This is a genomic window from Pseudomonas sp. N40(2020) (assembly GCF_014472415.1).
GTDB lineage: Bacteria > Pseudomonadota > Gammaproteobacteria > Pseudomonadales > Pseudomonadaceae > Aquipseudomonas.
The window spans coordinates 57,672-113,761 of record NZ_JACSZV010000013.1 but is presented as its reverse complement, the minus strand read 5'-3'; the positions used below and the strand labels follow the sequence as shown (position 1 = coordinate 113,761).

General features: G+C 60.5%; 53 protein-coding genes and 1 pseudogene (2 of these 54 cut by a window edge). 17 read left to right on the top strand and 37 right to left on the bottom strand.

Features of this window, described 5'->3' with window-relative positions; genetic code table 11:
- From IAI51_RS11380 to IAI51_RS11350, 7 genes are all read right to left on the bottom strand, one after another.
- Positions 1-187, bottom strand: partial view of an AGE family epimerase/isomerase gene (locus IAI51_RS11380; RefSeq protein ID WP_187678573.1) — the start only. 947 nt of this gene lie to the left of the window's left edge; 187 of the gene's 1,134 nt are visible here — the first part of the coding sequence; it begins with the start codon at positions 185-187; its stop codon lies off the left edge, out of view.
- A 172-nt stretch (positions 188-359) separates the two neighbouring features.
- Positions 360-932 (bottom strand): HupE/UreJ family protein, encoded by a 573-nt coding sequence (locus tag IAI51_RS11375; protein ID WP_187678572.1) that lies wholly within the window; start codon positions 930-932, stop codon positions 360-362.
- Between the two features lie 27 nt (positions 933-959).
- Positions 960-1,574 carry an urease accessory protein UreG gene (ureG, locus tag IAI51_RS11370; protein ID WP_187678571.1) on the bottom strand — a complete coding sequence of 205 codons (615 nt, stop codon included), beginning with the start codon at positions 1,572-1,574 and terminating at the stop codon, positions 960-962.
- Between the two features lie 23 nt (positions 1,575-1,597).
- Positions 1,598-2,272, bottom strand: a complete 675-nt coding sequence (locus IAI51_RS11365; protein ID WP_187678570.1) for an urease accessory protein UreF — start codon at positions 2,270-2,272, stop codon at positions 1,598-1,600.
- On the bottom strand, positions 2,269-2,769 hold the full coding sequence (ureE, locus tag IAI51_RS11360) for an urease accessory protein UreE (protein ID WP_187678569.1): 501 nt from the start codon (positions 2,767-2,769) through the stop codon (positions 2,269-2,271). Before ureE ends, IAI51_RS11365 begins: the two co-directional genes overlap by 4 nt.
- A gap of 242 nt (positions 2,770-3,011) precedes the next feature.
- Positions 3,012-3,644, bottom strand: coding sequence for a TetR family transcriptional regulator (locus IAI51_RS11355; protein ID WP_187678568.1), 633 nt, complete (start codon positions 3,642-3,644; stop codon positions 3,012-3,014).
- A gap of 172 nt (positions 3,645-3,816) precedes the next feature.
- On the bottom strand, positions 3,817-4,281 hold the full coding sequence (locus IAI51_RS11350; protein WP_187678567.1) for a hypothetical protein: 465 nt from the start codon (positions 4,279-4,281) through the stop codon (positions 3,817-3,819).
- 384 nt (positions 4,282-4,665) lie between these two features.
- Here IAI51_RS11350 and IAI51_RS11345 point away from each other — a divergent pair, with 384 nt between their 5' ends.
- Positions 4,666-6,741, top strand: a complete 2,076-nt coding sequence (locus tag IAI51_RS11345) for an AsmA family protein (RefSeq protein ID WP_187678566.1) — start codon at positions 4,666-4,668, stop codon at positions 6,739-6,741.
- 142 nt (positions 6,742-6,883) lie between these two features.
- Here the strand turns inward: IAI51_RS11345 and IAI51_RS11340 are convergent, their stop codons facing one another.
- Both IAI51_RS11340 and IAI51_RS11335 read right to left on the bottom strand, forming a co-directional pair.
- Positions 6,884-7,414 carry a bacterioferritin gene (locus IAI51_RS11340; RefSeq protein WP_187678565.1) on the bottom strand — a complete coding sequence of 177 codons (531 nt, stop codon included), beginning with the start codon at positions 7,412-7,414 and terminating at the stop codon, positions 6,884-6,886.
- A gap of 90 nt (positions 7,415-7,504) precedes the next feature.
- Entirely contained in the window at positions 7,505-8,422 is a 918-nt protein-coding gene (locus IAI51_RS11335; protein WP_187678564.1) for a LysR substrate-binding domain-containing protein, read from the bottom strand.
- A gap of 121 nt (positions 8,423-8,543) precedes the next feature.
- On the opposite strand from IAI51_RS11335, the gene IAI51_RS11330 reads away from it, so the two are divergent.
- The 3 genes from IAI51_RS11330 (at position 8,544) to IAI51_RS11320 (ending at position 10,470) form a co-directional block, all read left to right on the top strand.
- On the top strand, positions 8,544-9,182 hold the full coding sequence (locus IAI51_RS11330; protein WP_187678563.1) for an FMN-dependent NADH-azoreductase: 639 nt from the start codon (positions 8,544-8,546) through the stop codon (positions 9,180-9,182).
- The gene (locus IAI51_RS11325) at positions 9,183-9,488 is read left to right on the top strand and encodes a DMT family transporter (protein WP_187678562.1); all 306 of its coding nucleotides are present in this window, start codon (positions 9,183-9,185) and stop codon (positions 9,486-9,488) included.
- 91 nt (positions 9,489-9,579) lie between these two features.
- Positions 9,580-10,470, top strand: coding sequence for an esterase/lipase family protein (locus IAI51_RS11320; RefSeq protein ID WP_187678561.1), 891 nt, complete (start codon positions 9,580-9,582; stop codon positions 10,468-10,470).
- Positions 10,471-10,590: 120 nt separating this feature from the next.
- On the opposite strand, the gene IAI51_RS11315 is transcribed toward IAI51_RS11320, so the two are convergent.
- Complete coding sequence (locus IAI51_RS11315) at positions 10,591-11,478, bottom strand: DMT family transporter (RefSeq protein WP_187678560.1); 888 nt, start codon at positions 11,476-11,478, stop codon at positions 10,591-10,593.
- A gap of 96 nt (positions 11,479-11,574) precedes the next feature.
- Between IAI51_RS11315 and IAI51_RS11310 the strand changes: the two genes are divergently transcribed.
- From IAI51_RS11310 to IAI51_RS11300, 3 genes are all read left to right on the top strand, one after another.
- On the top strand, positions 11,575-12,369 hold the full coding sequence (locus IAI51_RS11310; RefSeq protein ID WP_187678559.1) for an AraC family transcriptional regulator: 795 nt from the start codon (positions 11,575-11,577) through the stop codon (positions 12,367-12,369).
- A gap of 63 nt (positions 12,370-12,432) precedes the next feature.
- The gene (locus tag IAI51_RS11305; protein ID WP_187678558.1) at positions 12,433-12,738 is read left to right on the top strand and encodes a PsiF family protein; all 306 of its coding nucleotides are present in this window, start codon (positions 12,433-12,435) and stop codon (positions 12,736-12,738) included.
- 305 nt (positions 12,739-13,043) lie between these two features.
- The gene (locus tag IAI51_RS11300; RefSeq protein WP_123530840.1) at positions 13,044-14,057 is read left to right on the top strand and encodes an AI-2E family transporter; all 1,014 of its coding nucleotides are present in this window, start codon (positions 13,044-13,046) and stop codon (positions 14,055-14,057) included.
- 135 nt (positions 14,058-14,192) lie between these two features.
- On the opposite strand, the gene IAI51_RS11295 is transcribed toward IAI51_RS11300, so the two are convergent.
- Positions 14,193-15,467 carry an Hsp70 family protein gene (locus tag IAI51_RS11295; RefSeq protein WP_187678557.1) on the bottom strand — a complete coding sequence of 425 codons (1,275 nt, stop codon included), beginning with the start codon at positions 15,465-15,467 and terminating at the stop codon, positions 14,193-14,195.
- Positions 15,468-15,759: 292 nt separating this feature from the next.
- Between IAI51_RS11295 and IAI51_RS11290 the strand changes: the two genes are divergently transcribed.
- Both IAI51_RS11290 and IAI51_RS11285 read left to right on the top strand, forming a co-directional pair.
- Positions 15,760-16,710: a DnaJ C-terminal domain-containing protein gene (locus IAI51_RS11290; protein WP_187678556.1), complete on the top strand. Its 951-nt coding sequence runs from the start codon at positions 15,760-15,762 to the stop codon at positions 16,708-16,710.
- Positions 16,711-16,733: 23 nt separating this feature from the next.
- Complete coding sequence (locus tag IAI51_RS11285; RefSeq protein ID WP_187678555.1) at positions 16,734-17,039, top strand: chaperone modulator CbpM; 306 nt, start codon at positions 16,734-16,736, stop codon at positions 17,037-17,039.
- On the opposite strand, the gene IAI51_RS11280 is transcribed toward IAI51_RS11285, so the two are convergent.
- Complete coding sequence (locus IAI51_RS11280; RefSeq protein WP_187678554.1) at positions 17,009-18,178, bottom strand: sensor histidine kinase; 1,170 nt, start codon at positions 18,176-18,178, stop codon at positions 17,009-17,011. The two genes, IAI51_RS11285 and IAI51_RS11280, sit on opposite strands and share 31 nt — an antisense overlap.
- A gap of 326 nt (positions 18,179-18,504) precedes the next feature.
- Here IAI51_RS11280 and IAI51_RS11275 point away from each other — a divergent pair, with 326 nt between their 5' ends.
- A complete protein-coding gene (locus IAI51_RS11275) occupies positions 18,505-19,929 on the top strand; it encodes a hypothetical protein (protein ID WP_187678553.1) in 1,425 nt (474 codons plus the stop codon).
- 84 nt (positions 19,930-20,013) lie between these two features.
- On the opposite strand, the gene ureC is transcribed toward IAI51_RS11275, so the two are convergent.
- The 11 genes from ureC to urtA form a co-directional block, all read right to left on the bottom strand.
- Positions 20,014-21,714 carry an urease subunit alpha gene (gene ureC, locus IAI51_RS11270; RefSeq protein WP_187678552.1) on the bottom strand — a complete coding sequence of 567 codons (1,701 nt, stop codon included), beginning with the start codon at positions 21,712-21,714 and terminating at the stop codon, positions 20,014-20,016.
- A 156-nt stretch (positions 21,715-21,870) separates the two neighbouring features.
- On the bottom strand, positions 21,871-22,176 hold the full coding sequence (locus IAI51_RS11265; RefSeq protein ID WP_007915947.1) for an urease subunit beta: 306 nt from the start codon (positions 22,174-22,176) through the stop codon (positions 21,871-21,873).
- The gene (locus IAI51_RS11260; RefSeq protein ID WP_187678551.1) at positions 22,176-22,709 is read right to left on the bottom strand and encodes a GNAT family N-acetyltransferase; all 534 of its coding nucleotides are present in this window, start codon (positions 22,707-22,709) and stop codon (positions 22,176-22,178) included. Before IAI51_RS11260 ends, IAI51_RS11265 begins: the two co-directional genes overlap by 1 nt.
- A gap of 5 nt (positions 22,710-22,714) precedes the next feature.
- Positions 22,715-23,248 carry a GNAT family N-acetyltransferase gene (locus IAI51_RS11255; protein ID WP_187678550.1) on the bottom strand — a complete coding sequence of 178 codons (534 nt, stop codon included), beginning with the start codon at positions 23,246-23,248 and terminating at the stop codon, positions 22,715-22,717.
- A gap of 9 nt (positions 23,249-23,257) precedes the next feature.
- Positions 23,258-23,560 carry an urease subunit gamma gene (ureA, locus tag IAI51_RS11250; protein ID WP_008085431.1) on the bottom strand — a complete coding sequence of 101 codons (303 nt, stop codon included), beginning with the start codon at positions 23,558-23,560 and terminating at the stop codon, positions 23,258-23,260.
- 77 nt (positions 23,561-23,637) lie between these two features.
- Positions 23,638-24,477, bottom strand: a complete 840-nt coding sequence (locus tag IAI51_RS11245) for an urease accessory protein UreD (RefSeq protein ID WP_187678549.1) — start codon at positions 24,475-24,477, stop codon at positions 23,638-23,640.
- A 30-nt stretch (positions 24,478-24,507) separates the two neighbouring features.
- Complete coding sequence (gene urtE / locus IAI51_RS11240; RefSeq protein ID WP_008031204.1) at positions 24,508-25,206, bottom strand: urea ABC transporter ATP-binding subunit UrtE; 699 nt, start codon at positions 25,204-25,206, stop codon at positions 24,508-24,510.
- 117 nt (positions 25,207-25,323) lie between these two features.
- A complete protein-coding gene (urtD, locus tag IAI51_RS11235) occupies positions 25,324-26,193 on the bottom strand; it encodes an urea ABC transporter ATP-binding protein UrtD (protein ID WP_008078129.1) in 870 nt (289 codons plus the stop codon).
- Positions 26,190-27,269 (bottom strand): urea ABC transporter permease subunit UrtC, encoded by a 1,080-nt coding sequence (gene urtC / locus IAI51_RS11230; protein WP_187678548.1) that lies wholly within the window; start codon positions 27,267-27,269, stop codon positions 26,190-26,192. The genes urtD and urtC overlap by 4 nt, the downstream gene beginning before the upstream one ends.
- Positions 27,269-28,771 (bottom strand): urea ABC transporter permease subunit UrtB, encoded by a 1,503-nt coding sequence (gene urtB, locus IAI51_RS11225; RefSeq protein ID WP_187678547.1) that lies wholly within the window; start codon positions 28,769-28,771, stop codon positions 27,269-27,271. Before urtB ends, urtC begins: the two co-directional genes overlap by 1 nt.
- 220 nt (positions 28,772-28,991) lie before the next feature.
- Positions 28,992-30,257 carry an urea ABC transporter substrate-binding protein gene (urtA, locus tag IAI51_RS11220; RefSeq protein WP_110719602.1) on the bottom strand — a complete coding sequence of 422 codons (1,266 nt, stop codon included), beginning with the start codon at positions 30,255-30,257 and terminating at the stop codon, positions 28,992-28,994.
- Positions 30,258-30,575: 318 nt separating this feature from the next.
- Between urtA and IAI51_RS11215 the strand changes: the two genes are divergently transcribed.
- A complete protein-coding gene (locus IAI51_RS11215; RefSeq protein WP_187678546.1) occupies positions 30,576-35,270 on the top strand; it encodes a DUF4329 domain-containing protein in 4,695 nt (1,564 codons plus the stop codon).
- Positions 35,271-35,338: 68 nt separating this feature from the next.
- Here the strand turns inward: IAI51_RS11215 and IAI51_RS11210 are convergent, their stop codons facing one another.
- The 4 genes from IAI51_RS11210 to IAI51_RS11195 all read right to left on the bottom strand — a co-directional run bounded on the left by IAI51_RS11210 (position 35,339) and on the right by IAI51_RS11195 (position 40,423).
- The gene (locus IAI51_RS11210) at positions 35,339-36,349 is read right to left on the bottom strand and encodes a FecCD family ABC transporter permease (RefSeq protein ID WP_187678545.1); all 1,011 of its coding nucleotides are present in this window, start codon (positions 36,347-36,349) and stop codon (positions 35,339-35,341) included.
- Positions 36,346-37,293, bottom strand: a complete 948-nt coding sequence (locus IAI51_RS11205; protein ID WP_187678544.1) for an ABC transporter substrate-binding protein — start codon at positions 37,291-37,293, stop codon at positions 36,346-36,348. The genes IAI51_RS11210 and IAI51_RS11205 overlap by 4 nt, the downstream gene beginning before the upstream one ends.
- Positions 37,290-38,078 (bottom strand): ABC transporter ATP-binding protein, encoded by a 789-nt coding sequence (locus IAI51_RS11200; RefSeq protein WP_187678543.1) that lies wholly within the window; start codon positions 38,076-38,078, stop codon positions 37,290-37,292. Before IAI51_RS11200 ends, IAI51_RS11205 begins: the two co-directional genes overlap by 4 nt.
- Before the next feature lie 221 nt (positions 38,079-38,299).
- Entirely contained in the window at positions 38,300-40,423 is a 2,124-nt protein-coding gene (locus IAI51_RS11195) for a TonB-dependent receptor (protein WP_187678542.1), read from the bottom strand.
- A gap of 349 nt (positions 40,424-40,772) precedes the next feature.
- Here IAI51_RS11195 and IAI51_RS11190 point away from each other — a divergent pair, with 349 nt between their 5' ends.
- Complete coding sequence (locus IAI51_RS11190; protein ID WP_187678541.1) at positions 40,773-41,105, top strand: hypothetical protein; 333 nt, start codon at positions 40,773-40,775, stop codon at positions 41,103-41,105.
- 40 nt (positions 41,106-41,145) lie between these two features.
- Here the strand turns inward: IAI51_RS11190 and IAI51_RS11185 are convergent, their stop codons facing one another.
- The 10 genes and pseudogenes from IAI51_RS11185 to cbiE form a co-directional block, all read right to left on the bottom strand.
- Positions 41,146-42,519 (bottom strand): PepSY-associated TM helix domain-containing protein, encoded by a 1,374-nt coding sequence (locus tag IAI51_RS11185; protein ID WP_187678540.1) that lies wholly within the window; start codon positions 42,517-42,519, stop codon positions 41,146-41,148.
- A 124-nt stretch (positions 42,520-42,643) separates the two neighbouring features.
- Entirely contained in the window at positions 42,644-44,764 is a 2,121-nt protein-coding gene (locus tag IAI51_RS11180; protein WP_187678539.1) for a TonB-dependent copper receptor, read from the bottom strand.
- An 84-nt stretch (positions 44,765-44,848) separates the two neighbouring features.
- Positions 44,849-45,280 carry a DUF2946 domain-containing protein gene (locus IAI51_RS11175; protein ID WP_187678538.1) on the bottom strand — a complete coding sequence of 144 codons (432 nt, stop codon included), beginning with the start codon at positions 45,278-45,280 and terminating at the stop codon, positions 44,849-44,851.
- 21 nt (positions 45,281-45,301) lie between these two features.
- Entirely contained in the window at positions 45,302-45,781 is a 480-nt protein-coding gene (locus IAI51_RS11170; protein WP_187678537.1) for a copper chaperone PCu(A)C, read from the bottom strand.
- Positions 45,782-45,829: 48 nt separating this feature from the next.
- Complete coding sequence (locus tag IAI51_RS11165) at positions 45,830-46,228, bottom strand: DUF2946 domain-containing protein (protein WP_187678536.1); 399 nt, start codon at positions 46,226-46,228, stop codon at positions 45,830-45,832.
- Positions 46,229-46,325: 97 nt separating this feature from the next.
- Positions 46,326-46,616: an addiction module antidote protein gene (locus IAI51_RS11160; RefSeq protein ID WP_187678535.1), complete on the bottom strand. Its 291-nt coding sequence runs from the start codon at positions 46,614-46,616 to the stop codon at positions 46,326-46,328.
- Positions 46,617-46,619: 3 nt separating this feature from the next.
- Positions 46,620-46,772: pseudogene (locus IAI51_RS11155) on the bottom strand (type II toxin-antitoxin system RelE/ParE family toxin); the annotation flags it as partial.
- A gap of 146 nt (positions 46,773-46,918) precedes the next feature.
- Positions 46,919-47,647: a cobalt-precorrin-6A reductase gene (locus IAI51_RS11150; RefSeq protein ID WP_187678533.1), complete on the bottom strand. Its 729-nt coding sequence runs from the start codon at positions 47,645-47,647 to the stop codon at positions 46,919-46,921.
- Positions 47,644-48,741, bottom strand: a complete 1,098-nt coding sequence (locus IAI51_RS11145) for a cobalt-precorrin-5B (C(1))-methyltransferase (RefSeq protein ID WP_187678532.1) — start codon at positions 48,739-48,741, stop codon at positions 47,644-47,646. Before IAI51_RS11145 ends, IAI51_RS11150 begins: the two co-directional genes overlap by 4 nt.
- Positions 48,734-49,945: a precorrin-6y C5,15-methyltransferase (decarboxylating) subunit CbiE gene (gene cbiE, locus IAI51_RS11140; protein WP_187678531.1), complete on the bottom strand. Its 1,212-nt coding sequence runs from the start codon at positions 49,943-49,945 to the stop codon at positions 48,734-48,736. Before cbiE ends, IAI51_RS11145 begins: the two co-directional genes overlap by 8 nt.
- A gap of 132 nt (positions 49,946-50,077) precedes the next feature.
- Between cbiE and cobG the strand changes: the two genes are divergently transcribed.
- From cobG to IAI51_RS11115, 5 genes are all read left to right on the top strand, one after another.
- A complete protein-coding gene (cobG, locus tag IAI51_RS11135) occupies positions 50,078-51,376 on the top strand; it encodes a precorrin-3B synthase (RefSeq protein ID WP_316249764.1) in 1,299 nt (432 codons plus the stop codon).
- The gene (locus IAI51_RS11130; protein WP_007914573.1) at positions 51,369-51,995 is read left to right on the top strand and encodes a precorrin-8X methylmutase; all 627 of its coding nucleotides are present in this window, start codon (positions 51,369-51,371) and stop codon (positions 51,993-51,995) included. Before cobG ends, IAI51_RS11130 begins: the two co-directional genes overlap by 8 nt.
- Positions 51,992-52,726 (top strand): precorrin-2 C(20)-methyltransferase, encoded by a 735-nt coding sequence (locus IAI51_RS11125; protein WP_370872600.1) that lies wholly within the window; start codon positions 51,992-51,994, stop codon positions 52,724-52,726. Before IAI51_RS11130 ends, IAI51_RS11125 begins: the two co-directional genes overlap by 4 nt.
- A complete protein-coding gene (cobJ, locus tag IAI51_RS11120; protein ID WP_187678529.1) occupies positions 52,726-54,414 on the top strand; it encodes a precorrin-3B C(17)-methyltransferase in 1,689 nt (562 codons plus the stop codon). The genes IAI51_RS11125 and cobJ overlap by 1 nt, the downstream gene beginning before the upstream one ends.
- Before the next feature lie 438 nt (positions 54,415-54,852).
- Positions 54,853-56,090: the 5' end (the start) of a TcdA/TcdB pore-forming domain-containing protein gene (locus IAI51_RS11115; protein ID WP_316249763.1), read on the top strand. It continues 5,728 nt past the right edge of the window; only the first 1,238 of its 6,966 coding nucleotides appear in the window; the start codon lies at positions 54,853-54,855; its stop codon lies beyond the right edge, outside the window.

The following is a 56,090-nucleotide window of genomic DNA, read 5'->3' as shown; positions in this document are numbered from 1 at the left end:
TCGCCCGATAGCGTTGTGGTGGCAATGGTTGATGCGTGGCGTCCAGCGCCTCGTAAGGCAGCGCCATGTCGGCGTTCCAGCCCGGGCCTTGCCATAGCGGCACGATCACGTTCAAAAAGTGCTGTTGCACCTCACTGAACAGGGCGGTCAATTCAGGCAGGGATTTGGAGCGAGAAGCGTGGGGCATGGGCGGACGTCGTCACGGCTGGGGCGATTGCGCGACATGGTAGCAGAGAGACCGGTTAGAGAGAGGTTGTGTCTGTCAGTCCGCCTTCGCGAGCAGGCTCGCTCCCACAGGAGAATGCATTCCGATGTGGGAGCGAGCCTGCTCGCGAATGGGCCGTATCAGGCGACAGAAGTCAACCGGCCAGCAGCCATGCGCCAGTCACTGCCGAAGCCGCACCCGCCAGTCGCACCAGCGGCGCAGCAGCCTGAGGCAGGAAACGTACCACCGCATAACCTGCAGCATGCAGCGCAGCGGTCGCTGCTACAAATCCTGCGGCATACGCCCAGGGGCTGGACATGTCCGGCAACTCCAGGCCATGCGCGACACCATGGAACAATGCAAACAACGCCGTGGCCGCCACCGCCATCACCAGTGGCGGACGCACCGCCAACGCAACGGCCAGGCCGAGCGCCAGCACCGACGCGGCAATCCCGCTTTCCAGCGCCGGCAACTCCAGCCCTTCAAAACCCAGCATGCCGCCCATCAACATGGTGCCGACGAAGGTGCACGGCAGCGCCCAGCGCGCCGCACCTTGCTGCTGCGCTGCCCACAAACCGACGGCAATCATCGCCAGCAAATGATCAAGGCCACCGATCGGGTGGCTGATCCCGGCGATCAAACCGCTGTCGCCATGCCCGGGGTGAGCGAAGGCCAGTGCCGGGGTCAGCAACAGTGCGACTGCGCCAAGAATGCGTTTGAGTGTCATGGATAAGCTTCCTTGTTGATAAGTGAATCAGGCTGCGGTCAGCAGGCCCTGTCGTTCGATGAAGGCGATGATGTCTTCCAGGCCCTGGCCGGTTTTCTGGTTGCTGAACACGAACGGCTTGCCGTTGCGCATGCGTTTTGTGTCGCTGTCCATCATCTCCAGCGAGGCGCCTACCAGCGGCGCCAGGTCGATCTTGTTGATCACCAGCAGGTCAGACTTGCAAATACCCGGCCCGCCCTTGCGCGGCAGCTTGTCGCCGGCAGAAACGTCGATCACGTAGATGGTCAGGTCGGATAATTCCGGGCTGAAGGTCGCGGACAGGTTGTCGCCGCCGGACTCCACCAGAATCAGATCCAGCCCCGGAAAGCGCCGGTTCAATTGATCCACTGCTTCGAGGTTGATCGAGGCGTCTTCACGGATTGCCGTGTGCGGACAGCCACCGGTTTCCACGCCGATGATGCGTTCCGGTGCCAGCGCTTCGTTGCGCACCAGAAAGTCCGCGTCCTCGCGGGTATAGATGTCGTTGGTCACCACGGCGAGGTTGTAGCGCTCGCGCAGCGCCAGACACAGGGCCAGGGTCAACGCGGTTTTGCCGGAACCGACCGGGCCGCCGATGCCGACGCGCAGAGGTTGTGTGTTCATATGCTTCTCCAAAATAACAGGCCCTAGGAACGGAACAGGCGGCTGTACTGGCGCTCATGGGCCATGCACGCCAGGGACAGACCGAACGCGGCACTGCCGATGTGTTCGGGGTTGATTCGGGTGGCGTCCTGCTGGGCTTGTTGCAGCAGCGGCAGCAGTTCGCTGGTCAGGCGCTGGGCGGCTTGCTGGCCCAGCGGCAGGGTTTTCATCAGGACGGCGAGCTGGTTTTCCAGCCAGCTCCACAACCACGCGGCGAGGGCGTCCTGCGGAGTGATGCCCCAGGCGCGGGCCGCCAGTGCCCAACCAAGTGCCAGGTGCGGTTCGGCGCATTGATCGAGAAAGTGGCGTGCTGGCGCGTCCAGTTCAGGCAAGCCATTGAGCAGTTGCTGCAACGAATAGCCCATCTGCCGGCTCTCCAGATGCAGCTCGCGGGTTTCGCGGCTGGCGCGGTGGGTTTCGCAGATGCGCAGCAAGTCGTCCCAGTTTTCCTCGGCAGCGGCTTGGCAATGGGCGAGCAACAGCGGCGCTTCGAAGCGGGCGAGGTTGAGCAGCAATTGATCGCTGATCCAGCGGCGGGCGCTGTCCGGGTTGTTCACGCGACCGTTATCCACGGCCATTTCCAGACCTTGGGAATAGCTGTAGCCGCCAATCGGCAATTGTGGACTGGCCAGGCGCAGCAGCGCCCAGGCCGGATTCACAGGCGTACGCCGAACTGATGGAGTTTGGGCGCGTAGTTGAAGTCTTCGTCGCCGTGCCGCGAATGGTGATGGCCGCCGCCGTAGGCACCGTGTTCCGGCTGGAACGGTGCTTCAATGGCTTCGACCTGCGCGCCAAGCTGTTCAAGCATGGCTTTGAGCACGTAATCGTCGAGCAACCGCAGCCAGCCATCGCCGACTTGCAGGGCGACGTGGCGATTGCCCAAGTGATACGCGGCGCGGGTCAGTTCGAAGGCGTTGGCGCAAGTGACGTGCAGCAGTTGCTCGGGGCGGGCGCAGACACGGACGATTCGGCCGTCCTCAGCCTGTAAGCATTCGCCGTCATACAACGGCGGCTGACCGCGCTCCAAAAACAACCCGACGTCTTCATTCTCGGCACTGAAACAGCGCAAACGGCTTTTGCTCCGTGCTTCGAAGGTCAGGTGCAACTCGGCGGCCCAGACGGGTTGAGGGTCGATTCTGCGATGAATCACCAGCATCGGAAAGCTTCCAGCAGTGGACAATACTCAGGCTAGAGCAAGGGGCTTGCCAATCGGACGAGATGTAGGAAATCCCTGTCGGATCGTAGTAGATGTTTCGGAATGTTGCGGGGATTTGAGAGGTTTTGGTGCGTTAAGAATTTTTCATGCACCAATTTGCGGCGCACAAAAAAGATCGCAGCCTTCGGCAGCTCCTACCTTGATCTCTGTAGGAGCTGCCGAAGGCTGCGATCTTTTGATCTTTATTCGGTACTACCGAGCCCTTGCCAATGCTTGAGCCCGATAAAGATGAAGCGCAATTGCTGGGTGATCTTCGCTTGCGGGGTCAAATGCTCAGGCAAGGCTTCGGCCGGCGGGTCGATGATGTCCGGCAGGGTGGCAAACACCGATTTGACGATCAGATCCGCAATCACGCTCAACCCGGCCGCGTCCAGATGCTGAAGCTTGGGCATCATTGTCAGGTCGGCTGCAAGGTCGGAACTGATGTTCTCACGCAAACGGCCAATCGCCTGGCGCACCGGCAGCGAGCCGCCATATTGCTCGCGAGCGAGAAATAAAAACTGCGAACGGTTGGCGCTGACCACATCGAGAAAGATCCGCACCGACGCATCAATGATGCCGCCCATGACGAATTCGTTGTGGCGTACCAGGCGGATGGTTTCGCGGAAGGTCTGGCCGACTTCGCTGACCAGCACCAGACCGAGTTCGTCCATGTCGGCAAAATGCCGATAGAAACCGGTGGGCACGATGCCGGCGGTTTTCGTCACTTCGCGCAGGCTGAGGCTGCCGAATCCTCGGCCGCTTTCCATCAAGTGGCGGGCAGCATCCATCAGGGCGTTGCGGGTCTGTTGTTTCTGTTCGGCGCGGGGCAGCATCGCAAGGTGTTTTCTTCGGCAGGACAAGCGCAGCACTCTAGCAAATCGGCTTTAACGGCGTCGAACGGCAGCGGGGGGATGCAGCGGGGAAATAGCGACTTATTAATAGCAGCGGCTGAAAAGTCAAAAGCCCAATCCGGGGATTGGGCTTTTTTTCAGGGCCGCCATGGGCTTAGCTCAAAGCGCTGTTGCGTTCGATGACACGGTCACCACCACCTTCGGCGAGGGTTTGGCCTTGTGGAGTGCGGTCGCTGCCATCGGAAGCGAGGGTCTGACCTTGTGGAGTGCGGTCGCTGCCATCGGAGGCAAGGGTCTGACCTTGAGGAGTGCGATCGGAACCGTCTTGAACCAGGCCTTTCTCTTCCAGACGATCACGGCCACCTTCAGCTACAAATTGACCTTGTGGGGTTTTGTCGTAGCCATCCTGTACCAGACCTTTTTCTTCGAGACGGTTACGGCCGTTTTCAGCAAGGGTCTGACCTTGTGGAGTGCGGTCACTACCATCAGCAGCGACGGTCTGGCTGAACACTGAGTGGTTCGATTTTACTTGTGGAGTAGCCTGGTCAGCAGCGGGCAGTGCAAAAGCAGTGCTGGCAAGCATCGATAGGGTAAGGCTGAGCAGTAATTGGCGTTTCATGATGGGTTGCTCCTTGGGAGGGCGATAAAGTGGGTACGAGGGCAATGCTACTCTCGATAAGTCGATATAAAAGTTCATAAACGCAATGGTAATAATCAACAGAATTGATTGTTCTGCGGAGAGGCTCTAGAACGGGCCTTTCAGAGGGATGCTTTTGCACCGTAGTGGGTATTTTCGACCCACTCGCGCTTCGCAAAAGTGCGGGGGCGGTAACGCTGTTCGACCGATTGGTCAGATTGCGCGCGGTTTTTTGCGTCTTAATCTGCCTTTTGATTAAACCTGCGGGCCTTTTGCCAGTCACAGATTTCATATGGGCCGCTTTGGCCCGCCGTTTCAGCTGTGCGCCGCATTTTCGGCGCGCGGTCGTGATCAGGAGCTTTGTGCATGACGCGCACTGGAAAAATCTTCAGCTGGACCTTCGCCATCCTCTTATTGCTACTGGCCGTACTGGTGCTGATCATCGTGTTCTTCGACTGGAACCGGATCAAACCACCGCTCAACGCCAAAGTCTCGGAAGAACTGCACCGACCCTTTGCCATCAACGGCAACCTCGCAGTGATCTGGCAGCGCGAGCCGGAGGAGGGCGGTTGGCGCGCCTGGGTGCCGTGGCCGCACGTGGTCGCCGAGGATTTGAGCCTGGGTAATCCGGACTGGTCGAAGAAGCCGCAGATGGTCACGCTCAAGCGCGTTGAGCTGCGCATCTCGCCGCTGGCATTGCTGGCGCAACGGGTGGTGATCCCGCGTATTGACCTGACCGAACCCAACGCCGAATTGCAGCGTCTGGCCGATGGCCGCGCCAACTGGACGTTCAAGTTCGATCCCAAGGACCCGAATGCTGAGCCGTCGAACTGGGTTGTCGACATCGGCGCCATCAAGTTCGACAAGGGCCACGTTACCCTCGATGACCAGACCCTCAAGACCAATCTCGATGTGCTGATCGATCCGCTGGGCAAACCGATTCCGTTCAGCGAAATCGTCGGTGACAAAGCAGCGAAAACTGCGCAGGACAAGGGCGGCGCACCGCAGGACTATGCCTTCGCATTAAAGGTTAAAGGTCAGTATCACGGCCAGAATCTGACCGGCCAGGGCAAGATCGGCGGCCTGTTGGCCTTGCAGGATGCGAGCAAACCGTTCCCGCTGCAGGCTCAAGCGAAAATCGGTGACACCCGCATTGAACTGGCCGGCACCCTCACCGATCCGCGCAACCTCGGCGCCCTCGACCTGCGACTGAAGCTGGCCGGTGCCAGCCTTGGCAATCTCTACCCGCTGACCGGCGTGACCCTGCCGGACACGCCACCTTACTCCACCGATGGCCACCTGATCGCCAAGCTGCATGACGAGGCTGGCGCAAAATTCACCTATGAAAAATTCAATGGCAAGATCGGCGGCAGCGACATCCATGGTGACCTGACCTACGTCGCCAGCCAGCCACGGCCAAAACTCAGCGGCGCGCTGTTGTCCAATCAACTGCTGTTCGCCGACCTCGCACCATTGATCGGTGCTGATTCGAACGACAAACAAAAGGCCCGTGGCGGTGAGAGCAAGCAACCGGCTGACAAAGTGCTGCCGGTAGAAGAGTTCAAGACTGACCGCTGGCGCGCAATGGACGCCGATGTCGAATTCACCGGTAAGCGTATCGTCCACAGTGAAAAGCTGCCATTCACCGACCTTTATACCCACCTGAAACTCAACGACGGCGAGCTCAGCCTGGAGCCGCTGCGCTTTGGCGTGGCTGGGGGCAATCTGGACGCGCAGATCCGCCTCAACGGTCGCACCGAACCGCTGGAAGGCCGGGCCAAACTGACGGCGCGCAGATTCAAGCTCAAGGAGCTGTTCCCGACTTTCGAACCGATGAAAACCAGTTTCGGCGAGCTGAACGGCGATGCGGATATCACCGGTCGTGGTAACTCGGTGGCCAAGCTGCTGGGCGGTGCGAATGGCAATCTGAAGATGCTGATCAACGACGGTGCGATCAGCCGTGAGTTGATGGAACTGGCGGGGCTTAACGTCGGTAACTATGTGATCGGCAGGATCTTTGGCGACAAGGAAGTGAAGATCAATTGCGCGGCGGCGGACTTCGACATCAAGACGGGTTTGGCGACCACGCGGCTGTTTGTCTTCGATACCGAGAACGCGATCATCTACATCGACGGCACGGCGAACATGGCCACCGAGCAATTGGATCTGACGGTGACGCCGGAATCCAAGGGCTGGCGTTTGATCTCGCTGCGTTCTCCGCTGTACGTGCGCGGCAAGTTCATCAAGCCGGACGCGGGCGTGAAAGCCGTGCCGTTGTTGCTGCGCGGGGCGGGGATGGTAGCGCTGGGTGTGATTGCCGCACCGGCGGCCGGGCTGCTGGCGCTGGTGGCACCGAGTGGTGGGGAACCCAATCAGTGTGCGCCGCTGCTGGAGCAGATGAAGGCGGGCAAGGCGCCGGTGACCGTCAAGCCAAGCAAGTAACCATTTAGCGTCTCTCCCGATCGTTCCCATGCTCTGCGTGGGAACGCCTCAACGGACGCTCCGCGTTCGGCATTAAAAAGGCACGCAGAGCGTGCCGGGCTGCGTTCCCACGCGGAGCGTGGGAACGATCATTCATCAGGTATCAGAGGTCGTTCAGGATGTCCGCCATGTCATCGGCATGCTCTTCTTCCTGCGCCAGGATGTCTTCGAAGATGCGTCGAGTGGTCGGGTCTTTCTCGCCGATGTACTGAATGATCTCGCGGTAGCTGTCGATGGCGATCCGCTCGGCCACGAGGTCTTCGTAGACCATCTCTTTCAAAGTGTTCCCCGCGACATATTGTGCGTGGGACATTTTTGACAGCAGGTCGGGGTTGAACTCCGGTTCGCCGCCCAGTTGCACAATGCGCTCGGCCAGGCGGTCGGCGTGCTCGGCTTCCTGGGTGGCGTGTTCGAGAAACTCTTCAGCGGCCACGTGGGCTTTCAGGCCGTTGGCCATGAAATAGTGGCGCTTGTAGCGCAACACGCAGACCAGTTCAGTGGCCAGCGATTCATTGAGCAAGCGCAGCACCTCTTCACGGTTGGCGCTGTAACCCTCGGTCACCGCGCCGTTCTCCACGTGTTGTCGTGCGCGCTCGCGCAGGGTTTGAACATCAGATAAATGCAGGTCGCTCATTTCAGTCTCCTGGAGGCTAATCCGATTGGCGTCACGCTCTACTGACGTGATCGCCTACCAGGTTGTGAGTCTTGAGCGATGCAAAAAGTTTTACGGGATTTTCGGCAACCTCGGCACCAACCCTGAAAGCTGCGCTTCGTCGCGCAACCACGCAAAAAATGCGCGCACCGGCGGATGCCGCTCGCGCCCCGGCACACACAACGCACTGTAGCCGGCCCCATCGACCTGAACCTCGCCCTTGTACGGCACCAGCAAACCGCTTGCGACGCTCTCCGAAACCAGAATATTGCTCGCCAGTACCAGCCCTTGCCCGGCAATCGCGGCTTGCAGGGCGTAATGCTCTTCGTCGTATTCGCGGATCGCCGGATGTTGATTCAGCCAGTTCTCGCCGGACTTGGCGCACCAGGCTTCCCAGCCGTGGGCATACAGTTTGGAGTTGTGCCAGTGCACGCTGATCAAGGTCGGTGTGCGGCGTGTGGCCAGTGCCACTTGCTCCGGCGAGCCGTACACGCCGAATGATTCATCGAACAGGCAGAGGCCATACAGATTCGGGTAGTCATCGAGGCTGTAGCGCAGCACCAGATCGACACTGGCGTCCTGATGCAGATCGATCACTTCACAATGGGTGTCGAGACGCACGTTGATGTTGGGGTGTTTCGCATAAAACCGCCCCAGTCGCGGCACCAGCCACAGCGCAGCGAACGCGGCGGTGGTCGACAGCGTCAGGCTGCTGCCGCTGCGTTGCGGGCGCAGGGTATCGACGCTTTGCGCCACTTCCAGCAAGGCGCCGTGCAGACTGCGGAACAACCGTTCACCGCCCTCGGTCAGGCGTACTTGTCGCGGCAGGCGTTCGAACAGCGCGACGCCCAGCCAGTCCTCCAGCGCTCGGATCTGATGGGAAATCGCTGTGGGCGTCACCGACAGTTCTTCAGCGGCAGCCTTGAAACTCAGCAAGCGCGAGGCGGATTCGAAGGCGCGCAGGGCGGTTAGCGGCAGCGAGGCGAACATTTGTTACTCCATGGATGAAATAAACTCATCCAGACTGATTTCTGTTCATTTGAAGAGATGCCGTGACGCGCCTCAAGCTGCAAGCCACAAGCAGGTTGATTCTAGTCCGGAGGATTTATAGATGAACAGGATTCTTGCACTTCATGCCAGCCCCCGTAGCGATCGCTCCCATTCGCGGCGCTTGGCGGAAGGTTTTCTCAGTGCCTGGCAAGTGCGCCATCCGCAGGCTCAGGTAACTCGGCGTGAAGTTGGTCGGGCGCTGATTCCGGCGGTCAACGAGGCCTTCGTCGCGGCGGCGTTTTACCCGGAACCCGAGGCGCGACCATTGTCGATGCAGGCCGATCTGGCGCTCAGCGATCAACTGGTCGGCGAGTTGTTCGACCACGACCTGCTGCTGATTTCCACGCCGATGTATAACTTCAGCGTGCCCAGTGGCCTCAAGGCCTGGGTCGATCAGATCGTGCGGCTGGGCCTGACGTTTGACCACTCGCTGGACAACGGCATTGCCCAGTACACGCCGCTGTTACAGGGCAAGAAAGCCTTGATCGTCACCAGTCGCGGCGGTTTCGGCTTCGGTCCCGGCGGTGAGCTGGAGGCTTTGAACCACGCCGATCCATGGCTGCGCACGGCGCTGGGATTTATCGGCATCAACGACGTCACGGTAGTCGCGGCCGAGGGCGAGGAGTCTGCCGAGCGCACCTTCGCGGTGTCGCTGGCCGAGGCCGAGCAGCGTTTGCTCGACCTCGCCCGGGCGTTCTAGGTGGCCTGGCTGTTCCTGCTGATCGCCGCGGGGTTTGAAGTGACCTTCGCCATGGGCATGAAGTACGCGGAAGGGTTCACCCGGCTCTGGCCGTCGATGATCACCGTGGTCGCTGCGGTCGGCGGGATTTACTTCCTGACATTGGCCATGCGTGACTTGCCGGTGAGCATCGCCTATCCGATCTGGACCGCCATCGGTTCGCTGGGCACAGTGTTTCTCGGCTTTGCCTTGCTCGGCGAGAGCCTGACGCTGGTCAAACTGCTGTCGGTAGGCTTGATTGTGGCGGGGGTGGTGGGGCTGAAGTAGGCTGCTCATCGAGTTGTCATGTTCAGGGAGGATGCTTGGCGGGCGTTTTGCACGCCTTGCATCCATTCACCGACCACAAGGATGTTTGCCCATGTCGCATGCCTCGCGTACGCGTTATCCACTGGTGCTGGTGCCGGGAATGCTCGGGTTTATCCGGCTCGTTCTCTATCCATATTGGTATGGGATCATCAAAGCGTTGCGCCGTGGTGGTGCGACGGTGATTGCCGTGCAGGTGTCGCCGTTGAATTCGACCGAGGTGCGTGGCGAGCAATTGCTGACACGGATCGAGGAGATCCTGCGCGAAACCGGCGCGGCCAAGGTCAATCTGTTCGGTCATAGCCAAGGCTCGCTGACCGCGCGTTATGCCGCGGCGAAACGCCCGGATCTGGTGGCTTCGGTGACGTCGGTCGCCGGGCCTAATCACGGTTCCGAACTGGCCGACTATCTGCAAAAGCACTACCCGGCGGACAGCGCCAAGGGCCGAATCCTTGAGGCATTGCTGCGCTTCGTCGGCTGGTTGATGGCGCTGTTGGAGACCGGCTATCACGGGCCAAAACTGCCGGTGGATATCCACGCCTCGCACCAATCGCTGACCTTTGAAGGTGTGGCGCTGTTCAATCAGCGTTATCCACAGGGCCTGCCCGAAACCTGGGGCGGGCATGGGCCGGAAGAGGTCAACGGCGTGAGGTATTACTCGTGGTCGGGGACGTTGCAGCCGGGCAAGACGGATCGTGGCGGCAATCTGTTTGACGGGACCAATCGCAGTTGCCGGTTGTTCGCCAAGACATTCGTGCGTGAACCTGGGCAATGCGATGGCATGGTCGGGCGTTACAGTTCGCACTTGGGCACAGTGATTGGCGATGACTATCCGCTGGATCATTTCGACATCGTCAACCAGTCGCTGGGGCTGGTGGGCAAGGGCGCCGATCCGGTGCGGCTGTTTGTCGAGCATGCGGCGCGGCTTAAAGCAGCCGGGGTCTGACTGTGCTTTTTTGGCGAGGGGATTTATCCCCGATGGGCTGCGCAGCAGCCCCAATTATTGGATGAAGAGAGGGGCCGCTTCGCGACCCATCGGGGATAAATCCCCTCACCACAGGCCGGATCAGGCAACGCTCACTCTGCGGCTCAGCACCGTCGTCCAGCGCTCAGACAAAATCACCCCACCCAAAGTCAACAAGCCGCCGACCAGGTGATACATCGCCAGTTGTTCTTTCAACACCACCGCCGCAATCAGCGCCGTAATCAACGGCAGCAGATTGAAGAACAATGTCGTCCGGCTCGGCCCCAGGCGCTGCACCGCCTGCATCCACGCCAATGGCGCGAGCATCGACGCCAGCAGACACGCGTACAGCACCAGCGGAATATTCTGCAGGGTCAGCCCGGTTTTCGGCGAAGTGGCATACAGCGGAAACAACACCACAATCGCCACCAGCACCTGCAAGTACAGCAACACCAGCGGCGGCAAACGCAGCTGCCATTTTTTCAGCAATGTGCTGTAAATCGCGTAGGCCAGCGTGGCAATCAGCATCATCGCGTCACCCAGGTTCACCCCGTGTTGCAACAGCGCGCCGAGGCTGCCGGACGACACCACCACCAGCACGCCGGCGAACGAGAACACCGCACCAACCAGCGCACCGGCTGTCAGGCGCTGGCCGAGGCTGATGATCGCCATGGCCAGCGACATTAATGGCATCAGCGACAAGATGATGCCCATGTTGGTGGCGGTGGTCAGGGTCGCGGCGAAGTAGGCCAGGCTCTGATAGACCGCCATGCCGAGCACGCCGAGGACGAAAATCTTGCCCAGGTTCGGGCGAATTTGCGGCCAGTGCGCGATCACTTGTTTGAGCATGAACGGCGTGAACAGCAGACCCGCCAGCAGCCAGCGGTAGAAACCGATCTCGGCGGGGAAGATCGCACCGACCGCGAGTTTGTTGATCACGGTGTTGCCGGCCCAGATAAAAATCGCCAGCAGAGGAAAAGCGTATTGCATGCGTTGAAACCATTACGTTGATGAAGCGCGATTATCCCTTGTCTGGATGCAGGCCTATACTTCGAACCGGACAACCTGCCTCTGAAACCGGACAGCATGAACAGTAAACACATCGATCTGCTGGATTTCAGCGAACTGCCGTCGGCGGTGTACTTCCGCTACGCCGACTTCAACGCCCACGAATTCGCCGCGCCCCACCGTCATCCGTGGGGCACGCTGGAATACGCGGCCCATGGCGTGCTGCACATGGACGTCGACGGCAGTCGTTTCATGTCGCCGCCGCAATACGCAGTGTGGGTGCCGCCGCAGGTCGAGCACAGTTTCTACAGCCATCAACCGGTCAATTATCGTGCGGTGTGTCTCGATCCCAAGGTCTGTGCCGAATTGCCGGCGCGCGCCTGCACGTTGGCGATCAGCGACATCCTCAAGGCGATTCTCAAAGACTTCGCCGCCCGCGACGTGAAGATCCCCGAACTCGACGCGGATCAGCGTCTTGCCCAGGTGTTGGTCGATCAACTGCAACAGGCACCGGTGCATGAGTGTTATCTGCCCTATGCGAGCCATCCCGGGTTACTGGCGATCCTCGAAGCGTTGCAGGCTGAGCCTGGCAACAATCAACCGCTGGCGTACTGGGCGGCGCAGGTGCATGTCAGCGAGCGCACGCTGGCGCGGCAGTTTGTTCGCGAACTGGGGATGAGTTTTGGCGAGTGGCGACAGCGCCTGCGCTATCTCGCCGCGATCGAAGCGCTGGAAACTTCGCGCAGTGTGCAGGAGATCGCTTTCGACCTGGGTTACAGCAGCGGCTCGGCTTTTATCGCCATGTTTGCCCGTCAGGCCGGTTGCACGCCGGAGCAGTACCGCCGCAGCCACCTGGAAGGCAGGAAGGTGTAACAAGATTTGGCTACACTGCCGAAGAGGCCGCCTCCATCGAAGCGGCGACAAGGAGAAAACTCCATGAAGATGTTGCGTGTCCCTTTGTTGATGATTGGTTTGCTCCTGTGTTCCCAAGGTTTCGCCGCCACGGCGCAACAGAACAAAATGACCACCTGCAATGCCGATGCGACCGCCAAGAGTCTGAAAGGCGATGAGCGCAAAACCTTCATGAGCACCTGCCTCAAGGCAGCGCCGGCAGCCAACGACGCCAAGGCCCTGACCCCGCAGCAGGAAAAGATGAAAACGTGTAATGCCGATGCGAAAACCAAGGCGCTGGCCGGTGATGCGCGCAAGACGTTCATGAGTGAATGCCTGAAGAAAAAATAAACGGGTTCGCGTACTGCCTGAGTTTTTTGAGTCCGTCTTGAGATTCGCCCTCACCCTAACCCTCTCCCGGAGGGAGAGGGGACTGACCGCGTTGTCTCAAGACATTCGTCGACCAGAACAAAGCTGTTGATTATGGATTCAATCAGCTCTTTCAGGTCGCCGGATATCCTCAGCATCCCCCGATCAGTCCCCTCTCCCTCTGGGAGAGGGCTAGGGTGAGGGCTGCAAACACCGCATATCCCTAGTGCTCATCTCGGATCGCTGGCAGACTGCCAATCCTTTTACGCCGTTCGTTTTGAGGCTGTATGCCAACGTTTTCTGAGCGTCATGTTGTGTTCTGGGTCAGTTGCATCATTATTTTCGGCGGTTTGCTGCTGGTGCTCCCGCTGCGCTTGTTGCCCAGCCTGCTGGCGGGGTTGCTGGTGTTCGAGCTGGTCAACATGCTCACTCCGCAACTGCAACGGCTGATCGAAGGCCGGCGCGCGCGTTGGCTGGCGGTGGCGCTGCTGGGCACGCTGGTGGTCAGTGTGCTGGCGCTGATCTTCGCCGGCGCCATCAGTTTCCTCCTGCACGAAGCGGAAAATCCCGGGGCTTCCCTCGACAAATTCATGGGAGTGGTCGACCGCGCGCGCGGTCAGTTGCCGCCGTTCATCGACGCTTATCTGCCGGCCAGCGCCGCGGAATTTCGCGTAGCGATTGGCGAATGGGCGAGCAAGCACCTGGCCGACCTGCAACTGGTGGGCAAGGACGCGGCGCACATGTTCGTGACGCTGCTGATCGGCATGGTGCTCGGCGCAATCATTGCCCTGCAGCGCATACCGGACGTCACCAAACGCAAGCCACTGGCCGCCGCTTTGTTCGATCGCCTGCACCTGCTGGTGCAGGCGTTTCGTAACATCGTTTTCGCGCAGATCAAGATTTCCCTGCTCAATACCTTTTTCACCGGGATCTTTCTGGCGGTGATCCTGCCGATGTTCGGCATCCATCTGCCGCTGACCAAGACCCTGATCGTCCTGACCTTCCTGCTCGGCCTGTTGCCGGTGATCGGCAACCTGATATCGAACACGCTGATCACCATCGTCGGCCTGTCGCTGTCGATCTGGGTGGCGTTGGCGGCGTTGGGGTATCTGATCTTTATCCACAAGCTCGAATACTTTCTCAATGCGCGCATTGTCGGCGGGCAGATCAGTGCCAAGTCGTGGGAGTTGCTGCTGGCGATGCTGGTGTTCGAGGCCGCATTCGGCCTGCCGGGGGTAGTGGCGGGGCCTATTTACTATGCGTATCTGAAGAGTGAGTTGAAGCTGGGCGGTATGGTTTGATTCAGAATTTGTAGTGTTTGAGCTGGCCTCTTCGCGAGCAGGCTCGCTCCCACATGTTGAGCGCATTCCTTCAGTTGAAATGCGATCCACTGTGGGAGCGAGCCTGCTCGCGAAGGGCGCGCCGCCGATTCTGGGTCAGGCCATTGCGCCGTAACGCTTCATCGCCTCAATCGCCAGACCGCTGCCAATGCTGCCAAAGATGTTCCCTTCGACATGCCGCGCATTCGGCAACATCGCCGAAACGCTGTTGCGCAGGGCCGGGATGCCGCTGGAACCGCCGGTGAAGAACACTGTATCGACCTGAGCCACTGACACATTCGCGTCGTTCAACAACTGCGTGACGCTGCCGCGCACGCGCTCCAGCAATGCATCAATCGCCGATTCAAACAGCGCCCGCGTCAGTTCCACGCTCAACCCGGGTTCGATCCGATCCAGCGGCACATGGCGGCTGTCGGCGTGGGTCAGCTGGATCTTGGTTTCTTCCACTTCCATCGCCAGCCAGTGTCCGGCGCGTTGTTCGATCAACTTGAACAGGCGATCGATGCCGCCGGTGTCTTCGATGTCGTAGCGCATGCTGCCCAGCGCCAGGCTCGATTTCTGCGAGTACACCGAGTTGATCGTGTGCCAGGTCGCCAGGTTCATGTGGTGGCTGGTCGGCATGTAGGCGCCGCTTTTCATGCGACTGCCGTAGCCGAACAGCGGCATCAGGCCTTGCAGGCTCAGTTGTTTGTCGAAGTCGGTCCCGCCGATGTGTACGCCGCCCGTGGCGAGGATGTCGTCGTGGCGGTTTTCCACACCGCGACGCTCGGGCGAAAGGCGCACCAGCGAGAAGTCGGATGTACCACCGCCGATGTCGACGATCAGTACCAGCTCTTCCTTTTCGATGGTCGACTCGTAGTCGAATGCTGCGGCAATCGGTTCGTACTGGAACGACACGTCCTTGAAGCCGATCTTGCGTGCCACTTCCACCAAGGTGTCTTCGGCTTCCTGGTCGGCCAGCGGATCGTCATCGACGAAGAACACCGGACGCCCCAGCACCACTTGTTCGAATTCCCGACCGGCGGCAGTTTCGGCGCGGCTCTTGAGCTGGCCGATGAACAGGCCGAGCAAGTCCTTGAACGGCATTGCCGTGCCGAGAACGCTGGTGTCGTGCTTGATCAGCTTGGAGCCGAGCAGGCTCTTGAGCGAGCGCATCAGCCGGCCTTCGTAGCCTTCCAGGTATTCGTGCAGCGCCAGGCGACCGTAGACCGGGCGGCGCTCCTCGATGTTGAAAAAGACCACCGACGGCAGGGTGATCTTGTCGTCTTCCAGCGCGATCATCGTTTCCATGCCGGGGCGCAGCCAGCCGACGGTGGAGTTGGAGGTGCCGAAGTCGATGCCGCAGGCACGGGCTGGAGAGGCGTTATTCATGTCTTTCGGGTTCCGGTCAAAAAACGGCCGCGCAGTGTATGTCAGTGCGCGGCAGATTCGAAGGCCGGTCATCAGCTATTTCGCGACTAGACTGGGTTGAAACTCGCAGCTTCGCCCCAAACTTGCTGGCATGGGCCGGCAGACATACCGGCGGTCGCAAGAACCGTCGCCCACTGCCGATAAACTTCTGCTGCGCCACCCGGTCACAAGTTTGAGATCGGTCAACCCGGCATGCGCGAATCGGCGCATGCTGGCATCGGCGCGAAATCGATAACGGACGGTGATTCCTTCAATGGACTTCAAAGACTATTACAAGATACTCGGCGTGGAGCCGACAGCAGACGACAAGGCAATCAAGGCTGCCTATCGCAAGCTGGCGCGCAAATACCACCCCGATGTCAGCAAGGAAAAGGACGCCGAGGCCAAGTTCAAGGACGCCTCGGAAGCCTATGAAGCGCTGAAAAGCGCCGACAAACGTGCCGAATACGACGAGCTGCGCCGCTATGGCCAGCACGGTCAGCCGTTCCAGGGGCCACCGGGCTGGCAGAGCCGGGGCGGTTTTGGCGGCGGCGGTGGCGACACCGGCGACTTCTCGGACTTCTTCAGTTCGATCTTCGGCAATCGCGGCCCCGGTTTCGGTGGCGGTGAAGGTCGGCAACAACGCAGTGCAGGGCGCCGAGGGCAAGACGTGGAAATGGAACTGCCGATCTTCCTCGAGGAAACGCTCTCGAACGAATCGAAGAAGGTCACCTTTCAGGTGCCGCAATACAACGCCAACGGCCAGCACGTCAGCAACACCAGCAAGAGCCTGAACGTGAAGATCCCGGCGGGCGTGACCGACGGCGAGCGCATCCGCCTCAAAGGTCAGGGCGCACCCGGCGCAGGTGGCGGGGCGAATGGCGATCTGTACCTGACCATTCGTTTCGCGCCGCATCCGAAGTTCGATGTCGAAGGCGAAAACCTGATCATCACGCTGCCGTTGGCGCCGTGGGAGTTGGCGTTGGGCGCCGAAGTGGCCGTGCCGACCCTGACCGGCAAGATCAACCTCAAGGTTCCGGCCGGCAGCCAGAACGGTCAGCGCATGCGCGCCAAGGGCCATGGTCTGAAAAACAAGGCCGGCGAGCGCGGTTATCTGTTCGTGCAGCTCAAGGCCGTGATGCCGAAAGCAGCGGACGATGACGTCAAGGCGTTGTGGCAGGAACTGGCGAAAAAAGCCGCCTTCAATCCGCGAGAGAACTTCTGAACCCAGCGACGGAGTAGCCCACCATGAGCAGCCCCCTGATCGTTCAACTGGACATGGCAGAATTCTGTGAGGCGGCCGATTTGTCGGACGTCTACGTGATCGAAATCGTCGAACACGGCATCCTCGAACCTCAGGGCGCGCAGCCCAGGGAATGGCGTTTCACCGATTACGAACTGACTCTGGCCAAACGCGCCGCCAAGCTGCGGCGCGATCTGGAACTGGAATGGGAAGGCGTCGCCCTGGCGTTGAATTTGCTGGAAGAAGTGAAGGAGCTGCGGGCCGAGAACCGCATGCTGCGTCAGCGGTTGGGTCGGCTGGTGGTCGAGTAGTTGTTTCCTGCTTGGACCTTTCTGGGCAGCACCACACTGAACCGCGTACCGTCGGCCTCATTCGAGGTCACTTCAATTGTTCCGCCATGCGCGTCGACCACTTGCTTCACGATAAACAGACCCAGCCCGAGACTGGTCGAGGGCTGTCCGAGCGTTTCGTCGGCGCTGCGCACCAGCGGATCGAAGATAGTGCCAATGGCCTCTTCGGCAATCGGCGTTCCATGGTTATGCACCGAGAGGCACACCACATCGACTTGGTCGTCCAGGGTGACGGTGACTTGGCAGGTATTTGAACCGTGCTGCAAGGCATTGCCGATCAGGTTTTGCAAAAGTTGATCCAGCCGTCCGGCATCCCATGTACCTCGGGTGTCGCCGTGGGCGTTCAGCGCTACGTCGCACTCCGGATTACCTGCACAGGCCTCGGCAATGGCTGTCCGCGCCGCGTCGGCCAGATCCATCGGCGCCGGCTCGATCGGCAGCGTCTTGCCGAGTCGGCTGCGAACCAGTTCCAGCAAGTCGCTGACCATCGCCGCCATGTGTCGCGCCCCCTGTTTGATGTTGAGCGCGCAAGTCAGTGCATCGCCTTCAAGGCGGGTTTTGCGTAACAGCAATTCGGTGGACATGCTCACCGCTTGCAACGGCGCGCGCAGGTCGTGGCCGAGGATCGCGAGGAAGATATCGCGCGAATGATTGACCTGCTCGGCGTAGGCCGCCGTCGACTCGGCCAGCGCTTCGTCGATGGCCTCGTTGAAACGGATCATGTCCTGGAAATAGCTGGTTTGCGGCGAATCGAGGCTCTCGACCCAGAGACGAATCACGCAGGCACGCAGGTGACGGAACTCACTGGTCATCTGCACCAGATCGAAGCCGACGGTGTGGCGCAATTCGCCGTGACTCGCCCCGGCCTCGTCCAGGCTCGGGGTTATGTCCGGGCCTTCGCCCTTGGCTTTGGCTGCCTGCTCTTTCGAATTCTGCGGTTTTTCCATATCCCGGGCAGCAGCCAGAAGGATTGCGCTGGCGTGATCACGCAAGGCCTGGCTGTCCATATGTTCGGCGGCGGGGGTGATAGTGCTGGCGAACTCCTCCCATTCATCAACGATACGATCCACGTGTTGCCTGATGAATTCGGATAGGCGCATGGCCGGTTCCTTTCTAGAGTGTTCGGGGATATTAGCCCCTTTGTACGCCGGTAAGTACTACCGTTTAGGGGGGAGGGGGCCAAACGGGCAGAGACGTCGTTTCTATCGGTTTTCCTGCTTTTGAAATTCACTATTGAGTCTGTTTGGCGCAGCGCTATTAACAGGATTTTGAATTTTAACTTCTTGGTTAAAGTGCTTAGTCTGCTTGGGTCTGATCTGGGGAAAAGGAACTTTCCTCGTCTGACAGTTGGTAAAAAGTTACAGATTTAAATAGGCAAAGTAATAACAAGGGCAATGACGCCTTTAACTCTTCAAGGATGAAAAACATGCCATTGAAACCGCCTTCCAAAGGCACCGTTACCGTTGATGTCCATACCCGCCCCAGGCAGACCCCCGATGGACAGCCCACCTTGCCCGACGCCTCGCACCGTGTCGATTTCGGCCCCTCCGGCAGCACCCCTCCACGTACACCCGGCGAGCCCGGCAGGACAACGCTGAACATCGACGCGGATGCTACGTCATCCGCGTTACCGGTTTCAGTGCGCGAAACACCGTCCTCCTCAGGCTCTCCCGCGATGCCGGATCAACGACCCTGGGCGGATTATCTGAGCAAGGTATCGGTCCAGCTGTTGCCACCGGCCGACGCACAGGGCCTGCGCACATTCAAGGGGCGTCGTTACGTCGAGGTGTCTGACGGCGCTGTGCATGTGGGCGCGGACCCTGAAACAGGACAATGGCGGGCCAAGCTGCCGAGCGAGCGTGAGCCCTCCGGCCCCGTGCTGGTTCGGGATGCCGACAGCCGTCTGTGGCGTCCGCTGGATGAGTCCGGATTTCCCGTTCTGCGCTCAACCCGGCGCAAGAGTTCTCTCGAAACGCCGCTGTCCGACGACGAATTTGAACTGGCGATGGAGTCACTGCCGACCCGGTCGCAGGAGCCGGACGATGTGTTCGAAATGGCCTCTGAATCCATGCCGATCGAACCGTATAGCGCACAGGAACTCGCGGTCATGAGGCAGGAGGTACGTTACACATCGATGAATAATCAATTGGGTTCCTACAACCGCGCCAACAACGGCAAGTACCCGATAAGGGACAGCCTCGGCAGGCCTGCACGCATTCGTTTTCTCGAGAGTGACGTCACGATTGAACCCGAGTCGCCGCATCTGCCTGTCGAGCACTACAAGTCCAGGCAAATCAGGCCCTTTATAAGATTTGAGGGTTATGAAGCCGTCGCCAGGCTTTATGACGAAAAGCTGCAACTGCGTCAGTTCACCGAGGCGGATATGAAAGTCCCGGGCGAACGCGCCTTGATTGGTCAGTCGATGGTGGTGGCGAACCGGCGGATCGCCAAGGGTGAAGTGGTTGGCGTGTACGGCGGAACCATCCGCTCGGCCAGGTTCCTGCACCCGACCGAGCAGGTATACACAATGATCATCGGCATGGATGTGGTCTTGAGGTCAGGCCAACTGGGGCCGGGAGCGGTCGCGATTGTCGGCGATAACATCATCTCCAGAATGAACACCAACTTTATTTATGACGCCACGGGCAAGCCCGTGCGGCAGGCGCGGGACGGTTACAACGTCAAACTGATCGGGTTTAACGTCGATGTGCAATTACCGGGACACGAGGTCACCGACCTTAAACGTTATTTGCTCAATACGGCGTTTGCCACTGAAGATATTCCCGCAGGCACCGAGCTCCGATGGGACTACAACTACACCGATGAGCACATGCAAATGCTCTTTCCATAAAGTTGAAATGGCCCTTCGGCGCGGGGTGAAACGCTCTGTTCAGGGTGAATACGGGCGTGATGCCCGTATTCACGACGGAGAGCGTTAAAACAGGAAGTAGCGCTGCGCCATTGGCAAGACGTCTGCCGGTTCGCACCACAGCAACACACCGTCGGCCTTGACCTGATAGGTCTGCGGATCGACATCGATGTTCGGCAGGTAATCGTTGTGGATCAAATCGGTTTTCTGCACCTCGCGGCAACCTTTGACCACGGCGATTTTCTTCTTCAGCCCCAGCGTTTCCGGCAATCCGGCTTCCTGCGCGGCCTGACTGATAAAGGTCAGGCTGGTGGCGTGCAGCGAACCGCCGTAGCTGGCGAACATCGGGCGGTAGTGCACCGGTTGCGGTGTCGGAATCGATGCGTTGGCATCACCCATCAGGCTCGCCGCAATGGCCCCTCCCTTGAGAATCAGCGTCGGTTTCACGCCAAAAAACGCCGGGCGCCAGAGCACCAGATCCGCCCATTTCCCTACTTCGATCGAACCCACTTCATGGCTGATGCCATGAGTGATCGCCGGGTTGATCGTGTATTTGGCGATGTAGCGTTTGGCGCGGAAGTTGTCGTTGCCTGCGCCGTCCTGGGGCAGCGGGCCGCGCTGCTTTTTCATCTTGTCGGCGGTCTGCCAGGTGCGCGTGATGACTTCGCCGACGCGGCCCATGGCCTGGCTGTCGGAGCTGATCATCGAGAACGCGCCAAGGTCATGGAGGATGTCTTCAGCGGCAATCGTCTCGCGGCGGATGCGGCTCTCGGCGAATGCCACGTCTTCGGCAATGCTCGGGTCGAGGTGATGGCAGACCATCAACATGTCGAGGTGTTCGTCGATGGTGTTGCGGGTGAACGGCCGGGTCGGATTGGTCGAACTCGGCAGCACGTTGGCAAAACCGCAGGCCTTGATGATGTCTGGCGCGTGACCGCCACCGGCACCTTCGGTGTGATAGGTGTGGATGGTGCGGCCCTTGAAGGCGCCGAGGGTGGTTTCCACAAACCCCGATTCATTGAGGGTGTCGGTGTGGATCGCCACTTGTACGTCGTACTGGTCGGCCACGTTCAGGCAGTTGTCGATGCTCGCCGGGGTGGTGCCCCAGTCTTCGTGCAACTTAAGGCCGATGGCGCCGGCCTTGACCTGTTCGATCAGCGGCTCCGGCAGGCTGGCGTTGCCCTTGCCGGTGAGGCCGATGTTCATCGGGAAGGCATCGGCGGCCTGGAGCATGCGCGCCAGGTGCCATGGGCCCGAAGTGCAGGTGGTGGCGTTGGTGCCGGTGGCAGGTCCCGTGCCGCCACCGATCATGGTGGTGACGCCACTCATCAGCGCTTCTTCGATCTGCTGCGGGCAGATGAAGTGGATGTGCGTGTCGATGCCGCCGGCGGTGAGGATCATGCCTTCGCCGGCGATCACTTCGGTGCTGGCGCCGATGGCAATATTCACGTTGGGCTGCACGTCCGGGTTGCCGGCCTTGCCGATCGCGGCGATGCGCCCGTCCTTGAGGCCGACGTCGGCTTTGACGATGCCCCAGTGGTCGATGATCAGCGCATTGGTGATCAGCGTGTCGACCACTTCGGCGGCAAGCAGTTGGCTCTGGCCCTGGCCGTCGCGGATGACTTTACCGCCGCCGAATTTCACTTCTTCGCCGTAGGTGGTGAAGTCTTTTTCGACTTCGATCCACAGCTCGGTATCGGCCAGGCGCACCTTGTCGCCGACCGTGGGGCCGAACATGTCGGCGTAGGCTTGTCTGGAGATTTTCATGCTGCGTCCTTCAGGAAAATAGTGGTGAGCCGTCGACCCTCACCCTAGCCCTCTCCCGGAGGGAGAGGGGACTGATCGCGGTGTGGCGGCTATCGGTGCTCGGCTCCCTCTCCCTCGGGAGAGGGCTGGGGTGAGGGGCAGCGGTGCGCACGCAATTCAGAGATCACCCATGACCCGCCCGGCAAAACCGAACACCCGTCGATGCCCGGCGTAATCCACCAGCTCAACCTCGCGACTTTGCCCCGGCTCGAAGCGTACCGCCGTGCCGGCCGGAATATTCAGACGCATGCCACGGCTGGCCGCGCGATCAAAGGTCAGCGCGTCGTTGGTTTCAAAAAAGTGATAGTGCGAACCCACCTGGATCGGCCGGTCGCCGCTGTTGGCGACTTTCAGGCTGACGGTGCGGCGGCCGACGTTGAGTTCGATGTCGCCGGGCTGGATCTGGTATTCACCGGGAATCATCACTGGGCTCCTTGCAGAATCTTGTAGTAGAGGGCGGTCGGTCGATACGTGCCGTTCGGATCGCAGGCGTAGTCGGGGATTTCGCCGGCGCGGGTGTAACCCAAGGCTTTGTAGAAGTCTTCAGCGGGGGAGCCGGCCTCGGTATCGAGGAACAGCATGCCGCGCTTGTGCTTGGGCGCTTCCAGTTCCAGCGCATGCATCAATTGCTGGCCGAGTCCGCGACGACGGGCGTGTTCACGCACCAGCAGTTTCTGCACTTCAGCGCGATTGAGACCGTTGGCCTTCTGGCACAGCCCCAGTTGCACGCTGGCTAGCACCTGCTCGTCCTTGACCACCACCCAGAGCAATACGCTGCCCTTGTTGACGTGGTCCTGCACATCATCGAAGTAGGCGCGGGCCTGGGCGGCGTCGAGGTCGGCCATGAAGCCGACACTCGCGCCATAGCCCACCGCATCGAGCAACAGATCGATCAGGCCCTGACGATAGTGCGCAAAACTTTCAGCGTTGACGCGGCGCAGTTGGGCGGCGTTCATCGGTGTCACTCCTTGTTGGCTTCGGGCGGCTCCGCGCCAGGGTTGAGGGTCAGTTGCATGAAGGTCAGATCGAGCCAGCGGCCGAACTTGGTGCCGACTTGCGGCATCTGTCCGGTGATGATGAAACCGGCACGTTCATGCAGACGAATAGAGGCGGCGTTGCCGCTTTCGATGGCGGCCACCATCACGTGCTTGCCGCAGTTTTTTGCCCGCTCGATCAGCGCCGTCATCAGTTGCGGGCCAAGACCGTTGCCGCGTTGGTCGCTGCGTACGTAAACCGAATGCTCGACGGTGTGGCGGAAGCCGTCGAAGGGCCGCCAGTCACCGAACGAAGCGTAGCCGAGCACTGTGTTGTCGATGTCGCAGATCACCAGAATCGGATAGGCCTGCGACTGACGGGCGCTGAACCACGCCTGACGGTTGCCGAGGTCCACGGCGGATTCGTTCCAGATCGCCGTGGTGTTGAGCACGGCGTCGTTGTAGATGTCGCGGATCGCCGGCAGGTCGGCGTGCAGCGCATCGCGAATGCTGTAAGTCATGGCGCGGCCTCAGACGATCGGTTGGTGGACGGTCACCAGTTTGGTGCCGTCGGGAAACGTCGCTTCGACCTGGATCTCCGGGATCATTTCCGGGATGCCTTCCATCACTTGTTCGCGGGAAAGCAGGGTGGTGCCGAAGTGCATCAGCTCGGCCACGGTCCGGCCGTCACGGGCGCCTTCGAGCAGCGCGGCGGAGATGTAGGCCATGGCTTCCGGGTAGTTGAGCTTCACGCCGCGAGCCAGTCGGCGCTCGGCGACGAGGCCGGCGGTGAAGATCAGCAGCTTGTCTTTTTCGCGTGGGGTCAGGTCCATTGTTGGAATCCAATATCGGCAGTTAGAAATGATTGAGACGTACGCTGCCTTCGGCAGCTCCTACAGGGGAATGCATTTCAGGTGTTCCAGATTCGTGGGGGCTGGGCTTCGCGTCCTAGCAGGGCGGGTCTGAGCAATCGCCACAAATCAATCAACCAGCCCCGCGCCAACAACGCCTCACTGGCCAGACACCTGGCAATCAAAAGCCCCGGCAGCTGCGTCAGATCCCCGCGCACTTCATGCCCCAGCGAGCGGCAGCGCTCAAGCAGTTCGGCATCAATTTCGCCAGTGACCAACAGCGTCGCAAACACCGGTTGCCCATCCAGCCCGATCGGCGAATCGAGCAAACCGTCACCGCCGACAATGCGCTGGCGTTCATGCCAGAGCAATCGACCATCGCGACGAATATCCAGGTGGCTCTGAAAGTGCCCGAGGTCGAAACGCTCGCCACTGGCCGGTCGACCCAGCGCAACCACATCCCAGTAGAACAGCCGCGCATCACCCTCAAGATCGATCGAGGTGGTCAGTTCAGCCTGAGCGGCGCTGTAGACGATGGTCTCTTGCGGCAGCCACTCCAGTGTCGCCCCGGCAGCCACCTTCAAGTCGAGCTTCTGAAAAGCGGGCCCCGCCGCGCGATACCACTTGGCTGCGCCGGGGCTGGTGATCTGTGCCCAGGCGTCTTGTTCGACACGGGCGCTGATATCGAGCCGATCACCGCCGGCAATCCCGCCCGGTGGATGGACGATGATGTGCTGACAGACCTCAGGGCCCTCGGCGTACAGATGCTTTTGCACCCGCAGCGGGCCGAGGTGGCGGCGCATGACCGGGCGCGTGCAGTCGCCGAAACAGGCGTAGGCCAGCTCCAGCTCGGCGTGCCAGCTCGGGGTAAACAGGGCAGGTGAGACAGTCGAGTTCATATTTTCTAATTATCGTTAGGAAGCTACAGGTTAGATGGTTACCAGCCCACGCACACCCTCGGCCTCCATATTTTCTCCGCGACCCTGCTGGACGATCTCGCCCCGGGACATCACCAGGTATTGATCGGCCAGTTCGGCGGCGAAATCGTAGAACTGCTCGACCAGCAGAATCGCCATGTCGCCGCGAGCCGCCAGTTTCTTGATCACCGCGCCGATCTCCTTGATCACCGACGGTTGAATGCCTTCGGTGGGTTCGTCGAGGATCAGCAAGCGCGGACGGCTGGCCAGTGCGCGACCAATCGCAAGCTGTTGTTGCTGGCCACCGGACAAGTCACCGCCGCGCCGCTGCTTCATTTGCAACAGCACCGGGAACAGTTCGTAGATGAACGCAGGGACTTCCTTGGCCTCGGAGCCGGGAAAACGCGACAGGCCCATCAGCAGATTTTCTTCCACGGTCAGCCGCCCGAAAATCTCCCGGCCCTGTGGCACATAAGCGATACCGGCGTGTACCCGCTGGTGTGGCTTGAACGTGGTGATCGGTTTGCCTTCCCAATTCACTGCGCCTTCCTTGGCCGGCAACAGGCCCATCAGGCATTTGAGCAGGGTGGTCTTGCCCACGCCGTTACGGCCGAGCAGGCAGGTGACTTCGCCGACCTTCACGTCAAACGTGAGGCCGCGCAGGATGTGGCTACCGCCGTAATACTGGTGCAGCTTGTCGACTTGCAGCATTCTCAAATTCTCCTCAAGTCCCAATGTAGGAGCTGCCGAAGGCTGCGATCTTTTGATCTTGTTGTGGAAGAGCAAGATCAAAAGATCGCAGCCTCCGGCAGCTCCTACAGGGGAAAGTCAGCGGCCGAGGTAAACCTCGATCACCCGCTCGTTTTCCTGCACCTGCTCAAGCGACCCTTCGGCCAGCACGCTGCCCTGGTGCAACACCGTCACATGGTCGGCAATCGAGCCGACAAAGCCCATGTCGTGTTCCACCACCATCAGCGAATGCTTGCCTGCCAGCGACTTGAACAACTCGGCGGTGAACTCGGTTTCGGCATCGGTCATGCCCGCCACCGGTTCGTCGAGCAGCAGCAGTTGCGGGTCTTGCATCAGCAACATGCCGATTTCCAGGAACTGCTTTTGGCCGTGGGACAACAGGCCCGCCGGGCGATTGACCGAGGTGGTCAGGCGAATGGTCTCCAGCACTTCGCTGATGCGATCTTTCTGCTCACCACTCAACCGTGCCCGCAAACTGGCCCACACCGACTTGTCGGTCTTCTGCGCCAGTTCGAGGTTTTCAAACACGCTCAGTGCTTCAAACACCGTCGGTTTCTGGAACTTGCGGCCGATGCCTGCCTGGGCAATCTGCACTTCGCTCATCTGTGTCAGGTCGAGGGTTTCGCCGAACCATGCCTTGCCGTGGCTGGGGCGCGTCTTGCCGGTGATCACGTCCATCAGCGTGGTCTTGCCTGCGCCGTTGGGGCCGATGATGCAGCGCAATTCGCCGACACCGATGTACAGGTTCAGATTGTTCAACGCGCGGAAGCCGTCGAAGCTGACGCTGATGTCTTCAAGCGTGAGGATCGTGCCGTGGCGGGTATCGAGGCCCGGGCCGACGCGTTGGCCGAGGCCGATGGAATCGCGGCTGGTGCCGGCGTCCTTGTTCGGCTCGACGGGGAAGAAGGCTGGCTCCAGCATGAATTCAGCGCTTGCCGTGACTCTCATGATTCACCTCGTTTCTTCAGCAGACCGATCACGCCTTTGGGCAGGTACAGGGTCACGACGATGAACAGCGCGCCGAGGAAGAACAGCCAGTATTCGGGGAACGCCACGGTGAACCAGCTCTTCATGCCGTTGACCACACCGGCGCCGAGCAAAGGCCCGATCAGCGTGCCACGACCGCCAAGGGCGACCCACACTGCCGCTTCGATCGAGTTGGTCGGCGACATTTCGCTCGGGTTGATGATCCCCACTTGCGGCACATACAGCGCACCGGCCAAACCACACAGCACCGCGCTCAATACCCAGACGAACAGCTTGAAACCACGCGGATCGTACCCGCAGAACATCAGGCGATTTTCCGCATCGCGCAGTGCAGTCAGCACCCGGCCGAACTTGCTCTGCGCCAGACGCCAGCCGATAAACAGACTCGCCACCAGCAGCAGTACGGTCGCCAGAAACAGCACCGCGCGAGTGCCCGGTTCAGTGATGCCGAAGCCCAGAATCGTGCGGAAATTGGTAAAACCGTTATTGCCGCCGAACCCGGTTTCGTTGCGGAAAAACAGGAGCATGCCGGCGAAGGTCAGAGCCTGGGTCATGATCGAGAAATACACGCCCTTGATCCGCGAACGGAAGGCGAAGAAACCGAACACCAGCGCCAGCAAACCCGGCGCCAACACCACCAGGCACATGGCCCAGACAAAGCTGCTGGTGCCGGTCCAGTACCACGGCAATTCTGTCCACGACAGGAAGGTCATGAACGCCGGCAAGCCATCACCGGCGGCCTGACGCATCAGGTACATGCCCATCGCATAACCGCCGAGGGCGAAGAACAAGCCATGGCCGAGGGACAACAGACCGGCGTAACCCCAGACCAGATCCAGCGCCAGCGCGACGATGGCGTAGCAGAGGATTTTGCCGACCAGCGTCAGGGTATAAGCCGAGACGTGCAGCGCGCTGTCCGGCGACAACAGCGAAAGCAACGGCAATGCGATCAGTAACGCGAGAATCACCGCGCCGATGGCAATCGTGACTTTCGGGCCGGCCTTTTGCGTGGCCGTGACTAACAGAGGCTGGTTCATCAGTCGATCACCCGTCCTTTCAGTGCGAAGAGGCCTTGCGGACGTTTCTGGATAAACAGAATGATCAGCGCGAGGATCAGGATCTTGCCGAGCACCGCACCGATCTGCGGTTCAAGGATCTTGTTGGCGATACCGAGGCCGAACGCCGCGAGCACGCTGCCGGCCAACTGGCCGACACCCCCGAGCACCACCACCAGGAACGAGTCGATGATGTAGCTCTGACCCAGGTCCGGGCCGACGTTGCCAATCTGGCTCAGCGCTACACCACCGAGGCCGGCGATGCCCGAGCCAAGTCCGAAGGCGAGCATATCGACACGCCCGGTCGGCACACCGCAGCAAGCGGCCATGTTGCGGTTCTGGGTGACCGCGCGGACGTTGAGGCCCAGGCGAGTCTTGTTCAGCAGCAGCCAGGTGAGGACAACCACAAACAGCGCGAAGGCGATGATGACGATGCGGTTGTACGGCAGCACCAGATTCGGCAGCACTTGAATGCCGCCGGACAGCCACTCCGGGTTCGCCACTTCGACGTTTTGCGCACCGAACAGCAGGCGCACCAGCTGAATCAGCATCAGGCTGATGCCCCACGTCGCGAGCAATGTTTCCAATGGTCGCCCGTAGAGGTGGCGAATCACCGTGCGCTCCAGCGCCATGCCGATGGCGGCGGTGACGAAAAACGCCACCGGCAGCGCGATCAGCGGATAGAACTCGATGGCCTGCGGGGCGTAACGCTGGAACATCAGCTGCACCACATACGTCGAGTAGGCACCGAGCATCAGCATCTCGCCGTGGGCCATGTTGATCACGCCGAGCAAGCCGAAAGTGATCGCCAGCCCGAGGGCCGCCAGCAGCAGGATCGAACCGAGCGACATACCGCTGAATGCCTGACCGAGTATTTCGCCGATCAGCAGTTTGCGTTTGACCTGGGCGAGGCTGGTTTCGGCGGCCGTGCGCACGCCAGCATCGGCTTCGACGCCGGGTTCGAGCAAGCCTTCGAGGCGGGTGCGGGCCAGTGGGTCGCCGGTTTCACCGAGCAGACGCACGGCGGCCAGACGCACCGCCGGATCGGTATCGACCAATTGCAGATTGGCTAACGCCAGGCTCAGAGCGGCGTGGACACTTTCATCTTTTTCGCCAGCGAGTTGCTGGTCGAGGAATTTCAGCTGCGCGGGTTTCGCGCTTTTCTGCAATTGCTGCGCGGCAGTCAGACGGATTTTGGCGTCGGCGGCGAGCAATTGGTGGCTGGCCATGGCGGTGTCGATCAGACCCCGCAGGCGGTTGTTCAGGCGCAGGGTTTTTGGTTGGCCGTCGACGGTCAGTTCGCCTTGTTGCAGGGCGTTGATCAGTTCGATACGGGCCGGGTCGGGCTGCGCGGCCCAGGCTTCGAGCAGTTTGGCCTGCTGCACGGGATTGGCCGCGACAAAGTCTTCGGCGTCACCGGCAAAGGCAGCCATCGGCAATAGCAGTGCGATGGCCAGAAACAAGCGGTATATGGCAGTGGGCATTAGTGGTGTCCTGTTCAACCGCCCCCTCACCCTAACCCTCTCCCGGAGGGAGAGGGGACTGACCGAGGTGACTGGGCGATGTGCTGCAACTTGCAAATTCGAGTCGAACTCACGCTTTGAAAAGCACAAAGATCGGCTCCCTTTCCCCCTCGCCCCCTTGGGGGGAGAGGGCTGGGGTGAGGGGGTAGATCTCAAGCCCGCCTCAATATTTGAATTCGCCTTAGTTGCTCTTCACCGCATAATCCGGCTTCTTGTCGTTGCCCTGAATGAACGGGCTCCAAGGCTGCGCACGGATCGGCCCTTCGGTCTGCCAGACCACGTTGAACTGACCATCGGCCTGAATCTCGCCGATCATTACCGGTTTGTGCAGGTGGTGATTGGTCTTGTCCATGGTCAGGGTGTAGCCAGACGGTGCGGCGAAGGTCTGGCCGGCCAGCGCTTCGCGGACTTTGTCGACGTCGGTGGACTTGGCTTTCTCAGCTGCTTGCGCCCACATGTGGATGCCGACGTAAGTGGCTTCCATCGGGTCGTTGGTCACCGCTTTGTCGGCGCCCGGCAGATTGTGTTTCTTCGCGTAGGCTTTCCAGTCAGCGACGAATTTCTTGTTCTGCGGGTTCTCCACCGACTCGAAGTAGTTCCACGCCGCGAGGTTGCCCACTAGCGGTTTGGTGTCGATGCCGCGCAGTTCTTCTTCGCCGACCGAGAACGCCACGACCGGTACGTCAGTCGCCTTCAAACCCTGGTTGGCCAGCTCTTTATAGAACGGCACGTTGGAGTCGCCGTTGACCGTGGAGATAACGGCAGTCTTGCCGCCAGCCGAGAACTTTTTGATGTTTGCAACGATGGTTTGATAGTCGCTGTGACCGAACGGGGTGTAGACCTCTTCGATGTCCTTGTCGGCCACGCCTTTGGAGTGCAGGAACGAACGCAGGATCTTGTTGGTGGTGCGCGGGTAGACGTAGTCGGTGCCGAGCAGGAAGTAGCGCTTGGCGCTGCCGCCTTCTTCGCTCATCAGGTATTCAACCGCCGGGATCGCTTGCTGGTTCGGCGCGGCGCCGGTGTAGAACACGTTCGGCGACATCTCTTCACCTTCGTATTGCACCGGGTAGAACAGCAGACCGTTGAGTTCTTCGAAAACCGGCAGCACCGATTTGCGCGACACCGAAGTCCAGCAACCGAACACCACCGCTACCTTGTCCTGGGTCAGCAACTGCCGGCCCTTTTCGGCGAACAGCGGCCAGTTCGACGCCGGGTCGACCACCACAGGTTCAAGCATCTTGCCGTTGACGCCGCCCTTGGCGTTGATCTCGTCGATGGTCATCAGCGCCATGTCTTTGAGCGATGTTTCGGAGATCGCCATGGTGCCGGACAACGAATGCAGAATCCCGACCTTGATGGTCTCGGCGGCCTGGACGGTCCAGGTCATGCCCATCGCGGCAATGGATGCCGTGAGTGTGAAAGCCTTGATCAAACTGCGACGCTTCATTGTGCGATCTCCATGAACGTTAAAGTTTTTTATGGTTGGCAGATGCGGACGACTGAAGGGTGTTTTGCAAGGGCTGTGCCCAAGCGGGCAATGACGTGGTCTTGAGGGCAAACAGACGGGAGCCTGGACAGGCGTTGCACTAAAAACAGGCAGGACTGCCTGGTGAGTGCAGAGCGTTGCGCGCAAATGGTGCTGTCGGCGCAATGAATGGGATACAGGAATGGATACATAAACGATAAACATGTACGCCGGATGTGCGATTGCCACGGCCCACACTTATTCACTCGATATCCCGATTCCTACCACAGGATTTTTATCATGAGTGATGTGTCAGGCCGGAACGGCCGCGCCGCCAGGCCTCCCGGCCAACCGAGGCTGCAGCAATTGAGCCTCGCCTTTCTGACGGAAGAGGATGCCGCCCACTGGGTTCACAGCCGCATTCCAGATAAGCCGGACAAAGAATATGGCAGTGTGATTCTGCTTCGCCCGGATGGCAAATTTGTGGCCACTAAACCGATTCCGGGGCAGGTGACTCGCTTCGATTTCGGCACCATTATCGAAGTCGACGCCAACGGAAATTACGTCCATCCCCAAGGCTACCGATGCGTGGCAAACGTGCACTGCCATGCCGCTCTCTACGATCACATCCGGCAGGCCAATCCGACTTGGGATGAATTGCACGTGCGGCTGTTCATCAATTTTTTCTCCGGTCTCGACTTTGTGGCGGATGTGGGCGCACGGCACTTCTTTCGCAGTGCTTACCTCTCCGGCCCTGACAGAACCTTGCTCAAATACTCGCCCAGCGGCTCTCAGGAAGAGTTCAGTTACTACCTCTGGCGCAAGGCGGGTTCGCCGCCCGGCAATCCGGTAGGTACCTATGACGTCATGAGCGTCATCAATAAAGTTGCTTCGGTGGGTGAGCTGAAGGTCATTGTCTCCAACGCAGACTGGGGCTATTCCGTCGGTCGTGTACCGGCGGACTGGCAAGCCAGGCAGTCGTTTTCCCGAGGTGTGTTGAGCGAAATGCCGCTCATGACTCGCGTGTGCTATAGCGCCGAACGCGCCGTTGTTGCCGCACTTAAGTATAAGGGCGCGCAGACTTCGGGACTGCTGCTCAAAAGCCTGACAGGCAAGGAGTATCTGGCGACGCTGGCGCGGCCGTTCGGGCTCGATGCGTGGGATCCGGAAAAGTGGTTTGCTGCCGGCAGCAACGGGCAGTTGCAGTTGCCAAGAGGCTACACGCTGGAGGGTTTTTACTGCGCTTCCCGTCCGGATCCGGCGCTGTTTCCGCCCACTCAACAGTGGCTCTACGAGAACTTCTTCACGCCACAGGAGATGGCCCTCGACATCGCGAGCCTGGCCAAGGCCGAACGCCTGGCTGCCGCGGGCCAGCCGCTGTCGCTGTACTTGCAGGCCAAAGATGCCTCGATGTTGAAGTACACCTTTAGCGGTACGCGGATCGAAGCGGCGCTAAGCATTCGCAATGCTGACGGAACGGTCGACGACCCGGGCCTGCAAGCACGAATCCGTGACGGCTCTTTGCGGCCCCGCGAGTTCGTCTCGATGCTGGTTCTGATCGGGCGCCTGGATGTGTTGCGCGGCAGCGCGCTGTGGGCTCGACTGGGTAGGGTGGGCGTCGATTGGACGCCGTTTGCTAACTTTGCCTGGCCGGTGCTCAGCGCTGCGTTTTTAACAGCCGATGACGCCGTTCGATATGCTCATGAGCAGGTCGGTCAGCGGCGTGAGCGTCAGTATGCAGGTTATGTTTTCCAGCGCGACGATAAGCGCTTTGTGGTTACCGAGCCGGTTGAAGGAGGCATTGCCGGGCTCGGCCAGGGCACGCTTTATCCGGTCGATAACCAAGGGCGCTCGATTCTTCCGGACAATCATGTCGTACACGCTCGCTATGTGTCCCACGAAGCACTGTCGCAACTCGAACCCGTGGATGTGCTGTCGCGCAAGTGGACACGTCAGGATGCCGCTCTGAGCCTGCAAATGGTCAGTGTTGAGGAAATGCGTCAGATTTTTCTGGACGAGATCCCGCTGTACGTCTCCGCCGCCCAGAATGGACTTGTGCGGTTCGAGCCTTACCAGACCCTGATCGCCAGAGATGTGGCCAGACGTCTGGGCACGGAAAAACATCCGGGTACGCTGGCGCAAGCGCTCGACAGCGGAGCCGTGTTGCCCGAGGCGTTCATTCGGGAGCAGATCACGGCCGGACGGTTGACCGTACTGCTCAACAGTGAGCTATGGGGGCCGCGAGGGCAACTGACGCCTGGCTGGCACTCACCCGCCGTGCCCTGGGCATGGAAACGCCCCGAGCATGTCGCTTTCGGCGCCGTGGGTGCTTCGGCGGAGGACGCCGTGGCGTATCGATATGCCCGCGACACGCGCTTGCACGACACCGAACGGGCCTGGTTCGGCTTCATACTCAAACACATGGATCGTGAAGAGTATGTCGCCACGGAGCTGTTTCCCGTCGGCGAGCACAAAAACAATGTCTTCCAACTGCAAAGCATGTTCGCCCCGAAAAATACACCGCCCTGGTACCAGTTCCCGGATGGCTTCGACCGCCATGGTTTCTTTTACTCGCGCCAGCGTGTGAAACATCCGTTGAGCGCGACCGCGGCCTGGCTGGCGCAATACTTCATCCCGCCAGAAGATATCGCTATTGCGACTTACTATACGAATCGCCGTCCGGTGGTGGATTCGATTCGGGGCATCCCGTTGTATATGTCGACACAGGACGGCGCCTTGCTGAAGTACGAACGCAGCGACACCTCCCGCCTGTTCAAAGACGATGATCCCGATCTGACCCTGGATGCCATAAACAGGAAGCTCGCTCGGGGCACGATGCTGCCCGAGGGGTTCGTCCGGGTTGTTGCCAACAGCGGCGAACTCAGCGTTCTGCGCACGACCTTGTGTTGGGATCGTGCGGGCAAGGTCGATGCAGCCTGGAAACCCCGGATGAATCTTGAGCGCCGAATGCTCGGCCCGGTGTTTCGAAGCCCTGACGATGCGGCGGCCCACGCACGTTCGCTGATCCCCGGTACGGCGGTCAAACCCCATGGCGGTTTGATTCTGAAACGCTCCGATGGACTGTATGTGGCCACCACGCCGATCGAGGTGTCCCGCGAGGATTTCGACGTCGCTGATATCTATCCGGATAAAAAAGAGACCACGGGATTATTCCCCATCGGCTGCCTGATCATGGCGCGCTATCGGTCCCGAATCGGCAGAGGGGTATCGGTCATATTGTCGTCCGTCGAGAAACAGACCTACCTGAACATGCTTTCGGTAGACACGCTGTACACGGCATTCACCAGCGGCTCGATGAGCGCGCTCGATGAGTACATGTTGAATCCTGACGGTTCTCTGGTTTGCTACCAGTCCGGATTTCTCGATCGCATCCGCGCCGATCTGGCCAATGTGCTGACAGACTACAAAGGGTTACCTGCCGACCTCGACGGGAAAAAAATCAAGCAGTTCATCCGCAGCGGCGAATTGAAACCCAGTGCCTGGATCGACTCGCTGGCCAAGGCCGGCAATCTGCGGGTCATCGTCGGCAGTCAATTATGGGGGCTGCCTCGCCCGGTCACCCGTTGGGTACCGTTTTCCACGGATCTGCTACCTGCGACGGATTACCACAAAGCATTGAGTGCACCGCTCTGCAGTCCCGTGTTCATCCAGGCCGACGCTGCCGCCCGCTACGCTCATGAAACTCGGGTCAGCCGGGACAACCAGACGTTCTGCTTTATCCTGCGCTCCGGGGCGGACTCGTTCATCGCCAATCTTGCGGTCGAGGTACAACGCTCTTCGCTGGCGCTGGATCGGGTATTCGAGCAAGGGCGGTTGCCAAGCGGTTATACGCTGGACTCGCTGTGTATTCGCGCAGCACTGCCTCCACTGGGGGGGCGTGATGGTGACGTCCGGCAAGTGTTTATTTCGCCCAGCGACGTGCAGCAGGCCCGTGTGCGGGCCGCCACCTCCCATGGCTACAAACCGGTCTACATCTCGTGTGTCGACGGAGCGCTTTTAAAACTGGCGCTTCATTCGTTTGAACCCGGAACGTTCTACGACAAGTTCGGGCAAATCGAACTGCGCCCCAACTCGTTCGCGTCGGCGGAACAGGCCGCGGAAGATGAGCGCGATATTGCCAGGGGCGTGTTTAATTTCACTGATTATGTTTTGCGCATGGCACGCGCCGGTACGCTCGAAGTCATCGAGACCAGTCTGTACTGGTCACGCCATGGCGTAGTCGGCGATGACTGGCAGCCACGCATGGCCGACGCCTCCAGCGACGAGCAATGGCGCGCCAATCATGCCCCGGCGCTGGGGCCGGTTTTCCATCATATCGACGATGCCGCTCGCCATGCCGGCAGCCGCGCAGGTAACGACCCGGTCAGCGGCAATGGTTACGAGGGCGCGATCCTCACCCGGTTCGCGGCCAACCGGTTTGTTCCGCTCGAGCCGATTGCTTACTCCGCTTATGAGGACAATCCACTCGTACGGATATTCCGCGCCACGAACGATCCCTCGACCAACTGGCGCTATCCGGCTGCGCGCTACCCTGATGGTTATACCGTGATAGCCAGTCACCAGTTTCACTTGTCGGGCAATACAACGCTGGGTCCGGATGTTGACGAGGTGCATGCAAATTTCACATCGCCAGATCAGGTTCATGCCCATACCCACCGACTGAAGGACAAAGGTTTTGCGATCCGTGATTACTACTACTCAACCGCCCATGGCGTACTGCTCAAATACACCCCTGTCTATTCCGATGCCGAGCGGAGTCTGCTATTGACCCAACCGGTTGTATTCGAAGGGGGGCGATGGGTGAGTAAGTTGAGCCCAGGTGAATTCATTTCAAAACTCATGGAAATGGGCGAATTCAGGGTCGTGGTGGCCGGGTATTACTGGAAGCAGACCGGACGCATGGGGAGCCGTTGGCGAAGCCGCCGCCAGCAGCCAGCGGGTGCAGGCATCGTGCGGTCCAGGGACGAACTGTGATTTTCGATCTGTCGCTCAAGTGCTGAGTGTGTCGTCAGGACCCATGCGCATTCGTGAGGCGTGCACGGTCAGCGGCGGCGCATCAGGCCGATGAAGAACAGGCCACCGATGGCCGCGGTGGCGACGCCGATGGGCAGGTCTTCGGGGGCGATCATTGTGCGGGCGGCAACGTCGACCCAGATCAGAAACACACTGCCGATCAGCACGCACACCGGCAGCAAGCGCCGGTGTTCGGCGCCGACCAGACGCCGCGCAATGTGCGGCACCATCAGCCCGACAAAACCGATGGAGCCGCTGATCGACACCAGCACCCCGGTCATCAACGAAGCGATGACGAACACCCGCAGACGCACCGACCGGGCATTCAGGCCGAGGGTGACGGCGGTCTGTTCGCCGGCCATCAACGCGTTCAACGGACGCGCCATGCCCAACAGCAAGATCAACCCGAGCAACACGCTGGCCGCCGGCACCGCGAGCAACTCCCAACGCGCCAGCCCAAGTCCGCCGAGCATCCAGAACATCACCGCTGAACTGGCGCGGTGGTCGCCCATGAACAGCAGCAAATTGGCGATCGCCATCATCACGAACGACACCGCCACACCGCACAGCAGCAAGCGATCGCTGTCGAGCCGGCCATGCCGACTGGCTATCGCCAGAACCACCAGCATGCTCAGCAACGCGCCGATAAACGCCGCGATCGGCAAGGTCAACAGGCCGATGATTTCACCGACATGCAGCACCACAATCACCGCACCCAGCGTCGCCCCTGAAGTGACGCCGAGCAGATGCGGATCCGCCAGAGGATTACGCGTCACGGCTTGCAGCACCGAGCCGATCAGCGCGAGGCCGGCGCCGACCAGCGCACCGAGCAACATGCGCGGCACGCGGATCAGCCAGACGATGTGCTCTTGTCCGGCGCTCCAGTTCACTTCGCCGAAACCAAATGCCTTGTGCAGCAAAATCCGCCACACCACATCGACCGGCACCCGCGCGGGGCCGAAGCCGAGCGACACCACGCACGACACCAGCAACACGGCGCCGAGGGCAATCAGCAACAGGGCGTAGCGACGGTTGATCATTCGCCGTGGAAACCTTTGGCCAGGGTTTCAACGGCCAGCACGTTGTCGATCCCCGGCGTGGCCTGCACGTACGGGATGACGATGAAACGCTGATTCTTGATCGCGTCGATCGATTGCAGGGCTTTGTTCTTCAGCAGGAATTCAATCTTCTGCTCGGCGGTGATTTCGCTGTAGTCGACGATCACGATGACCTGCGGATTGTGTTCGACCACGGTCTCCCAGTTGACCCGCGTCCAGCTCGCTTCGACGTTCTCGAGAATGTTGCGCCCACCCGCCGCATCGATCAGCGCTTGCGGCATGCCGAGGCGGCCGGAGGTCATGGCGCGGTCTTCGCCACTGTCGTACAGGAACACGCGTGGTTTTTCTGCCGGCAGGTCTTTGCGCACTTGCGCGACTTGCGCCTGCATCTGGGCGATCAGCACATTGGCGCGATCCTGCACGTCGAAGATTTTGCCGAGGTTACGCAGGTCGTTATAGGTGTCCTCAAGCGTTGCGGCGGGGCGCTTCATCACGAACGCGCAGGACTCGGTCAGCTCATAGACGTTGATGCCCAGCGGTTGCAGGGTTTGCGGCGTGAGATCGCCGCCCACGCGCATGCCGTAATCCCACCCGGCGAAGAAGAAATCGACGTTGGCGTTGAGCAGGGTTTCCACCGACGGGTACTTCGCTGCCAACTCCGGCAGGCCATTGAGCAGCGACTGCATCTCAGGCGTCACCGATTTCCAGCCACTGACGCCGCTGTAACCGGCCATCCGCGATTTGAGGCCGAGGGCGAGCATCATCTGGGTCATGTTGATGTCATGGCTGACCGCGTGTTTTGGCGCTTCTTTAAAGGTCACTTCGCGGTTGCAGCTTTGAACGGTCAGTGGGTACTTCGTGGCCTCGGCCAACGCTTGGGCACTGCACAGCAAAAGAGCGACGCAAAGCAGGGAACGCACAGTCATGGTCGGGTTATCCAGGTGATTCGCGGGTAGCCGTGAAGAGGGTGGGAGTCGATCAACGCCTCGACGCCGAAAACGTCGCGCAGCAATTCAGTGGTGAGGACTTCTTGCGGTGTGCCGCTGGCGACGATGCGGCCGTGGTTGATCACGTACAGTCGGTCGCAGAACGCGGCGGCCAGGTTCAGGTCGTGGATGCTGGCGAGGGTGCCGATCTGCAAGCGTTTGACCAGTTGCAGCAGTTCCAACTGATAACGCGGGTCGAGGTGGTTGGTCGGCTCGTCGAGGATCAGCAGTTGTGGTTGCTGGGTCAGGGCACGGGCGAGAATCACCCGCTGCTTTTCTCCGCCTGACAGCGTGGCGAAGGCGTGGTCTTCGAAGCCTTCGAGACCGACGGATTTGAGCGCCTGGGTCGCGAGGTTTCGATCCTCAAGGGTTTCGCCGTCGAACAGACCTTTGTGCGGCGTGCGGCCCATTGCGACGACTTCTTCGACGGTCAGGCCGAAAGCGTCGGGGAACTCCTGCAAGACCACCGCGATGCGTTGCGCGCACCAGCGTGAGGATTGTTTCCACACGTTGTGGTGGTCGAGTTTGACCTCGCCGTGTTCCGGTTGGCTGAAGCGGTAGGCGCAACGCAACAGGCTGGTCTTGCCGCTGCCGTTGGGGCCGATCAGCCCGACGAACTCACCGGCGGCCACCTGCAAGGAGGCGTCACGCAGCTGGAACTGGTGATGGCAGTGGCCGTGGCCCAAGGGTGTCCAGGCGAGATCAGTGAGGGTGAGTGACGTCATAGGGCGTTCGGTGTGTTCTCGATTTCATGTTTTTTCGGTAGATCCATCCCCCCCACCCCAGCCCTCTCCCCCAGGGGGGAGAGGGGGAAAGGGAGCCGATCTTCATGCTTTTCAAGCCTGAGCTCGACTCGGTCTTTCAGGTCGGTGCCACTTGCCTAGACAACACGGTCAGTCCCCTCTCCCTCCGGGAGAGGGCTAGGGTGAGGGGCAGCATTCTTCGATCAAAAGGTGTAATCAGCGGTGACAAAAAACGACCTCGGCTCGCCAAGGATCCACTGCTGCCCGCCATTGTATTGGCTTTGCGCATACCGGCGGTCAAACAGATTGTTCACCTGCAAACCCAAGGTCGTGTTACGCAAGGCCTGCCACGACATTGTCGCATCCACCACGGTGTAACTCGGCAACTCGTTACGGTTGGCCATATCGGCGTAACGTGCATCGACATAGCGCACGCCCGCACCGGCCCTCAGGTCATCGCTAAGCGCTTTGTTCAGCCACAGATTGGCGGTGCGTCGCGGCACGTCCACCGGGCGGTTGCCGTTATACGACAGGGTTTGCCCGTTGACTACTTCCGAGAAGTCGTCGTACCTGGCCTTCACAATTGCGGCGTTGGCCTGCAGTTGCCAGGCGTTCGGCAGTTGCAGATCAAGGCTGGCTTCAAGTCCGTTGGACGATTGCTGACCGACCTGCTGCTTGAGCGTCGGGTTGCCCGGATCGTCAGTCAGCAGTTTCTTTTTGACGATGCGATACGCCGCCAGCGTGAACTCGCCACGCTGATCCCAGAACAAATGCTTCAGGCCGATTTCCGTCTGGCGGGCGGTCGATAGATCGTATTGCTGCTGGCTCGGGCTCAGAGAGATCAAGCCGCCGATGCCATCAGTGCTGGTTGCCACTTGGCCGTAGAACGACGTCTCGGGCGTCAGCGCAAACACCAGACCGGCCTTCCAGTTGTTGCCGGTCAGGGTCTGGTCGCTCTGGCTGCCATCGGTCAAGTCGTTACGATCGACATGCACATAATCGCGACGCACGCCGGTCACCAACGACCAGCGCTCGCTCAACTGCGTGCGGTTTTCGGCGAACGCCGACATCTGTCTGGTGGTGCTGTCGAACTGATCGCTGTACGGATCGGCACTCTCGAAATACCCGCTTTGTGGGTGATGCAGATCCAATGGCTGACCGTTCGGCAGCACATCGTTGAACGGCGAGTTGCTGTCGAGCTGGAAGCGGATGCGGTTTTTATCGACGCCGGTGACGGTCTGGCTGTCGAGGCCGAACAGCGAGTGCTTGAAGGTGAACGTCTGACGATCACCAACCTGTTCCTGCTTGTGGCCGATGCCGAAGTAACCGCTGCGACTCAGTTGCTGACTGCCCGCGTCGAAGTTGAAGTTCTCGGCGTTCTGCCAGCGGCGCTGGGCCTTGAGGTAGTAGAGCTCGTTGCTGGCGCTGACGGCATCGTTGATCTGCCAGTCGCTGGTCAGGCGCGTCCATTGATCGTTGTAGTGCTGCTTGTCGTCACGCACGTTGTAGTTTTTGTTGCGCAGGCTTTCCTTGAAGTGGCCGTTGATCAGCGGCGTGCCGAAGTAATTCTGCGGGCGCTGGTCGCCGTAGTCGTGGGCGAGGGTAAACGCCAGATCATCAGTGGCCTGCCATTGCAGGGCAGCGCTGATGAAGTCACTGGACGAATCGCCGCGATCGATCCAGCCGTTGCTGCGCAGACGATTGAGATTGAGGCGATAGCTCAGGGTATCGCTCAGCGAACCGCCGCTGTCGAAGGCCTGTTGCTGAGTGTCGTAGGAGCCATAGCCGACGCGCGCGTGGTTTTCGATTTCACCTTCGAACGGCTTCTTCGGGATCACGTTGACCACCGCGCCGGTCGCGCCTTCGCCGTACAGCACCGAGGCCGGGCCGCGCAGCACATCGACGCGCTGTACCGACCAGGTGTCGACCGGAAAGGTCACTGTGCCCATGCCGCTGTACAGGCGATTGCCGTCATACAACTGCATCACTGAACTCTGCCCGGTAAAACCCCGGGCCTGCAACGAGGTGCCGCCATCGCCCGGCGTACCGGTGCGGCTGATGCCTGTGCTGCGCGACACCGCGTCCTGCACGCTGCGATCACCCCGGGCGCGGACTTGCTCGCCGATGAGGCTTTCGACACTGGCTGGGGTTTCCATCGCAGTGAGGTTCAGGCGTGAACCGGCAGTGGTCGGGGTGGTGAGGCTGACGGTTTCGTAGTCCTGCGCCTGCGCGGTGATGGTGCCGGTGGGCAGCGTCAGAGCTTGGCTATCGGCCTGGGCGCTGTTCATCACGAACAGGCAGAGGCTGGACAAGAGGTACTTGTTCATCGGGGGTGGTGAATCACTTCTTCAAAAGAATGCCCGCCGCTTTTGGCCGCGGGCAGAATGGCGAATTAGAGTTATGCAGTAACACTAAAGTTTGCCGGCTTATAAGTCCCGGCATTCTATAGACCAGCCTGAAATGCGCATCTCGCATTACTCATGATCAACTTGAGCGCAATCGATGGGGGAGTGCGAGCGCGAATATTTTGTTCATGCAGATAATCTCATTATCGAGTCATCCAAATTACCAGACAGTCTAAAAAACCGTCATTTATAACAGTGTCCGAGACCGGGTGTTCAACGATAGGCTGTCTCTGCAAAGTTAGGCTTTGCTCACAAACGAAGGAGTTGTGCCATGAACACGATAGGCCCTGGAATCGGCGTTGCCGTAATTTGTTCGTTGTTTGTTTTTCCATTAAGTGCGATGGCTGGCTACACCTTTCCGACTTGCCAACAGGCGTGGATAGATGCACCGGCACGTGAGTCATGTAAGTCAATAAGTACTGGTTCGAAGATTATCCCTGAAGCGGCGGAATCCAAGTCAGTTGCTCGTAATTGCGACATCAAAGTCATGTGTAAACAAAAGAACGGGGTTTACGCTCCTCAAGATGACGTCACGGTTGACGTTACCCAAGTGCCCATTCTCAACAACTGCAATGGACACTTGAAGGTGGGAGATTGCCAATAGATGAAGGCGCGGGTGATGTAAATCACCCGCGCACGTTCGATCAATGCGTCAAATCCGCAGCCTGCTGACTGAGTCGAGCCAGGAAGAGCTTGTCCAGCAACCAGACCACCACCAGCGAAGCCCCCACCAGCGGAAAGATCACCGCCAGCGCGAGCATGATCACCACCCCGGTTTTCCACTTCGGCAAATCATGACGCAGCGGCGGCACACCGAATTTGCCCTGTGGTCGGCGCTTCCACCAGATCACTACGCCGCTGACGGCGCTGAGCAGGATCATCAGGCAGATCAGCAGCACGACGATCTGGTTGAAGGTGCCGAACATCTTGCCTTCATGGAGCATCACGCCGATTTCCGTGGCGCGGGCCACTGTGCCGTACTGCTCGAAGCGCACATCGGCGAGGACTTTGCCGGTGTATTGATCGACGTGCAGGGTCGCGTCGTTGCGCGGGTCATCGGCGAACACGGCGATGGTGAAAACGCCGGTGGCGGTGGTCGGCAGGGTGATGCTGTAGCCCGGTTCGACCTTGCGTTCAGTGGCGATGTTCTGCACGTCTTGCAGGCTGATGGTTGGCGAGGCTGGGCCTGCATTTGCGCTGCCATGGGCCATGTGTTCGGCATGGTCGCCGGACATCGGCATCGGCGTGTTTTCCATCGCCCAAGGCACGGTCTGGCGAGTGGCGCTGTTGAGGCTGCGGGCCTCGACGTCGGAGGTCGGCACGTTGTCCCACATCGCCGCCGGGAACACGTTCCACACCTGGGCGTATTGCTTGCCCCAGAAGCCGGTCCAGGTCATGCCGCTGAGCAGCATCACCAGCAACAGTGTCGCCCCCCAGAACCCGGTGACGGCGTGCAGATCGCGCCACAACACGCGCCCGCGACTGTTCAGACGCGGCCACAGAATCCCCGCCGCCTGGCCGCGCGGCCACCAGAGGAAAAGCCCCGACACCACCAGCACCACGCCCCAGCCAGCGGCCATTTCGATCAGCCGGTCACCGACCGTGCCGATCATCAATTCGCCGTGAATCGCTCGGGCGATAGCTTGCAGATTCTGCTTGGCATCCTGCTCGCCGAGGACGTCGCCGTGGTACGGATCAATGAACACGTTGAGTTCGTCGCCGGCGTTCTTCACGACAAATTGCGCGCTGCGTTCGGCATTTACCGGCGGCAGGTACTGAGTGATCTGGCCTTGTGGATAAGCACTTTTCACCCGTTGCAGCAGGTCATCGGCCGGCACCGTGTGATGCCCGACTGGGACGTTGAGCAGGCTGCTGTACATCAGCGAATCGAGCTGCGGTTTGAACAGATAGATGATGCCGGTCAGCGACAGCATCACCATGAAGGGCGCGACGAACAATCCGGCATAAAAATGCCAACGCCAGGCCAGGTTGTAGAAATTCGGTTTGGGCTTTTGCATCACGTTTGCTCCGCTTGGCGAATCGTTTTTTAGATCAAAAGATCGCAGCCTCCGGCAGCTCCTACAGGTTGAACGCGCTCCTAAGTAGGAGCTGGCGCAGCCTGCGATCTTTTGACTTTTCTTGTTAGAAACTCATGTCCACTTTGGTCCAGAGCGTGCGCCCCGGTTCATTGATGGCTTGCGGGTCATTGGCCGGGTAGCCGAAACCGGCGTTGCCCGCCAGGTTCAGGTGTTCGGCGTAAGCTTTGCCGAACAGGTTGTCGACGCCGCTGCTGACCTTCCAGTGCTTGTTGATCCGGTAGGCACCGTTGAGCGAGAACACGCCAAAGCCCGAACTCTTGTCGTAATCCTTGCCGACCACGTTGCCCTTGTTCTGATCGATACGGTTTTGCCTGGCCACCACCCTCCACAGTGCGCCGGCACTCCAGTTGTCTTCGCTGTAGGTCAGGCCGAAACGTGCATCCAGCGGCGGCATCTGCGGCAGCGCTTTACCGTCGCTGCTGTTCTTGCCCCAGGCGTAGGCCAGGGTTGCGTCGGCTTTCCAGTGGTCGGTGAGGTTGTAAGCGGCACCGAGTTCACCGCCCATGATTCGCGCGTCGATGTTTTCGGCGCGCGAAGTGCTCATGCCCATCATCGCGGGGGTGTAATCGAACAGGATGTAATCGCGCACCACGCCGATGTAGCCCGAGGCCCAGGCTTCGAGGTCGGCGCTCTTGTAGTTCACGCCGAAGTCGAGCTGAGTGGTCTTTTCCGGTTTGATCGAATCGAATGCATTGACCGAACCGGCAGGTCCCGACTTGGGCGAAAACAGCTCCCAGTAATCCGGGAAGCGTTGCGCGTGACCGAGGCCGGCGTAGAGCGTGGTCGGGCTGTCGGACAGGTCATGCTCATAACGCACGAAGCCGCTGGGCAATGTGTCAACGCGAGTGTCGTCGGCGGTCGGGTTCGGCCGGGACATCATTCCCGAACTGGTGGTCTGCCGGTAATCCTTGGCTGAAGCGCGGTCGATTCGGGCGCCGGTGATGAGCCGATCACGGTCGGCGGCGTACCAAGTCATCTCGCTGAACACGCCGTAGTTATGGAAATCGGCGTCCTTGTTGCGCGGCACGTTCTTGTAGGTGTCGATGCCCATCGCTTTGCGCTGGCGATGCTCGTTGGTCTGCGCGTCGAGGCCGGTGATCAACTGGATGTCGGCCCAGCGCCAGGTGGCTTTTATCCGCGCGCCGAGAGTGCGGCGGTCGACGTTCGACGCCATGGGCCCGGCCATCATCCCGGTGCCGGACGGCGTGCGCAGGGTGTAGTTGTCCATGACGTGGTCGGCGTAGTTGTAGTAGACCTGCGCCTCCAGTTTCTCCAGCACGTCAGTGATGTTGGACTTTTCGAAACGCAGACCGAGGCTTTCGCGCAGGAACTGCGAGCCGTCCATGCCGCGTCCGGCGTAGCGGGCTTCGCCGTCGCCCTTGCCGGCGGTCAACTCGATCAGGGTGTCGGCGTCCGGGGTCCAGCCGAGCGCCACGTCGCCGTTCCACTTGTCGTAGCGCGAGGCGACGATATCGTTATTGCCGTCGCGATAATCGTCGGAGTGCGCGGTGTTGCCGATCACTCGCACGTAGCCCAATGGCCCGCCAGCTGCGGCGTCGACGACTTTGTCGAAGCGGCCGTGGGAGGCGGCCAGAATGCTCGCGTTCACCCGCGTGCCGAGTTCACCGAAATTCTCCGGCTCACGGTCGAACAGAATCGTGCCGGCCGATGCGCCGGGGCCATAAAGCACGGTTTGCGGGCCTTTGATTACGGTGAGTTTGTCGTAGGTTTCCGGCGAGATGTACGAAGTCGGCGCGTCCATTCGACCGGGGCAGGCGCCGAGCATCATGCTGCCGTTGGTGAGGATATTCAGCCGCGAACCGAACATGCCGCGCAGCACCGGATCGCCATTGGTGCCGCCATTGCGCACCAGCGCGAACCCCGGAATGGTCTTCAGATAATCGCCGCCATCACTGGCTGGCACCGGTTGGCGCGGGTCCTTGGGGTTGGTGACGATGGTCAGCGGCGAACTCGGCGCGATGGCGGTGATCACCGTCGGGCTCAGTTCATCCGCGTGTGCGGCGTGGTCATCGGCCAGCACCAGCGGGGACAGCAGGACGCCGCAAAGGACGGCGATAGCGTGCCTGAAACGAATGCGCGATTCGTTCAAAGCGAAGGTCGCCCGGGTAGAACCCAGACGTGGAACAGCAGAAAACCTGGACATGACAATTTCCATCAAACAGTCGTAAACGACACGGTCGGCAGCCTGAAGCTGTCTTCTCAACCGTGTGTAATCAGCGGTGGGTGATTACGCTGCGATGGGCGGGGCGCGCGTGCGGGCGCCGGGGAAGAAGGTTTGCCGGGCATGGCCCAGGCGTGGGGAAGGCGAGGTGAAGGTGTTGGCGTGGGCGATGCTGAATGCGGCGAACGTGCCGCCGCCGGTCAGTGCCGGGCAATTGAACAGCAGGCTGCAATAGCCGCACTTTTCCCACAGCGCGTGGTGCGAGGATTGCGGCGGGCAGTGTTCGACGGAGGGTTTGGCGTCATGCGCGGTGTGATCCATACCGGGCATGTCCATCGACATGTCCATGCTCATCGGCATGGAGGTCGAGGCGTGCTGATCCATCGGCATCGACTGAGAAATCAGTGGGCCGATGAAGATCATCAACATGGCGAACAGGGCGATCCAGCTACCGTGCTCACGGTTGCTGCGGATAGACCTGGCGCTGGACGGGCGCATGATTGCGGTCAGCCGAAAGGCTTACTGAGCGTGCGCGTGGGCTTGTGTGGTTTCCGGCGGCCTCTTCTGCACGGCCACTTCGACGGTGACGTCACCGGCCTTCTCGAAATGCATCGTCAGCGGGAAGCTTTTGCCGTCGCTGAGCAGGCTGCGATCCGTCGGGTTGAGCAGCATCACGTGATAGGCCATCGGCGCGAAAGTGACATTGCCGCCCGCCGGGATTTCCACGCTCGGCACTTGCTGCATCTTCATCAGATCGCCCTGCATTACATGCTCGTGCAATTGCGCCTCGGGGGCGATTGGCGAGTCGACGCTGAGCAAGCGGTCGGCGTTTTTGCCGGCGTTGTGAATGATGAAGTAAGCGGCAACGGTCGGCGCATTCGGTGGCAGTTCCTGCGACCACGGGTGAGCGATTTCCAGCTCGCCGGCCTTGTATTCGTGGGCATGGGCGAAGCACGCAGGCAGCAACAGCGCAGCGATGACGAAGAGTTTGTTCAACATGGCAGTTCTCCAGAACGATTTGAAACGCAGGTCAATTGCGCGAACAAATCAAACCAGAGGGGAAGCGCGGGGATTAAGGCTCGGCCATTGCTGGCGCGGTGTGGGTGTTTGCAGTGAGGCGGGCGCCACGCTGCGATTGCTCTCAAAGCGGGCGAAATACAGCTGCGGCGTATGTCCCGGCAGCGCCACCAAAGGCGCTGAACCCGAGCAGCACCAGCAATGCTGCATGTTGGAGTGGTTGTCGTTGGACGGGGCTTTCTGCTCCGTGGTGCCGATGTTGATCGCCACCATCTTCGTCCCGCTGCCGGTGCAGAAACTGCTCCACAGCAATTGCTCGGCCGGTGAATTGGCCGCTTTCGCCATCGCTCCCGTCATCGGCATGGCGAGCATGTTGAACAGCACTGCAAAGCAGGCGATCCAGGCAAGTGCGAGCCGGTGTCGGTTCATGGGACAGATCCGTTGGGTGGGCGATCAGGCGCGGCTATTTAGCCTGATCAGGGCCGATAAGTAAAAAAGCGTCGTGCGGTTTGGTGTCGCAGATCAATCAAATTGCCACGGCATGTAACTTCAGACCCAGTGCTTTCATGACTTTCATAATAGTTGCGAATTCAGGATTGCCAGTGCTGCTTAGAGCTTTATAAAGGCTTTCCCGGCCCAGGCCGGCATCACGAGCCACTTGGGTCATGCCTTGGGCTCGGGCAATGTCATTGAGTGCGGCACGGATCAGGACTCCATCCCCTTCATCATCGTCAAAACAAGCGTCCAGATATGCCGCCATGTCCTCGGGAGTTTTGAGGTACTCGGCGGCGTCAAAACGGGCGAATTCTTCGGTCATGATTTACTCCTCATTTCCGATGTTATGTGCCATCTGCACGGCGCGTTTGATATCTCTCTTTTGTGTCGATTTGTCGCCCCCGATCAGCAGCAGATAAATCACTTCGCCTCTACGTGTGAAGTACATCCTGTAACCAGAGCCGTAATGAACACGCATTCCTTGGGATACAAGCTGGCAAGCCGCTTTTCTTGGCTGTCTGCTTGTCGGGATTAAAGGAACCGAAGTATTGGAGTGAGGGTGTAGTGAAGAACAGTCGTCTGCGTCCTCAAAATTTGCAGGCAAATTCGCAGATAAATTCGAAGTTATGAAAAATCTGACATCGTCAGGGCTTTAAGGGCTTCAGACGCTGATCCAAACTCCCGATCAACCCCCGGCAACACCGGTCGCTTCAACACCATCACTGGCACCCCGCGCTCGCGCGCCACTTCCAGCTTCGGTTCGGTCGCGGTGCTGCCGCTGTTCTTGCTGATCAGCACATCGATCTGCCGCCGCTCGAACAACGCGCGTTCATCTTCCAGCAGGAACGGCCCGCGAGCGGCGATGACTTCGCAACGTTCGTTGCCGGGATAAACGTCGAGGGCGCGCAGCGTCCAGAATTGATCCGCAGGGATTTCGTCGAGGTTTTGCAGTGGCTCGCGGCCCAAGGTGAACAAGGGGCGGTGGAACGGTTTGAGGGCAGTCATCAACTCAGCCCAGTCGCTGACTTCGCGCCAGTCATCACCCGGTAGCGGCTGCCACGCAGGGCGGCGCAAGGCCCAGCAGGGGATGCCGGCCAGTTGCGCGGCGTTGGCGGCGTTGTGGCTGATTTGCGCGGCGTAGGGATGGGTGGCGTCGAACAGCAGGTCGATGCCTTCGTCACGGATGAATTGCGCCAGACCTTCGGCACCACCGTAACCACCGACGCGCACCTGACAAGTCAGATCCGTTGGCACCCGACCCACCCCGGCCAGACTGTAAATGTGCTCAGGCCCCAGCTTGCGGGCGATGGCCAGCGCTTCAGTCACGCCGCCCAGCAGCAAAATCCGCTTCATGCAAAACCTCCGGCGTGGCCGACAATGCCGCCCTGACGATCAATCGCAAACACTTCGACCTGCACCTGTGCCGGCACCACGCTGCGGGCGAATTCCAGCGCGTGGCGACAGACCTCATCCCCCAATGCGATCCCCGCCGCACTGGCCATGGCCAACGCTTGCTGACTGGTGTTCGCCTCTCGGATTCCCTGCTGCAAAATCTCATCCGCGCCAATCGCCGCCGCCCATTCCGCCAGTTGCGGCAAGTCGATGCTGGAATGGCGCGAGTGCAGATCCATGTGCCCGGCCGCCAGTTTACTGATCTTGCCGAAACCGCCACACAAACTGAGTTTATCCACAGGCACTTTGCGCAGATGCTTGAGCACCGCGCCGACGAAGTCACCCATTTCGATCAAGGCGATCTCCGGCAGGTCGTAAACCCGGCGCATGGTGTCTTCGCTGGCGTTGCCGGTGCAGGCGGCGATGTGCAGGTAACCGTTGGTCTTGGCAACGTCGATGCCCTGATGAATCGAGGCGATGTAGGCCGCGCAGGAAAACGGCCGGACGATGCCGCTGGTGCCGAGGATCGACAGGCCGCCGAGAATGCCCAGGCGCGGGTTCATGGTTTTCATTGCCAGGACTTCGCCGCCCTCGACGTTGACCGTGACGTCGAAGCCGCCGGTATAACCGGTCTCGGCGGCGAGCAGGCTCAGGTGATCGCTGATCATCTTGCGTGGCACCGGATTGATCGCCGGTTCGCCGACGCCCAGCACCAGTCCGGGTCGGGTCACGGTGCCAACGCCTGCGCCGGCATTGAAACGAACGCCCGGCTCGGCCATCAATCGCACCCGCGAATACAGCAGTGCGCCGTGGGTCACGTCCGGATCGTCGCCGGCGTCCTTGATCGTTCCGGCTTCGGCACCGTCGTCGGTCAAGCGGCAGAACTCCAGACGCATCTGCACCTGTTTGCCTTTGGGCAAGACGATCTGCACCGCGTCGGCCGAGATGCCGCCGAGCAACAGGCGAGCAGCGGCGAGGCTGGTAGCGGTGGCGCAGCTGCCGGTGGTCAGGCCGCTGCGCAGGGGCGCGGGTTGTTCGGCGGTTTCGTCACGCATCAAGAGGTTTGACCAGATCGAGCAGAGTGATTGGCAACGCCTGACGCCAGGTGTCGAACTCGCCCAGCGGTTGCGCCTGAGCGATATGGATGCGCGTCAGTTCGCCGCCGTAGCGCTCCCGCCAGTTCATCAGGGTGATTTCGCTTTGCAGAGTTACGGCGTTGGCGACCAGTCGGCCGCCGGGTTTGAGTTGCTCCCAGCAGGTCTCGAAGACGCCCTCGCGGGTCACACCGCCGCCGATGAAAATCGCGTCCGGGCGCTCCAGCCCTGCGAGTGCCTGCGGCGCGCGCCCACGGATCAATTGCAGCCCGGGCACGCCCAGCGCATCGCGGTTGTGCTCGATCAATTGTTGGCGGCCGTCATCGGCTTCGACGGCCAATGCGCGGCAACTCGGATGCGCGCGCATCCATTCGATGCTGATCGAGCCGCTACCAGCGCCTACGTCCCATAGCAGTTCGCCGGGTGTCGGGGCGAGGCGCGCGAGAGTGATGGCGCGCACATCGCGTTTGGTCAGTTGGCCGTCATGTTGGAAAGCCGAGTCGGGAAGGCCCGCGAGGCGTGACAAACGTGGAGCATTGGCATCGGCCAGGCATTCGATTGCGACCACGTTGAGGTCGGCAATCGGCGCGTCGTTCCATTCATTGGCCGTGGCGTCGACACGTCGCTCGGCGTCGCCGCCCAAATGTTCCAGAACGCTCATCCGGCTCGAACCAAAGCCGCGCTCGCGTAGCAATTGCGCGACTGCCGCCGGACTTTGTCCGTCATTGCTCAGCAGCAGCAGGCGCACGCCACTGAACAGCTGCGCATTGAGGGCTGCCAGCGGCCGGGCCACTAGCGACAGTGTCACTACTTCCTGCAACGGCCAGCCGAGACGGGCGGCCGCCAGCGCGCAGGAGGACGGCGCGGGCAGGATCAGCATCTCGTTTGCCGGCAGCTGCCGCGCGAGGCTGGCGCCGACGCCGTAGAACATCGGATCACCGCTGGCCAGCACGCACACCGCTGCGCCGCGTTGTTGCAGCACTGGCGCAAGGGAAAACGGGCTCGGCCACAACTCACGCTCGCCGCGAATGCACACCGGCAGCAAATCCAGTTGCCGCTGGCCGCCGACGATCCGCGAGGCGCCCATCAGGGCGCGCCGGGCGTTTTTGCCCAGGCCCTTGAAGCCGTCTTCACCGATTCCCACTACCGTCAGCCAGGGTGACATCTATATTCCTCTAAACATGCCGTTCCGACGGGCAGACTTTTCATGCCGCCGGACAAAGCAGGCATAATACCGCGCCTTCGCCCGCGAAGCGCCTTTCCCACGCAGCCGGTCAGCCCCTTGAACGAACGCCCGATGTCTACCGCCTTACGCCCCTCGGCCTGCCCGGGGTTGCTGCGTATCGTCCAGGCATTGGACGGCGGCATCTGCCGGATCAAACTCAACGGCGGCTCGATCAGCGCCGATCAGGCTGACGCGGTGGCCAATGCCGCCGAACAGTTCGCCGGCGGCGTGATTGAGGCGACCAACCGCGCCAACCTGCAGATTCGTGGCATCGCTCAGCAATCCGCTGCACTGATCGACAGTCTGCTGTCCGCTGGCCTCGGCCCGCGAACGGCGGCGGGCGACGATGTGCGCAACCTGATGCTCAGCCCGGCCGCCGGGATCGACCGGCAGATGCGCTTAGACACTCGCGCGCTCGCCGAACAGATCCTCGACACCCTGCAAAGCCATCCACGTTTCCATGAATTGAGCGCCAAGTTCGCCGTGCAACTGGATGGCGGTGAAGCGCTGGCGATGCTCGAACATCCGCATGACTTGTGGTTATCCGCGTTCGAGCACGACGGTGAAACGCTGCTGGCATTCGGTCTCGCGGGTTGCCCGACGGATCGCGAGGTTGGCGCCGTGGCCCTGGAAAGCGGCCATGCGCTGGTGGTCGCGGTATTGGAGTTGTTCCTCGAACTGGCGCGACCCGAGCAGACGCGGATGCGCCATCTGCTCGACGAACTGCCGATGCTGGCGTTTCTTGAACAGCTCAGGACGCGCCTGCCGATCAAAGCGGTTAGCGCTTGGCAACGCATGTCAGTGGCGGACGATCTGCAAATCGGCGCACATGTGCAGAACACAGCCAACTTCGTCTACATCGGCGCGGTGCCGCCACTCGGTCGCCTCGACCCGGGCATGCTGCGCGGCGCCGCGCAACTGGCCCGCCGGTTCGGCGATGGCAGCCTGCGTTTCACGCCGTGGCAAAGTCTGCTGCTGCCCAACGTGAGCGCAAGCGATGCCGCGCAAGTGCTCGCAGGGCTCAAGCAACTGAACCTGCTGACCGACGCTTGTGAACCATTGTCGAAAATCATCGCCTGCACCGGTTCCAGCGGCTGTGGCAAAGGCCTGGCTGACACCAAGCACGATGCCCGTCTTCTCGCAACGCTGTTGCCCCGTGCGCAAAGCGTGCATCTGTCCGGCTGCCCGCGTTCATGCGCCGCGGCCCACTGTGCCCCGGCGACTTTGCTGGCCGTCAGTGCCGGGCATTACGACCTCTATTTTCGCGATGCAGCGCAGCCGGGTTTCGGCGCGCTGCACGCACGCAACCTTACTATTGAAGCGGCCGCGACCTTGCTCGCCGCCCGCTCCCGGAGCCCCCTTGATGCTTGATTACATCCGCGACGGTCAGGAGATCTATCGCAACTCCTTCGCGATCATTCGCAGCGAGGCCAATCTGGCGCGCATCCCGGCCGATCTGGAAAAACTCGCGGTGCGGGTGATCCACGCTTGCGGCATGGTCGAGGCCGTCGACGGTCTGCAATTCTCTGAAGGTGCGGGCAAGGCCGGGCGCGATGCGCTGGCCGCCGGTGCGCCGATCCTCTGCGATGCGCGGATGGTTTCCGAAGGCGTGACCCGTGCGCGCCTGCCGGCGAACAACGAAGTGATCTGCACCCTGCGCGACGAGAGCGTGCCGGAGCTGGCCCGTGAGTTGGGCAACACCCGTTCCGCCGCCGCGCTGGAACTGTGGCGGCCGCATCTGGAAGGTAGCGTGGTGGTGATCGGCAACGCGCCGACCGCGCTGTTCTATCTGCTGGAAATGCTCGACGCCGGCGCACCGAAACCGGCGCTGATCCTCGGCTTCCCGGTGGGCTTCGTCGGTGCCGCAGAATCCAAAGCGGCGCTGGCGGCCGACAGCCGTGGCGTGCCGTTCGTGATCATGCAGGGCCGCCTCGGCGGCAGCGCCATGGCCGCTGCGGCAGTCAACGCCCTCGCCACGGAGATCGAATGATGCAGGCAAAAGGTCGTTTGATTGGCCTGGGCGTGGGCCCCGGAGATCCGGAGCTGATTACCGTCAAGGCCCTGCGCCTGCTGCGCGAATCGCCAGTGGTCGCGTACTTCGTCGCCAAGGGTAAAAAAGGCAACGCCTTCGGCATCATCGAAGCGCACCTGCAAGAGGCACAGAACCTGCTGCCGCTGGTGTACCCGGTGACCACTGAAGCGTTGCCGGCACCTCTTTCTTATGAACAAGTCATCAGCGATTTCTACGATGAAGCCGCCGAGACGGTGGCCGCGCATCTGGATGCTGGTCGTGATGTCGCGGTGATCTGCGAAGGCGATCCGTTCTTCTACGGTTCTTATATGTATCTGCATGATCGCCTGGCCACCCGCTACGAAGCGCAAGTTGTGCCGGGCGTGTGTTCGATGCTGGGCGGCGCTTCGGTGCTGGGTGCGCCGTTGGTGTACCGCAATCAGAGCCTGTCGGTGCTTTCCGGCGTCTTGCCCCACGAGGAACTCAAGCGACGTTTGGCCGATGCCGATGCGGCAGTGATCATGAAGCTGGGGCGCAATTTCCCCAAAGTGCGTCAGGTGCTGGAAGAACTCGGCCTCGCCGAACGGGCGCTGTACGTCGAGCGCGCGACCATGGCCAATCAGAAGATCGTGCCGATGGATCAGGTCGAGCCGATGTCGTCGCCGTACTTCTCGCTGATTATCGTGCCCGGCGAACGGTGGCAAGGCTGATGACGCCATCCACTCCCGCCATTGTCATTCTCGGTCAGGGCAGCCTGGCCACCGCGCGGCGCATTCAGCAGGTGTATCCGGCGGCGCAGATCCACGGCCTCGCCGGTCGGGTCGAAGGCGCCGACTGCACCTATCAGGAATTCGGCGCGACCCTGCGCGCGCTGTATCAGCAGGACACGCCGATCATTGCCCTGTGCGCGGCCGGCATTGTCATCCGCACCCTGGCGCCGCTGTTGCTGGAGAAAGGCGTCGAGCCTGCGGTACTCGCCGTCGCTGAAGACGGCAGCGCCGTGGTGCCGCTGCTCGGTGGCCTCGGCGGGGTGAATGTCATGGCGCGGGAAATCGCGGCCGGGCTGCAAGTCTCGGCGGCGATCACCACCAGCGGCGAGCTGCGCTTTGGCACCTGTCTGCTCAATCCTCCGAGTGGCTACGCGCTCGCGGATCTGGAACTGGGCAAGCGGTTTGTCTCTGACCTGTTGGCCGGACACTCTGTGCACATCGAAGGTGCGGCGCCGTGGCTGGCGCAGGCACAGTTGCCGGAAGATCCGCAGGCGCAGCGTTCGATCCATATCGGCAGTGCCGAACGCGAAGCGAACGCCAATGAATTGCTGATTTACCCGCGCAGTGTCGCGGCGATGGTCAGCGCTGAAGTGCCGGATCTGCCGAACACCCTGCGTAGCGCGTTGCACGAGGCGAAACTGGCGGTGCAATCGCTGGCCTGTCTGGTGGCGATCGACACTGAAATGGCCGCGGCGAATCTGCGTGAAGCGGCGCTGGAGTTGGGCGTGCCGCTGCGGTTTATCGCTGCAACGAGCGACCTTCATGCGCTGCCGGATGTGTCGATTATCGGCTCAGCACACGGCATCACTTTGGCTGTTTCCGAGCAGCCGCTGGACGTCGCGCAAATCGGTCGCCCACGCGGTCGCCTGGCGGTAATCGGCCTCGGCCCCGGCGCTGCCGAACTGATGGTGCCGGCGGTGAAAGCCGAACTGGCCCGCGCCACCGACGTGCTCGGCTACGAAACCTACGTGCGCATGGCCGGCCCGTTCCGCGACGATCAAATCCAGCATTGCACCGACAACCGCGAAGAAATGCAGCGTGCCCGTCACGCCTTCAGGCTGGCGGCCGAGGGCCGTTCGGTGATCGTGGTGTCTTCTGGCGATCCGGGTGTGTTCGCCATGGCGGCCGCGGTGCTCGAAGCGTTGCACGAATCGACCGATCCGGCCTGGCACAGCGTCGATCTGGAAATCCTGCCGGGTGTGTCGGCCTCGCTCGCCACCGCCGCTCAGGCTGGGGCGCCGCTGGGGCACGACTTCTGCGTGATGTCGCTGTCGGACAACCTCAAACCGTGGTCGATCATCGAGAAGCGTCTGGATCTGGCGGCCGAAGCGGATCTGGCGCTGGCGTTCTACAACCCGATCTCCCGCGCCCGTCCGTGGCAACTGGGGCGTGCGCTGGAGATCGTCGCGCAGCATCGCACCCCCGAGACGCCTGTGGTGTTGGGCCGCGATATCGGCCGGCCGGGCCAGACCCTGCGCACCACGACGCTGGGCGCGCTGACCGCGGATCAGGTCGATATGCGCACCATGGTGCTGATCGGCTCGTCCACCACGTGCACCTTTCCTCGCGCTACGGGGGGCGAGTGGGTTTACACGCCGCGCTGGTACGGCGAGAAGCCGGATGCCTGACGGTGTTTCTTTCAGGGCTCATGAGAAGTTGTAAGTAACTTCGCGCATTTGTGAGCTTAAGTTAACTCCGCCGGGTACAACTTCCAGGAATATAAACAAGGCTGCGAACCATTGGGTTCGTGGCCTTGTTTGCTTTTCTGCAGACAATACTGGAGGGCGGTGTTTATCTCCGATGGAACCCTGCGTAACAGTTGAATGTTGTTCGATGTTTCTCCTGACATTGTTTGAATTTCTTCGCGTTTGAATCATTCGTCTTTGCCCAATAGTTTTGTCCGTCTAATGCTTTATCAACTCAAGGATGGGGATGTAATGGGCACTTCGGAAAGTCACCAAGGGCGGTCTGCCTTTATTTCGTCGCAAGAATATTCAGCTATACAAACGGTGTTGAGTGAGTTCTCCGGTTCTGCCGAGTACGCGGCACTTGCCAGGCATTATCAGGTGGTCAATAAAACAGTCGATGTGGCGGAGAAAGTGCTGTCGGCAAAACTGTTTCAGGAAACACTCGCGTCGTTGCTGCGCCAAAAGGTTACACCGGTTCCTTCAGCAATCGACCAGATCTACGACGGAATAAAACAGTATGTGACGACGCTGTCCGATACGGTAACCCTGCTCTCGGGCGCTGCTGCTCCCGTGCCCAAAGTCATGCATTTCGTCTGGGTGGGCGGTAGCGAGGTCGGCAACATCCAGCGCGATTACATGAATATCTGGCGCGAGGTTTTGAAACCGCAGGACTACAAGTTCAACCTTTGGTACGACAGTGATGCGTTGCTGGCTTTCGAGATGAACCGCGTGATTCTCGACAGTGCCAGGGTGCATGCAATGGAGTCAGGCGGGAGTGACGTCACGCAGTCCCGGCAGTTGTCGCAAATGATTGAAGACCGCGCCCGGGTTTTGAAAAACCAGATGTTCGACTATCTCAACCAGCCGCAGTGGGTGGGTCGCACGGACGGGGCGCGTATCGAGCTGATGGTTCGAGCTTACGGCAAGGATCGCGCGACGCTGGAGGCTTTCCGACAACGCTGTCTGGACACGCATCTGGCGATGGTCGGGCAGGATCTGCAGTTGCGGGATGTCAAACATGAGTTCGCTGGTCACTTTTTACAGGACGTCTATCAGCGAGAAGTCGGTATGCGCGGCAACTTTGCGGCGGCCAGTGATGTGGTGCGGTTGCAGGCCGAGTATCTGGAGGGTGGTCGTTACAGCGATATGGATTACTTGCCCGCACTGTCAGACAGGTTGGGCGGAGTCGATATCAGTCAATTCAATGCGGAGGCTCGCATCGGCGTTTTGCAACTGCTGCTGAATCACAATGAGGCGTTGATGCCCGGTCGCGATCGACAGCGTTACCTCGATCGGGTCGGCAAGATTCCTGAACAGCATCAAGCGGCGTTAACTGCCTTTGCGCTGACAAAACCTGCTGTCAGTGAAATCTTCGCGGCACCGCAACAACAATCGGCCCCCGCGGGGTCCCTGCGCCTGGGAACGGCCCACGGGATTCAGGCCGGGGGGGAAATGAATGCGCACTTTATTGCTCATTCCGGCAGTGCCATGACCATGGCTTACATGCAGATGATCCGTCTTAATTATGATTGCCTGCTGGAAGTGGAGCGCCGTGCGGTCGCCGCCGCAATCGACGTCGCGGATGAAGGGCGATTAATCGATGTGATTCAGAATGT

What these genes read in the sequence shown, in the direction of transcription:
- IAI51_RS11375 (WP_187678572.1), bottom strand. Translation starts at nt 932, where the DNA reads ATGACACTCAAACGCATTCTTGGCGCAGTCGCACTGTTGCTGACCCCG.
- ureG (WP_187678571.1), bottom strand. Translation starts at nt 1,574, where the DNA reads ATGAACACACAACCTCTGCGCGTCGGCATCGGCGGCCCGGTCGGTTCC.
- ureE (WP_187678569.1), bottom strand. Translation starts at nt 2,769, where the DNA reads ATGCTGGTGATTCATCGCAGAATCGACCCTCAACCCGTCTGGGCCGCC.
- IAI51_RS11355 (WP_187678568.1), bottom strand. Translation starts at nt 3,644, where the DNA reads ATGCTGCCCCGCGCCGAACAGAAACAACAGACCCGCAACGCCCTGATG.
- IAI51_RS11350 (WP_187678567.1), bottom strand. Translation starts at nt 4,281, where the DNA reads ATGAAACGCCAATTACTGCTCAGCCTTACCCTATCGATGCTTGCCAGC.
- IAI51_RS11345 (WP_187678566.1), top strand. Translation starts at nt 4,666, where the DNA reads ATGACGCGCACTGGAAAAATCTTCAGCTGGACCTTCGCCATCCTCTTA.
- IAI51_RS11340 (WP_187678565.1), bottom strand. Translation starts at nt 7,414, where the DNA reads ATGAGCGACCTGCATTTATCTGATGTTCAAACCCTGCGCGAGCGCGCA.
- IAI51_RS11335 (WP_187678564.1), bottom strand. Translation starts at nt 8,422, where the DNA reads ATGTTCGCCTCGCTGCCGCTAACCGCCCTGCGCGCCTTCGAATCCGCC.
- IAI51_RS11330 (WP_187678563.1), top strand. Translation starts at nt 8,544, where the DNA reads ATGAACAGGATTCTTGCACTTCATGCCAGCCCCCGTAGCGATCGCTCC.
- IAI51_RS11320 (WP_187678561.1), top strand. Translation starts at nt 9,580, where the DNA reads ATGTCGCATGCCTCGCGTACGCGTTATCCACTGGTGCTGGTGCCGGGA.
- IAI51_RS11315 (WP_187678560.1), bottom strand. Translation starts at nt 11,478, where the DNA reads ATGCAATACGCTTTTCCTCTGCTGGCGATTTTTATCTGGGCCGGCAAC.
- IAI51_RS11310 (WP_187678559.1), top strand. Translation starts at nt 11,575, where the DNA reads ATGAACAGTAAACACATCGATCTGCTGGATTTCAGCGAACTGCCGTCG.
- IAI51_RS11305 (WP_187678558.1), top strand. Translation starts at nt 12,433, where the DNA reads ATGAAGATGTTGCGTGTCCCTTTGTTGATGATTGGTTTGCTCCTGTGT.
- IAI51_RS11300 (WP_123530840.1), top strand. Translation starts at nt 13,044, where the DNA reads ATGCCAACGTTTTCTGAGCGTCATGTTGTGTTCTGGGTCAGTTGCATC.
- IAI51_RS11295 (WP_187678557.1), bottom strand. Translation starts at nt 15,467, where the DNA reads ATGAATAACGCCTCTCCAGCCCGTGCCTGCGGCATCGACTTCGGCACC.
- IAI51_RS11290 (WP_187678556.1), top strand. Translation starts at nt 15,760, where the DNA reads ATGGACTTCAAAGACTATTACAAGATACTCGGCGTGGAGCCGACAGCA.
- IAI51_RS11285 (WP_187678555.1), top strand. Translation starts at nt 16,734, where the DNA reads ATGAGCAGCCCCCTGATCGTTCAACTGGACATGGCAGAATTCTGTGAG.
- IAI51_RS11280 (WP_187678554.1), bottom strand. Translation starts at nt 18,178, where the DNA reads ATGCGCCTATCCGAATTCATCAGGCAACACGTGGATCGTATCGTTGAT.
- IAI51_RS11275 (WP_187678553.1), top strand. Translation starts at nt 18,505, where the DNA reads ATGCCATTGAAACCGCCTTCCAAAGGCACCGTTACCGTTGATGTCCAT.
- ureC (WP_187678552.1), bottom strand. Translation starts at nt 21,714, where the DNA reads ATGAAAATCTCCAGACAAGCCTACGCCGACATGTTCGGCCCCACGGTC.
- IAI51_RS11265 (WP_007915947.1), bottom strand. Translation starts at nt 22,176, where the DNA reads ATGATTCCCGGTGAATACCAGATCCAGCCCGGCGACATCGAACTCAAC.
- IAI51_RS11260 (WP_187678551.1), bottom strand. Translation starts at nt 22,709, where the DNA reads ATGAACGCCGCCCAACTGCGCCGCGTCAACGCTGAAAGTTTTGCGCAC.
- IAI51_RS11255 (WP_187678550.1), bottom strand. Translation starts at nt 23,248, where the DNA reads ATGACTTACAGCATTCGCGATGCGCTGCACGCCGACCTGCCGGCGATC.
- ureA (WP_008085431.1), bottom strand. Translation starts at nt 23,560, where the DNA reads ATGGACCTGACCCCACGCGAAAAAGACAAGCTGCTGATCTTCACCGCC.
- IAI51_RS11245 (WP_187678549.1), bottom strand. Translation starts at nt 24,477, where the DNA reads ATGAACTCGACTGTCTCACCTGCCCTGTTTACCCCGAGCTGGCACGCC.
- urtE (WP_008031204.1), bottom strand. Translation starts at nt 25,206, where the DNA reads ATGCTGCAAGTCGACAAGCTGCACCAGTATTACGGCGGTAGCCACATC.
- urtD (WP_008078129.1), bottom strand. Translation starts at nt 26,193, where the DNA reads ATGAGAGTCACGGCAAGCGCTGAATTCATGCTGGAGCCAGCCTTCTTC.
- urtC (WP_187678548.1), bottom strand. Translation starts at nt 27,269, where the DNA reads ATGAACCAGCCTCTGTTAGTCACGGCCACGCAAAAGGCCGGCCCGAAA.
- urtB (WP_187678547.1), bottom strand. Translation starts at nt 28,771, where the DNA reads ATGCCCACTGCCATATACCGCTTGTTTCTGGCCATCGCACTGCTATTG.
- urtA (WP_110719602.1), bottom strand. Translation starts at nt 30,257, where the DNA reads ATGAAGCGTCGCAGTTTGATCAAGGCTTTCACACTCACGGCATCCATT.
- IAI51_RS11215 (WP_187678546.1), top strand. Translation starts at nt 30,576, where the DNA reads ATGAGTGATGTGTCAGGCCGGAACGGCCGCGCCGCCAGGCCTCCCGGC.
- IAI51_RS11210 (WP_187678545.1), bottom strand. Translation starts at nt 36,349, where the DNA reads ATGATCAACCGTCGCTACGCCCTGTTGCTGATTGCCCTCGGCGCCGTG.
- IAI51_RS11205 (WP_187678544.1), bottom strand. Translation starts at nt 37,293, where the DNA reads ATGACTGTGCGTTCCCTGCTTTGCGTCGCTCTTTTGCTGTGCAGTGCC.
- IAI51_RS11200 (WP_187678543.1), bottom strand. Translation starts at nt 38,078, where the DNA reads ATGACGTCACTCACCCTCACTGATCTCGCCTGGACACCCTTGGGCCAC.
- IAI51_RS11195 (WP_187678542.1), bottom strand. Translation starts at nt 40,423, where the DNA reads ATGAACAAGTACCTCTTGTCCAGCCTCTGCCTGTTCGTGATGAACAGC.
- IAI51_RS11190 (WP_187678541.1), top strand. Translation starts at nt 40,773, where the DNA reads ATGAACACGATAGGCCCTGGAATCGGCGTTGCCGTAATTTGTTCGTTG.
- IAI51_RS11185 (WP_187678540.1), bottom strand. Translation starts at nt 42,519, where the DNA reads ATGCAAAAGCCCAAACCGAATTTCTACAACCTGGCCTGGCGTTGGCAT.
- IAI51_RS11180 (WP_187678539.1), bottom strand. Translation starts at nt 44,764, where the DNA reads ATGTCCAGGTTTTCTGCTGTTCCACGTCTGGGTTCTACCCGGGCGACC.
- IAI51_RS11175 (WP_187678538.1), bottom strand. Translation starts at nt 45,280, where the DNA reads ATGCGCCCGTCCAGCGCCAGGTCTATCCGCAGCAACCGTGAGCACGGT.
- IAI51_RS11170 (WP_187678537.1), bottom strand. Translation starts at nt 45,781, where the DNA reads ATGTTGAACAAACTCTTCGTCATCGCTGCGCTGTTGCTGCCTGCGTGC.
- IAI51_RS11165 (WP_187678536.1), bottom strand. Translation starts at nt 46,228, where the DNA reads ATGAACCGACACCGGCTCGCACTTGCCTGGATCGCCTGCTTTGCAGTG.
- IAI51_RS11160 (WP_187678535.1), bottom strand. Translation starts at nt 46,616, where the DNA reads ATGACCGAAGAATTCGCCCGTTTTGACGCCGCCGAGTACCTCAAAACT.
- IAI51_RS11150 (WP_187678533.1), bottom strand. Translation starts at nt 47,647, where the DNA reads ATGAAGCGGATTTTGCTGCTGGGCGGCGTGACTGAAGCGCTGGCCATC.
- IAI51_RS11145 (WP_187678532.1), bottom strand. Translation starts at nt 48,741, where the DNA reads ATGCGTGACGAAACCGCCGAACAACCCGCGCCCCTGCGCAGCGGCCTG.
- cbiE (WP_187678531.1), bottom strand. Translation starts at nt 49,945, where the DNA reads ATGTCACCCTGGCTGACGGTAGTGGGAATCGGTGAAGACGGCTTCAAG.
- cobG (WP_316249764.1), top strand. Translation starts at nt 50,078, where the DNA reads ATGTCTACCGCCTTACGCCCCTCGGCCTGCCCGGGGTTGCTGCGTATC.
- IAI51_RS11130 (WP_007914573.1), top strand. Translation starts at nt 51,369, where the DNA reads ATGCTTGATTACATCCGCGACGGTCAGGAGATCTATCGCAACTCCTTC.
- IAI51_RS11125 (WP_370872600.1), top strand. Translation starts at nt 51,992, where the DNA reads ATGATGCAGGCAAAAGGTCGTTTGATTGGCCTGGGCGTGGGCCCCGGA.
- cobJ (WP_187678529.1), top strand. Translation starts at nt 52,726, where the DNA reads ATGACGCCATCCACTCCCGCCATTGTCATTCTCGGTCAGGGCAGCCTG.